This window comes from Rugamonas rubra (assembly GCF_900114705.1).
Classification (GTDB): Bacteria; Pseudomonadota; Gammaproteobacteria; order Burkholderiales; family Burkholderiaceae_D; genus Rugamonas; species Rugamonas rubra.
In genome coordinates this window covers 1-57,425 of sequence record NZ_FOTW01000034.1, presented here as the reverse complement: position 1 = coordinate 57,425, position 57,425 = coordinate 1, and the positions used below count along the sequence as shown (strand labels likewise).

Annotated in this window: 36 protein-coding genes and 1 pseudogene; 11 read left to right on the top strand and 26 right to left on the bottom strand. The window is 67.7% G+C overall.

Going from position 1 to position 57,425, the window contains the following annotated elements; translation table 11 throughout:
• Nucleotides 1-147: 147 nt before the first annotated feature.
• From BM252_RS27050 to BM252_RS27015, 8 genes are all read right to left on the bottom strand, one after another.
• Nucleotides 148-438 carry a helix-turn-helix domain-containing protein gene (locus BM252_RS27050; RefSeq protein WP_093390774.1) on the bottom strand — a complete coding sequence of 97 codons (291 nt, stop codon included), beginning with the start codon at nucleotides 436-438 and terminating at the stop codon, nucleotides 148-150.
• A gap of 113 nt (nucleotides 439-551) precedes the next feature.
• Nucleotides 552-3,398 carry an O-linked N-acetylglucosamine transferase family protein gene (locus tag BM252_RS27045; RefSeq protein WP_093390773.1) on the bottom strand — a complete coding sequence of 949 codons (2,847 nt, stop codon included), beginning with the start codon at nucleotides 3,396-3,398 and terminating at the stop codon, nucleotides 552-554.
• Between the two features lie 14 nt (nucleotides 3,399-3,412).
• Nucleotides 3,413-4,177, bottom strand: a complete 765-nt coding sequence (locus BM252_RS27040) for an acyl-ACP--UDP-N-acetylglucosamine O-acyltransferase family protein (protein ID WP_093390772.1) — start codon at nucleotides 4,175-4,177, stop codon at nucleotides 3,413-3,415.
• A gap of 11 nt (nucleotides 4,178-4,188) precedes the next feature.
• A complete protein-coding gene (locus tag BM252_RS27035; RefSeq protein WP_093390771.1) occupies nucleotides 4,189-5,295 on the bottom strand; it encodes a DegT/DnrJ/EryC1/StrS family aminotransferase in 1,107 nt (368 codons plus the stop codon).
• Nucleotides 5,292-5,738 (bottom strand): sugar 3,4-ketoisomerase, encoded by a 447-nt coding sequence (locus tag BM252_RS27030; RefSeq protein WP_093390770.1) that lies wholly within the window; start codon nucleotides 5,736-5,738, stop codon nucleotides 5,292-5,294. Before BM252_RS27030 ends, BM252_RS27035 begins: the two co-directional genes overlap by 4 nt.
• A gap of 21 nt (nucleotides 5,739-5,759) precedes the next feature.
• Entirely contained in the window at nucleotides 5,760-6,641 is an 882-nt protein-coding gene (locus tag BM252_RS27025) for a glycosyltransferase (RefSeq protein WP_093390769.1), read from the bottom strand.
• Between the two features lie 64 nt (nucleotides 6,642-6,705).
• Nucleotides 6,706-9,882 carry an O-linked N-acetylglucosamine transferase family protein gene (locus BM252_RS27020; protein WP_093390768.1) on the bottom strand — a complete coding sequence of 1,059 codons (3,177 nt, stop codon included), beginning with the start codon at nucleotides 9,880-9,882 and terminating at the stop codon, nucleotides 6,706-6,708.
• Between the two features lie 183 nt (nucleotides 9,883-10,065).
• A complete protein-coding gene (locus tag BM252_RS27015; protein WP_139236772.1) occupies nucleotides 10,066-19,617 on the bottom strand; it encodes a hypothetical protein in 9,552 nt (3,183 codons plus the stop codon).
• A gap of 175 nt (nucleotides 19,618-19,792) precedes the next feature.
• On the opposite strand from BM252_RS27015, the gene nudC reads away from it, so the two are divergent.
• The 3 genes from nudC (at nucleotide 19,793) to BM252_RS27000 (ending at nucleotide 22,658) form a co-directional block, all read left to right on the top strand.
• On the top strand, nucleotides 19,793-20,620 hold the full coding sequence (gene nudC / locus BM252_RS27010) for an NAD(+) diphosphatase (protein WP_093390766.1): 828 nt from the start codon (nucleotides 19,793-19,795) through the stop codon (nucleotides 20,618-20,620).
• 108 nt (nucleotides 20,621-20,728) lie between these two features.
• A complete protein-coding gene (folE, locus tag BM252_RS27005; protein WP_093390765.1) occupies nucleotides 20,729-21,295 on the top strand; it encodes a GTP cyclohydrolase I FolE in 567 nt (188 codons plus the stop codon).
• Between the two features lie 4 nt (nucleotides 21,296-21,299).
• Nucleotides 21,300-22,658, top strand: coding sequence for a thioredoxin family protein (locus tag BM252_RS27000; protein WP_093390764.1), 1,359 nt, complete (start codon nucleotides 21,300-21,302; stop codon nucleotides 22,656-22,658).
• A gap of 182 nt (nucleotides 22,659-22,840) precedes the next feature.
• Here BM252_RS27000 and BM252_RS26995 read toward each other — a convergent pair whose 3' ends face one another.
• From BM252_RS26995 to BM252_RS26985, 3 genes are read right to left on the bottom strand one after another with little or no spacing between them, the layout of a single operon-like run.
• Nucleotides 22,841-23,218, bottom strand: a complete 378-nt coding sequence (locus tag BM252_RS26995) for a hypothetical protein (protein WP_093390763.1) — start codon at nucleotides 23,216-23,218, stop codon at nucleotides 22,841-22,843.
• A 57-nt stretch (nucleotides 23,219-23,275) separates the two neighbouring features.
• Nucleotides 23,276-25,045: a M28 family peptidase gene (locus tag BM252_RS26990; RefSeq protein WP_093390762.1), complete on the bottom strand. Its 1,770-nt coding sequence runs from the start codon at nucleotides 25,043-25,045 to the stop codon at nucleotides 23,276-23,278.
• Between the two features lie 26 nt (nucleotides 25,046-25,071).
• Complete coding sequence (locus BM252_RS26985; protein ID WP_093390761.1) at nucleotides 25,072-25,980, bottom strand: LysR family transcriptional regulator; 909 nt, start codon at nucleotides 25,978-25,980, stop codon at nucleotides 25,072-25,074.
• A 130-nt stretch (nucleotides 25,981-26,110) separates the two neighbouring features.
• Between BM252_RS26985 and BM252_RS26980 the strand changes: the two genes are divergently transcribed.
• Nucleotides 26,111-27,118 carry an aldo/keto reductase gene (locus BM252_RS26980; protein ID WP_093390760.1) on the top strand — a complete coding sequence of 336 codons (1,008 nt, stop codon included), beginning with the start codon at nucleotides 26,111-26,113 and terminating at the stop codon, nucleotides 27,116-27,118.
• Between the two features lie 246 nt (nucleotides 27,119-27,364).
• Nucleotides 27,365-28,972: a methyl-accepting chemotaxis protein gene (locus BM252_RS26975; RefSeq protein WP_093390759.1), complete on the top strand. Its 1,608-nt coding sequence runs from the start codon at nucleotides 27,365-27,367 to the stop codon at nucleotides 28,970-28,972.
• A gap of 125 nt (nucleotides 28,973-29,097) precedes the next feature.
• Here BM252_RS26975 and BM252_RS26970 read toward each other — a convergent pair whose 3' ends face one another.
• Complete coding sequence (locus BM252_RS26970; RefSeq protein ID WP_093390758.1) at nucleotides 29,098-29,532, bottom strand: YdgH/BhsA/McbA family protein; 435 nt, start codon at nucleotides 29,530-29,532, stop codon at nucleotides 29,098-29,100.
• A gap of 240 nt (nucleotides 29,533-29,772) precedes the next feature.
• Between BM252_RS26970 and BM252_RS26965 the strand changes: the two genes are divergently transcribed.
• Nucleotides 29,773-31,824, top strand: a complete 2,052-nt coding sequence (locus BM252_RS26965; RefSeq protein ID WP_093390757.1) for a S8 family serine peptidase — start codon at nucleotides 29,773-29,775, stop codon at nucleotides 31,822-31,824.
• A gap of 61 nt (nucleotides 31,825-31,885) precedes the next feature.
• Entirely contained in the window at nucleotides 31,886-32,122 is a 237-nt protein-coding gene (locus BM252_RS26960) for a hypothetical protein (protein ID WP_093390756.1), read from the top strand.
• 14 nt (nucleotides 32,123-32,136) lie between these two features.
• Here BM252_RS26960 and BM252_RS26955 read toward each other — a convergent pair whose 3' ends face one another.
• The 5 genes from BM252_RS26955 to BM252_RS26935 all read right to left on the bottom strand — a co-directional run bounded on the left by BM252_RS26955 (nucleotide 32,137) and on the right by BM252_RS26935 (nucleotide 39,007).
• Complete coding sequence (locus BM252_RS26955) at nucleotides 32,137-33,960, bottom strand: methyl-accepting chemotaxis protein (protein ID WP_245774472.1); 1,824 nt, start codon at nucleotides 33,958-33,960, stop codon at nucleotides 32,137-32,139.
• Between the two features lie 363 nt (nucleotides 33,961-34,323).
• Nucleotides 34,324-34,935 carry an OmpW/AlkL family protein gene (locus tag BM252_RS26950; protein WP_093390755.1) on the bottom strand — a complete coding sequence of 204 codons (612 nt, stop codon included), beginning with the start codon at nucleotides 34,933-34,935 and terminating at the stop codon, nucleotides 34,324-34,326.
• Between the two features lie 134 nt (nucleotides 34,936-35,069).
• A complete protein-coding gene (locus tag BM252_RS26945; RefSeq protein ID WP_174900698.1) occupies nucleotides 35,070-36,122 on the bottom strand; it encodes an MORN repeat-containing protein in 1,053 nt (350 codons plus the stop codon).
• An 89-nt stretch (nucleotides 36,123-36,211) separates the two neighbouring features.
• Nucleotides 36,212-38,413 (bottom strand): DUF3141 domain-containing protein, encoded by a 2,202-nt coding sequence (locus BM252_RS26940; RefSeq protein WP_093390753.1) that lies wholly within the window; start codon nucleotides 38,411-38,413, stop codon nucleotides 36,212-36,214.
• A 204-nt stretch (nucleotides 38,414-38,617) separates the two neighbouring features.
• Nucleotides 38,618-39,007 (bottom strand): phasin family protein, encoded by a 390-nt coding sequence (locus tag BM252_RS26935; RefSeq protein WP_093390752.1) that lies wholly within the window; start codon nucleotides 39,005-39,007, stop codon nucleotides 38,618-38,620.
• Nucleotides 39,008-39,274: 267 nt separating this feature from the next.
• Here BM252_RS26935 and BM252_RS26930 point away from each other — a divergent pair, with 267 nt between their 5' ends.
• The gene (locus tag BM252_RS26930; protein WP_093390751.1) at nucleotides 39,275-40,051 is read left to right on the top strand and encodes a M48 family metalloprotease; all 777 of its coding nucleotides are present in this window, start codon (nucleotides 39,275-39,277) and stop codon (nucleotides 40,049-40,051) included.
• A 139-nt stretch (nucleotides 40,052-40,190) separates the two neighbouring features.
• Here BM252_RS26930 and BM252_RS26925 read toward each other — a convergent pair whose 3' ends face one another.
• From BM252_RS26925 to BM252_RS26910, 4 genes are read right to left on the bottom strand one after another with little or no spacing between them, the layout of a single operon-like run.
• Nucleotides 40,191-41,381 (bottom strand): DUF3322 domain-containing protein, encoded by a 1,191-nt coding sequence (locus tag BM252_RS26925; RefSeq protein ID WP_093390750.1) that lies wholly within the window; start codon nucleotides 41,379-41,381, stop codon nucleotides 40,191-40,193.
• Nucleotides 41,365-44,757, bottom strand: a complete 3,393-nt coding sequence (locus tag BM252_RS26920; RefSeq protein ID WP_093390749.1) for an ATP-binding protein — start codon at nucleotides 44,755-44,757, stop codon at nucleotides 41,365-41,367. The genes BM252_RS26925 and BM252_RS26920 overlap by 17 nt, the downstream gene beginning before the upstream one ends.
• Nucleotides 44,754-45,482 (bottom strand): DUF4194 domain-containing protein, encoded by a 729-nt coding sequence (locus BM252_RS26915; RefSeq protein ID WP_093390748.1) that lies wholly within the window; start codon nucleotides 45,480-45,482, stop codon nucleotides 44,754-44,756. Before BM252_RS26915 ends, BM252_RS26920 begins: the two co-directional genes overlap by 4 nt.
• The gene (locus BM252_RS26910; RefSeq protein ID WP_093390747.1) at nucleotides 45,469-46,929 is read right to left on the bottom strand and encodes a DUF3375 domain-containing protein; all 1,461 of its coding nucleotides are present in this window, start codon (nucleotides 46,927-46,929) and stop codon (nucleotides 45,469-45,471) included. The genes BM252_RS26915 and BM252_RS26910 overlap by 14 nt, the downstream gene beginning before the upstream one ends.
• Before the next feature lie 392 nt (nucleotides 46,930-47,321).
• Here BM252_RS26910 and BM252_RS26900 point away from each other — a divergent pair, with 392 nt between their 5' ends.
• On the top strand, nucleotides 47,322-47,723 hold the full coding sequence (locus BM252_RS26900) for a type II toxin-antitoxin system MqsA family antitoxin (protein ID WP_093390776.1): 402 nt from the start codon (nucleotides 47,322-47,324) through the stop codon (nucleotides 47,721-47,723).
• A gap of 321 nt (nucleotides 47,724-48,044) precedes the next feature.
• Here BM252_RS26900 and BM252_RS26895 read toward each other — a convergent pair whose 3' ends face one another.
• The 3 genes from BM252_RS26895 to BM252_RS26885 all read right to left on the bottom strand — a co-directional run bounded on the left by BM252_RS26895 (nucleotide 48,045) and on the right by BM252_RS26885 (nucleotide 50,346).
• Complete coding sequence (locus BM252_RS26895) at nucleotides 48,045-48,422, bottom strand: addiction module antidote protein (protein ID WP_093390746.1); 378 nt, start codon at nucleotides 48,420-48,422, stop codon at nucleotides 48,045-48,047.
• A gap of 50 nt (nucleotides 48,423-48,472) precedes the next feature.
• Nucleotides 48,473-48,772: a type II toxin-antitoxin system RelE/ParE family toxin gene (locus tag BM252_RS26890; RefSeq protein ID WP_093390745.1), complete on the bottom strand. Its 300-nt coding sequence runs from the start codon at nucleotides 48,770-48,772 to the stop codon at nucleotides 48,473-48,475.
• Between the two features lie 350 nt (nucleotides 48,773-49,122).
• A complete protein-coding gene (locus BM252_RS26885) occupies nucleotides 49,123-50,346 on the bottom strand; it encodes a DNA cytosine methyltransferase (protein ID WP_245774471.1) in 1,224 nt (407 codons plus the stop codon).
• Between the two features lie 402 nt (nucleotides 50,347-50,748).
• On the opposite strand from BM252_RS26885, the gene BM252_RS26880 reads away from it, so the two are divergent.
• The gene (locus tag BM252_RS26880) at nucleotides 50,749-51,171 is read left to right on the top strand and encodes a very short patch repair endonuclease (protein WP_093390744.1); all 423 of its coding nucleotides are present in this window, start codon (nucleotides 50,749-50,751) and stop codon (nucleotides 51,169-51,171) included.
• A 7-nt stretch (nucleotides 51,172-51,178) separates the two neighbouring features.
• Here the strand turns inward: BM252_RS26880 and BM252_RS26875 are convergent, their stop codons facing one another.
• Nucleotides 51,179-55,036 carry a DUF3427 domain-containing protein gene (locus tag BM252_RS26875; RefSeq protein ID WP_093390743.1) on the bottom strand — a complete coding sequence of 1,286 codons (3,858 nt, stop codon included), beginning with the start codon at nucleotides 55,034-55,036 and terminating at the stop codon, nucleotides 51,179-51,181.
• 440 nt (nucleotides 55,037-55,476) lie between these two features.
• A complete protein-coding gene (locus BM252_RS30580; protein WP_139236771.1) occupies nucleotides 55,477-56,853 on the bottom strand; it encodes a hypothetical protein in 1,377 nt (458 codons plus the stop codon).
• A gap of 208 nt (nucleotides 56,854-57,061) precedes the next feature.
• Here BM252_RS30580 and BM252_RS26870 point away from each other — a divergent pair.
• Nucleotides 57,062-57,425 (top strand): annotated as a pseudogene (locus tag BM252_RS26870) (IS3 family transposase); the annotation flags it as partial.

Below are 57,425 nucleotides of genomic sequence, written 5' to 3'. Positions count from 1 at the left end.
CGCGTTTACAACCGCTATCGATTGCTTAAGTCAACGGCATTAGGGTCAGACCCCAGCTCTTCGACTGTGGGGTTCGCCGGCCTCCCGGGCGCGTTGGAGATCCCTTAAAAATCTGCCTTGCGGATTAGCGCAGAGAATTTTCCGGGCCTAGCGGCGGCGCGGGTTGGCTACCGCGCACGGCACCATGCCCATGGGATGCAGCAATTTTTCGGCGGTCGCCAGCGTGGGGCTCGATTCTTCACGCTCGATGTCCTGCAGGGTCCTTGCCGACACGCCGCACAGCCTGGCGTACTCGGCTATCGTCAGGCGCAGGCTGGTGCGGATCTTGTGGATCACGGCGGGAATTGGCATGGCCGGGTCGGCGGCTAGCTCGTCGGCCAAGGCGCGGCGAGCCAGCAGTTCTTCACTGGGCGAACGCGGCTTGAAGCGTTTGTCCATCTGGATTGCTCCTACTGATAACGAATATTCCGATGATTATATACACAGTAAAGTATCATCAATATGCCTAAAAAGACGGCTATTAATGATATAAAAGTGTGTATGTACTTGGCTCAGTCGCTCAGCAACAGGCGGTAACCCTGCTGCATCAGGCGGCAAAGCTCGTCGATCTGCGCCTGGTCGGCGCCGAGCGTGGCGTGTGTGCCCGTGAGCAGGGCGGCCAGGGCGGCCAGGCGGCCCGCCAGCAGCGTCTTGAAGCGCGCCGCGTCGTCGGCCAGCAGGCCGTGGGCGTCGTACAACAGGTTCAGGCCCTCCAGTGCGCGCGCCAGCGTGCGCGCCGGGCCGCCGCCGGCATCGGCCGGCGCCGCCGGCGGCACATAGCTGCCCAGCTGCTGCGGCAGGTAGACGCAGTCGCGCCCGGCCAGCGCCGTCAGCAGCGTGGCCAGGCCGCCCAGCTGGTGGTACTGGCGGCCCTGGTAGCGGCCCAGCGTGGCGCCGATGTCGGCGCGGCGCAGCAGCATGGCGCCCGGCTCGCATAGCTCGGTAGCGGCCGCGCCGGCCTCGCCGCCGAGCAGCAGCGCCGCCAGCGAGGCGCCGCCGACCGCCGTGTCGATGCCGAACATGGGCTGGCCCGGCAGGTCGGCGCCGGCGCCGTCGCGCGGCTGGCGCCAGCACAGCACCAGGCCGATGGCGGGGTAGTCCAGGTAGCAGCGCAGCATGCGGGCCACCTTGTCGGCGTGCAGGGTCTCGCCGGCCTCGGCGCAGGCGAGGTACTGGCCCAGCGCCAGCGCCAGGCAGTGGTTCAGGTTGTCGGCCGGGGCCAGGCCGGCGGCGTGGCTGTAGCGCAGCCGCGGCATCGCGCCGTCGCCGTCGGCGCCGCGCAGATACGGCGCCAGCAGGGCGCGGCAGACGCCGTCGGCGCTGCTGTCGCTGACCACGATCTCGCACGGCGTGTAGCTTTGTGCCAGCGCGCTGGTCAGCGTCGCCAGCAGACCGTCGGCGCCGCTCACCGGCAGCAGGATGCTGACCAGCGGCGGCGGCAGCGGCAGCGCCAGGGCGAGCGCCGTCCCGCCGGCGCCCTCGGTGGCGTCGGAGTCGGCGCCGGCGTCGGCCGCCAGCAGGCTGCCGCGCGCCACACGCAGGTAGAGCCGCTCCAGGTTGCGCACGAAGCGCGGGCTGTCGAACAGCGCGCTGCTGTCGCGGTTGGCGGCCAGGCGGCGGCGCAGCGCGGCCAGCTCGGCCGGCGCGCCGGCCAGGCGCACCGCCGTGTCCTCGTAGTCCTGCACGCTGTCGGTGACCAGCTCGGGCAGGCCGACGGCGTGCAGCAGGCTGCCGGCCATGCGGCCGGCGAAGCTGCGCCCGGCGCGCGTCAGCAGCGGCAGGCCGGCCCACAGCGCGTCGCTGGCGGTGGTGCCGGCGTTGAAGGGCAGGGTGTCGAGGAACAGGTCGGCCGCCCGGTAGCGCGCCAGGTAGTCGGACGGCAGGGCGCGTTCGGCGAACACCAGGCGCTCGCTGGGCAGGCCGTGGCGCAGCGCGGCCATGCGCAGGTTGTCGCGCACCTGCTCGCTGTCGGCCACCAGCCACAGCACGCTGGCCGGCACGCGCTGCAGGATGCGCATCCAGCTGGCGAACTGTTCGGGGGTCAGCTTGTGGTTGTTGTTGAAGCAGCAGAAGACGAAGCCCTCGGCCGGCAGGCCGCAGTCGGCCCGGCTCGGGCGCGGCCCGACCAGGCGCTGGCGGTCGTTGACCTGGAAGGTGTCGGGCAGGTACAGCGGCTGCTCGCTGAAGTGCGGCGCCAGCGCCGGCGGCAGCACGAAGGGGTCGGCCAGCACGTAGTCGATGCTGGCCATGGCGCTGCTGCCGGGATAGCCCAGCCAGGCGATCTGCACCGGCGCCGGGCGCCAGGACAGGATGTCGTGGCGGGCGCCCAGGGTCAGGCCGTGCAGGTCGACCAGGATGTCGATCTCGTGCGAGCGGATGCAGCGCGCCGCCTGCTCGTCGCTCATCTCGCCGATGCGCACGTGCTGGTCCATGCCGTGCAGCACGCGGGCGCGCAGGCCGGAGCCGTCCTCGCGGCTCCAGCAGAAGCCGAACACCTCGACCAGGGCGCGGTCGTGCAGTTGGTACAGCTCGGCGGTGAGGATGGTCACGGCGTGCGCGCAGAAGTCGGACGACAGGTAGCCGACGCGCAGCCGGCGGTGGCGGTAGCCGCGCGACTCGGCCAGCGGCGCCACACCGGCCAGCACCTTGTCCTTGACGTAGCGGCGCGCGGCGGCCAGCTGCACGGCCGGGTCGTCGCTGGCGCTGAGCGTGGCCAGCGCCGAGGTGGCGCCGAGCAGCTCGGCCTCGCCCAGGCCGGGCAGCGGCGCCAGCACCGGCCAGGCGCACTGCTTCTGGCGCAGGTGGACCCAGTGGGTGATCACCGGCGCCTGCCGGGGATTCAGGCGCAGGCTGTCGGCGAAGGCCTGCTCGGCCTCGTGGTGGCGTTGCTGGTTCTCGCAGACGCGGCCGATGTTGTTGAGCAGCTGGACCTGCAGCGCGGCGTGGTTGGGCGCGGCCGGCTCGACCCGCTCCAGCGTCTGGCGCCACTGCTCGAGCGCGGCGTCGTAGCGGCGCGCCCGTTCGAGCAGCGAGCCCAGGCCGAGGCCGGCCTCGGTGAAGTCCTCGCGCAGCGCCAGGGCGGCGCGGTAGGACTGCTCGGCGCCGCGCTCGTCGCCGGCCTGCACCTGCAGCACGGCCAGGTTGTACCAGCCGGCGTACAGCAGCGGCGAGTCGGTGCGGCGCAGCCACAGGCGGTAGAGCGCGTCGGCCTGTTCGCCGCGGCCCTGGGTGGCCAGCATGCCGGCGATGCCGAACAGTTCGGCGATGGGCAGCTCGCCCAGGCCGGCCAGGGCGAAGGCCAAGGTGGCGGCCTCGGCCACGTTGCCGGCGGCCATGGCGGCGTTCAGCTGCTGGGTCATGGCGCCGGCCGCCGTTACGGCGGCGTGTCCTGCCCGTCCAGTTCGGCCGGCGCGTCCCAGCCGGCGGTGACCTCGGCCGGATAGCCGCGGCGGAAGTGCGTGGTCCACGGGTAGGCCGGCCGCTCCGTGCCGTCGCGCAGGTGGATGGTGCTGGTGTCGCACAGGTAGCGCGCCGGATTGCCGCCGACCACGGTGGCCGGGGCGACATCGCGGTGCACCTTGCTGGCGGCGGCGACCAGGGCGTGGCGTCCCACCTTGACGCCGGGCAGCACCACCGACATGGCGGCGATCGCGGCGTAGTCGCCGATCTGGCAGCCGAGCAGCAGGTTGCTCGGCGGGTGCGGGTCGTTGGTCAGCACCACGTAGGGGAACAGCCAGACGAAGTCGCCGATGGTGGTCATCTTGCCGATGAAGACGTTGGACTGGCAGCGCACGTGGTCGCCGATGGTGCAGTCGCCCTGGATCTCGTTCATGGTGCCGATCTGGAAGGCGACGCCGGCGGTGGTTTTTTCGCGCACGGTGACGCGGTGGCCGGTGACCAGCCGCTCGCCGAAGCTCGAACCCTGGTAGAACACCGAGTGCGAGCGGATGCGCGCACCGGCGCCGATGCGCAGCGGCAGGCCGTCGGCCAGCGGGGTCGGGTAGCCGATCTCGCAATAGGCGTCGATCACCGAGCCGGCGCCGATCTCGACGTTGGCGTGGATGATGCTGAACGGGCCGACGCTGACGTTGGCGCCCAGCTTGGCGCCGGGCGCGACGATGGCGCTGGGATGGATCATGGCGGCCCTCCTCAGGCGGCGAGGATGGCGCGCACGGCGTCGGCCACCTCGACGGCCTCGGCGTCCGTCATGGTCGGGCCGATCGGCAGGCTGAGCACCTCGCGGTGGATCGCCTCGGCCAGCGGCAAGTCGCCTTGGCGCAGGCCCATGGCGGCGTAGGCCGGCTGCAGGTGCGGCGGCACCGGGTAGTGGACGATGGTGCCGATGCCGCGCTCGGCCAGCGCCTTGGCCAGCGCGTCGCGGCCGGCGTGGCGCACCACGTACAGGTGCCAGACCGGTTCTGCCCACGCCGGCACGTGCGGCAGTTGCAGACCGGCGATGCCGGCCAGGCGCTCGTTGTAGATGGCGGCGATTTCGCGGCGGCGCGCGTTGTCGACGTCGAGCCGGGCCAGCTTGACGTTGAGCAGGGCGGCCTGCAGCTCGTCGAGGCGCGAGTTGTAGCCGGCCACCTCGTTGTAGTACTTGACCTTGGAGCCGTAGTTGCGCAGCGTGCGGATGCGTTCGATCAGCTCGGCGTCGTTGCTGGTGACGGCGCCGCCGTCGCCCAGGGCGCCGAGGTTCTTGCCGGGGTAGAAGCTGAAGGCGGCGGCGTCGCCCAGCTGGCCGGCGCGTTCGCCGTGGTAGCGCGCGCCGTGCGCCTGGGCGGCGTCCTCGATCACCTTCAGGCCGTGGCGCCGGGCCAGCGCGACGATGGGCGCCATGTCGGCCGTCTGGCCGTACAGGTGCACCGGCATGATGGCCTTGGTGCGCGGCGTGATGGCCGCCTCGAGGCGCGCCGGATCAAGGTTGAAGCCGCCCTCGACCGGTTCGACCGGCACTGGCGTGGCGCCGCAGTGGCTGACCGCCAGCCAGGTGGCGATGAAGGTGTTGGACGGCACGATCACCTCGTCGCCCGGGCCGATGCCGTAGGCCTTGAGGATCAGGAAGATGGCGTCGAGGCCGTTGGCCACGCCGACGCAGTGGCGGCTGTCGCTGTAGGCGGCGAAGGCGGTTTCGAAGGCGGCCGTCTCGCCGCCCAGCACGTACCAGCCGGAGTGCAGCACGCGCTTGAAGGCGGCCTCGAGCTCGTCGGCCTGGGACAGGTTGATCGCTTTCAGATCGAGGAAGGGAACGCTCATTTGGTGTCTCGCAGGTTGGTGCCGCCTTCGCGGTGGCGGTGGGCGGCGGCGACGAACTCGTCGTAGTCGTGGTAGTAGTCGTTCGGGTCGTACAGGGTCGAGGCCAGCACCAGGCACACCGCGCCGGAGGAGAAGTTGTCGACCTCGCGCCACATCATGCCGGGCACGTACAGGCCATGGTAGGAGCGGTTCAGCTGGATCTTCTTGCGGCTATAGCCGTCGTCGACGGTGATGTCGAAGCTGCCCGACATGGCGATGAACAGCTGCTGCAGCTCGATGTGGCCGTGGCCGGCGCGCGCCGAGCCGCCCGGCACGTCGTACAGGTAGTAGACCCGCTTGATGTCGAAGGGGATGTGGACGCCGCCCTCGATCACCGACAGGTTGCCGCGCGGGTCGTGGTGCTTGGGCAGGTCGATCAACTGGCATTGGTCGAGGATTTGCATGCTGGGCCTCCGGGGATGCGGTTAGTCGGCCGCCAGGGCGGCGCAGTAGTCGAGGTAGCGCTGGCGGGCGCGCGCCATCTGTTCGAACACGTTGCCCAGGCGGACGCAGACGGCGTCCACCTGCGGCCCCAGCTCGAGCAGTTCGGCGCGGCTGATCTGGCCGCCCTCGTGCGACACCATCAGCAGGTCGATGTAGTCGGAGAAGCAGTTGCCGAAGTTCGGGTTGGAGTTCGGGTTGGAGTTCGACTGCAGGCGCTGGTCGCGGCGGAAGTAGGTCAGCTCCTCGTCGATGTAGAAGGCGTTGCCGCCCTTGACCAGGTTGCAGTAGGCGGCGACGTCGGCCAGGCCGAGCGTGAAGTCGTGGCTGCCGATGCGGAACAGCTCGCGCCAGCCGATGTTCCACAGCTGCTCGCGGCGGAACATGATGCTGGTCAGCTCGCCGATGAAGTTGCACATGCCCAGCGCCATCGAGCGGTGCATGTCGCGCCCCGGCATGCTGCCGCTGGCCTGGTAGGGGCGGCGCGTCTCGGTGCGCTCGTTGTCCGAGTTGATCACCTGGCTGGCCGAGAACACCAGCTGGGTCTGCGGGTCCATGTTCATCACCGCCACCATGCGCTCGACGCAGAACGGGTGCAGGATGTCGTCGTCGAACAGCGGCTTGATGAAGTGGCCCTTGCCGGAGTAGAAGCAGGACAGCAGGTTGGCCTCGCGCAGCGCCGTGCTGCGCTGGTAGATCACGCCGGGGTAGCGGGCGCAGATGTCGCGGATCTCCTCGCTGGGGCAGTTGTCGCTGACCAGGATCTCGGTGTTCGGGTAGGTCTGGCCGATGGCCGACTTGAGGCACTGCTCGAAGTGGGCCGGCTTGTACGACGGGATGACGATGCTGACTTTTGGATGGCTCATGGAATGCGGTGCTCCTGGGGATGGGCCGCGCCGCCTTGGCGGGCGGCGCGGACGGCGGTCCGGCTCAGACGGCGACGAGGGCGAGGATGTACTGCCACGGCAGCGCGTCCTCGACGGCGATGACCGGGTCGATGCCGCTGGCCTGGGCCATCAGGCGGATCGCCGGCAGGTATTTCTCGCGCGCCGGCTCGTCGAGGATGCGGGCGCTGCCGCCGCTGACCTGGAAGCCGGCGCGCTGGAACATGTCGAGCATGGCGCCGCGGGTGAACAGGCGCAGGCGCGCCGGGTCGAGCGCGGCGCCGGGTTGGTAGCGCAGGTCGCCGGCGTTCAGGTGGGCCTGGGTGCTCCAGTGCTGGAAGTTGCGCATCGCCGCGATCAGGCGGCCGCCCGGCGCCATGTTGGCGCGGATCTTGGCCAGCAGGGTCCAGGGGTCGTTGAGCTGTTCCAGCGCCTCGTCGAGCACCCAGCAGTCGGCGCCCTTGACGTGGTCCCACAGCTCGGCGCCGGCGTGCTCGATGTCCTGGTTGAAGACGAACTCGCAGTGCGGCCGGGCGGCGTGGGCCAGGCCGGGGGCGCGTTCGATGCCGGTGTAGTCGCAGATCGGGTTGCGCGCCTTGTAGGCCTTGGCGAAGGCGCCGTCGCGGCAGCCCAGTTCGACCAGCTTGCCGGCCTCGAGCGGCACGAAGGACAGCAGGTCGGCGTTGATCTGCGTGGTGGCGGTCGGCATGTCGTAGTGGTAGCCGCCGGTGCGGATCACCGTGCCCTGCCAGTCGTGCTTGATGTAGACGCGCTTGGGGTCGCGGCTGAAGTCGTTGGAGACCCAGTCGATGGTGCCGATCAGCTCGGGGCGGCCGGCGCGGTGGATCGCCAGCATGGTGGCGATCAGCGGCGCGCCGTGCTTGATCGGCATCGGCCACTGGCGCACCACGTCGATGTTGGTCAGCATGCAGGCCGGGTGCAGGTAGCGCACCACGCCGTCGGCGCGGTCGTAGCCCTGCTCGTTGACCGGCTGGATGCCGCCGACGCCGTACATGCCGGGGCGCAGGTGGCTGCGCAGCGATTCGAGGAAGCCGGGGTTGACGATCTCGACGTCCGAGTCGAGGAACAGCACCTCGCCGTTCAGGCCGAGATGGTTGATGGCCCAGGCCAGGCCGGGGCCGTGGTGGATGTTGTAGCCGAAGGGGATGAACTCGACGTTGTCGAAGCGCGCGGCGACGGCGCGGATCTGTTCGGCCACGTCGGGGTTGGAGCCGTCGACGATGTAGACGCGGTTGGTGTAGAACTTGCGCAGCGAGCCGAGCAGCGCGGCGATCAGGTCGGGCGCGTTGTAGGACACGGTGATGATCGGGATGTCCTCGATCGGCGCCGGGGCGGCGTGCGACACGGCCGGCGCCTGCGGCGCGTGCGGCGCGGCCAGGCGCGGCGCGGCCGGCTTGGCGACGCGCTGCATCACCGCCTCCAGGTTGCGCACGAAGCGCGGGCTGTCGAACAGGGCGCAGGTTTGGCGCTGCTCGGCCAACTGGCGCTTCATGGCGGCGATGCGCTCGGGGTCGTTGGCCAGTTCGACGGCCAGCTCCTCGTAGGCGGCGAAGTCGTAGGTGATCAGCTGCGCCAGGTTGACGGCGCGCAGCAGGCTGCCGGCCATGCGCGAGGCGAAGGTGCTGCCGGCGCAGGTGAGCAGCGGCAGGCCGGCCCACAGCGCGTCGCTGGCGGTGGTGCCGGCGTTGAAGGGGTAGGTGTCGAGGAACAGGTCGGCCAGCTGGTAGCGCGCCAGGTACTCGGCCGGCACGGCGCGGGTGGCGAAGATCAGCCGGCTGCGTTCGATGCCGGCCTGCTCGGCGTGGCGCCACAGGTTCTCGCGCACCTCGTCGTAGTCGGCCACCAGCCACAGCACGCTGTTGGGCACGCGCCGGAGGATGGCCATCCAGACGCCGAACACCTCGGGGGTGAACTTGAAGTTGTTGTTGAACGAGCAGAAGACGAAGGCGTCGTCGGGCAGCTGCACGCTGGCGCGGCTGGGGCGGGCGGCGATCAGGCGCTGGCGGTCGTTGATCTGGAAGGTGTCGGGCAGGTAGAGCGGCTTTTCGGTGTAGTTGGCGGCCAGCTCGGGCGGGATGAGGAACTCGTCGGCCAGCACGTAGTCGACGCCGGGCAGGCCGGTGGTGCCGGGGAAGCCGAGGTAGGTCATCTGCACCGGCGCCGGGCGGAAGGCCAGGATGTTGGGCCGCGCGCCCAGGGTCAGGCCGTGCAGGTCGACCAGGATGTCGATCTCGTGGGTGCGGATGCAGCGCGCCGCCTGCTCGTCGCTCATGGCGTCGATGCGGATGTAGTGGTCCATCGCCTTGACCACGCGGGCGCGGATCGGCGAATGGTCCTCGCGGCTCCAGCTGAAGGCGTACACCTCGACCTTGCTGCGGTCGTGCAGCTCGTACAGCTCGGCGGTGAGGATGGACACGGCGTGCGAGCAGAAGTCCGACGACAGGTAGCCGATGCGCAGGCGCGGGTGGGCGTAGCCGTAGGCGCCGGTCAGCGGCGCGACGGCGGCGTTGACCTTCTCGTTGACGAAGCGGCGCGCGGCGGCCAGCTGCTGGGCCGGGTCGGCCGAGGCGCTGAGCATGGCCAGCGCCGAGGTGCCGTCCATCATGGTGGCGGTGGAGATGTGTTCGAGGCCGCTGTAGACCGGCCATTCGCACTGCTTCTGGCGCAGGTGCACCCAGTGGGTCATGACGTTGGCCTGCTGCGGGTCGACCCGCAGGCTGCGCGCCAGCATCGCCTCGGCGGCCGGGTACTGTTTGCGGATCTCCAGCAGGCGGCCCAGGTTGTTGAGCGTTTGCAGGTAGAGCGGGCGGTTGGCGCTGACGTCGGGCTGCACCGCCGGCGTGAGGATCTCGCGCCAGGTGGCCAGCGCCTCGTCGGGCCGATTGAGCCGCTCGAGCAGGGTGCCCAGGTTCAGGCGCGCCTCGACGAAGCCGGGGTTGAGCGCGATGGCGCGGCGGTAGATCGCCTCGGCGCCGAGGTCGTCGCCCGCCGCCGAGACGGTCACGGCCAGGTTGAAGCAGGCGGCGTAGGCCAGCGGCGTGACGGTGTGGTCGAGCCACAGCCGGTACAGGGCGATGGCGGCGTCGAGCTGGCCGTGCTCCTGCAGTTGGGCGGCGGCGCCGAACAGATCGGTGATCGACATGGCGCCGCTGGCGGCCAGTTGCAGCACGTTCGGGACGGTTTGGGAGGCTTGAGCGGTCATGGGCAGATGGCTGGTTGGTCGTTTCGGGCAGGCGCAAACTATCGGCGCGGCGGACGCCTAAAGGAAGTGTCTATCATACCTTTTGTCGCTCTGGCTGGGGCAAGTTTTTGGCTCCAGAGCAACACTAGCGCCCCGCCAAGGCGGGGCGCCAAGGCGGCGCGCCAAGGCGGGGCGCCGCCGGCGTCAACGCTTCGGCACGGCGAACCAGCCGTCGGCCTGCGGCTTGAACTCGCCGGGCTTGTTGCCGGCGCCGCCGTCGGCCAGCGGCGCCAGGGCCGGCAGGCCGTGCGCGGCGTAGCGTTCCAGCGCGGCCGCCATGGCGCGCGCCGGTTGCGCCGCGTGGGTGGCGCTTTGCAGCAGCTGGGCCGGGGTGGCCGGGCTGCCGGCCGCCGGCGCCACCGCCGCGCCGTCGCCGTACTGGCGCAGCGTCTCGCTCAACTGGCCGACGCGCTGTTGCAGCGCGCCGCTGTCGCGCTGGGCGAGGAACCAGACGTCGGCGCTGGCATGGCTGAGGCCGTCGCTGGTCTGGTAGCTCGACGTCAGGCCGATGCGGTTGCCGTTTTGCAGCGTGGCGCTGGCCTCGGCGCGGGTGCTGATCGAGCTGATGCCCAGCGCGTCCAGGCCGAGCAGCTCGGCGGCCTGGCTGAGGCCGTCGCTGTTGCCGTCGACCCACACTCGCAGCGCGCCGAAGGCCGCGTCGGCGCTGCTGATCTGGCCGTCCTTGTTGCTGTCGAGCTCGGCCAGGGCGGTGTAGCCGTCGTCCGCCCTGGCGCCGTTGGCCAGCGTGGTGGCGCTGCCGAACAGTTCGCCGCCGTCGTTGATTTGGCCGTCGCCGTTGCGGTCGAGCGCGAGCAGGCCGTCGCGCGGCGCCGCCCAGCCGGTGTTGACCGCCTTGCCGTCGGCGTAGATGTCGAAGCGCACGCCGGCGTCGGCGCCCAGGGTCGAGACGCCGTTGCCGTCCAGGTCGAGCACGAGCGGCGTGGCGTAGCGCGACGACGAGGGGTCCAGCGCCATGGTCTGCGCCAGCGTCATGGCGGCCACCTGGGTGTTGGTGAAGGCGGCGATCTGCGCCGTGCTCAGGGCGGCCAGGTCGGCCGTCTCGAGCGCGGTGATTTGCAGCGTGCCCAGCGCGCCCAGGCCGGCGTTGCTGAGGAAGGGCATCTGGCCGGCCGTCAGCGCGGCGATCTGGTCGACGCTGAAGGCCAGCAGCTGGCTGGTCTTCAGGCCGGTGATCTGGGCGTTGCTCAGGCCGGCGATCTGCGTGGTCGACAGGTAGCCGATCTGGGTCGTCGTCAGGGCGCCCAGCTGGGTGGTGCTCCAGGCCGCCAACTGGGTGGTGCTGAAGGCGCCGATCTGGTCGATCGACAGCACGGCGATCTGCGCGTTCTTCAGCGCCTGCATCTGCGTGGTGGTCAGCGCGCCGGCCTGCGGCGCGCTCAGCGCCTCGATCTGCGTGTTGGTCAGCGTCAGGATCTGCGAGGCGGTCAGCGCCACCAGCTGGTCGGTCGACAGCGCGCCGACCTGGTCGACGGTGAGCTGGGTGATCTGGCTCAGCTTGATCGAGGCCAGTTGCGCCGTGGTCAGCGCCTGCACCTGGCCGTTCGACAGGGCCGGCAGTTGCAGCGCGCTCAGGTAGCCGATCTGCGCGGTGCGCAGGGCGGCGATCTGGCCGCTGCTCAGCGCCAGCATCTGGTCGGCCGTGAGGGCGCCGATCTGCAGGCTGGTCAGCGCCTGCACCTGGCTGGTGTTGAGCGTCGGCACCTGGCCCAGCCCGAGGCTGGAGATTTGCAGCGTGCCGAGGGCGACGATCTGGCCGCTGCTCAGCGCGCCGAGCTGGTCGGAGTTGAGCGCCACCAGGCTGTCGACCTGCAGCGAGTAGACCTGGGCCGTGCTCAGCGCCTGCAACTGCGCGCTGCCGAAGGCGGCGATCTGGGCCGGCGCCACGGCGGCGATCTGGCCGGTGCCCAGGCCGCGCACCTGGGCGGTGGTCAGCGCCGCCGTCTGGCTGGTCGACAGGCCGCTGAACTGGTTGCTGCTCAGCGCGGCGATGTCCTGGGTGTCGATGGCGACGATCTGGTCGGTGCTCAGGGCGGCCAACTGGTCGGCGCTCAGCGCGCCCATCTGCGCGGTGGTCAGGCCGGGCAGCTGGTCGGAGTTGAGCAAGCTGATCTGTTGCGTGTTCAGGCTGGCGGCCTGGTTGCTGCCCAGCGCGGCGATCTGGGCCGAGCGCAGCGCGGCGATCTGCCCCGTTTGCAGGGCTTGCAGGGCGTCGGTGCTCAGGCCGTAGGCCAGTTGCGCCGTGCTCAAGGCGGCGATGTGGGCGGTGTCGAGCGCGCTCAGTTGCAGCGTGCTCAGGCCGTACAGCAACTGGCCGGTGCCGAGCGCGGCGAACTGGCCGCTGCCCAGGGCGTTGAGCTGGTCGCTGCCGAGCGCGCCGATCTGCTCGCTGCCGAGGGCGGCGATCTGGCGCGTCGCCAGCGCGGCCAGGTCGGCCGTCTCCAGCGCGGCGATCTGGTCGGTGTTGAGGGCCGCCACCTGGGCGCTGCCCAGCGCGGCGGCCTGGGCGGTGCCCAGGGCGACGATCTGGTCGGTGGAGAGGCCGTTGTGGATGAGGCTGGTGGACAGCGCGGCGATCTGGCTGGTGGCCAGGCTGGCCAACTGCTCGGTGCGCAGCGCCTGCAACTGCTCGCTGCGCAGCAGGTTGAGCTGGCTGGTGGCCAGCGCGGCCAGGTCGGCCGTCTCCAGGGCGGCGATCTGGTCGCTGTTGAGGGCGCCGATCTGCGTGCCGCCCAGGGCGCGGGTTTGGCGCGTGCTGAGGGCGGCGATCTGGTCGGTCGACAAACTGGCGAACTGGTCGCTGCCCAGGGCGGCGACGGCGGCCGTGCTGAGCACGCCGAATTGATCGGTGCTGAGCGCGGCCAGCTGCGTGCTGCTCAGCGCGGCGAGCTGCGCCGAGGCCAGCGCGGCGACCTGCGCCGTGGCCAGGGCGGCCACCTGCGCCGTGCTCAGGCCGTTCGCCAGCAGTTGCGGGCTGAGGCCGGCGAGCGCGCTGGTCGAGAGGGCGTTGAGCTGGTCGCTGGTCAGGGCGCCGAACTGGTCGGAGCTGAGCGAGGCGAGCTGGTTGCCGTGCAGCGCGTTCAGGTCGGCCGTTTCCAGCGCGGCCACCTGGTCGGTCGACAGGGCGGCGATCTGCGCGGTCGACAGGGCGGCCGCCTGGGCCGTCTGCAGGGCGACCATGTGGTCGGTGGAGAGGGCGGCGATCTGCGCGCTGCCCAGGCCGGCGATCTGGCCGCTGCCGAGCACGCTGAACAGGGTGGTCGTCAGGGCGGCGATGTCGGCCGTGGTGATGGCGGCCACCTGGTTGCTGCCCAGGGCGGCGAAGTCGGCGCTCTCCAGCGCGTTGAGCTGGTCGCTGTTGAGCATGGCGACCTGGCCGGTGCCCAGCGCGGCGGCCTGCATGCTGCTCAGGGCGACCATCTGGTCGGTGGTGACGGCGCCGAACTGGCTGGCGCTCAAGGCGCCGATCTGCGTGCTGCTGAGCACGGCGAAGTCGTCGGTGTTGAGCACGGCGATCTGCTCGCTGCGCAGGCCGGCGATCTGGCGCGTCGCCAGGTTGGCCACCTGCAGCGTCGACAGCACGGCGATCTGGTCGCTGCCCAGCGCCGCCATCTGCGCCGAGGCCAGCGCGTTGAGCTGGGCGGTGGCCAGGCTGCGCACCTGGTCGGTGCTCAGCGCGGCGATCTGGTCGGTGCCCAGCGCGGCCAGCTGGGCCGTGCGCAGGGCGGCGATGTCGTCGCTGTTGATGGCCTGCAGCTGGGCGCTGCCCAGCGAGACGATCTGCGCCGTGCTCAGTGCCGCCGCCTGGGCGGTGCCCAGGGCGGCGATCTGCGTCAGGCTCAGCTGGTTGACCTGGACGGTGGCCAGCGCGGCGATCTGCGCCGTGGTCAGCGCCGCCAAGTCGTCGAGCTCGATGGCGACCAGCTGGTCGGAGCTCAGCGTGTTGAGCTGGGTCGAGGACAGGCCGCCCACCTGCAGCGTGGTCAGGGTGACGATCTGGTCGGTGGTCAACGCGTGCAGCTGGTCGCTGGTGAAGGCGTTCAGCTGGGCGCTGCCCAGGGTTTGCAACTGGTCGACGGTGAGCGCGTTGATCTGGTCGCTGCTCAGGGCCAGGATCTGCGCCGTGCGCAGCGCCGCCAGGTCGTCGGTCTCCAGCGCCTGCAGCTGGGTGGTGCCGAGGGCGGCGATCTGCCGGGTCTGCAGGGCGGCGGCCTGCGCGGTGGTCAGGGCGGCGACGCGGTCCAGCGTCAACTGGCCGATCTGGTCGCTGCTCAAGGCGGCGATCTGCGCCGTCTTCATGGCGGCGATGTCGTCCAGGTCGAGGGCGTTGACTTGGTCGGTGCCCAGGGCGGCCACCTGGGCCGTGCCCAGGCTGCTCACCTGCAGCGTGGTCAGCGCGGCGATCTGCGCCGTCGCCAGCGCGTGCAGCTGGTCGCTGTTCAGGGCGGCGATCTGCGCCGCGCCCATGTTGGGCAACTGGTCGAGGGTCAGCGCGGCCAGCTGCTCGCTGTTGAGGGCGGCGATCTGCGCCGTCTTCAGCGCCAGCAGGTCGTCGGTCTCCAAGGCGGCCACCTGGTCGCTGCGCAGCGCGGCGATTTGCGCCGTCAGCAATGCGGCGGCCTGGGCCGTCGTCAGGGCGACGATCTGGTCGGTCGAGAGGGCTTGCAGCTGGTCGCTGCCCAGCACGGTCAACTGGGCGGCGCGCAGGGCGGCGATGTCGTCGGTCTCCAGCACCGCCACCTGGGCCGTGGCCAGGGCGGCGATCTGGTTGCTGGTCAGGCTGGTGGCCTGGCGCGTGGTCAGCGCCACCAGCTGGTCGCTGCTCAGGGCGCGGATCTGGTCGGTCGACAGCGCGGCGATCTGCGCCGTCGTCATGGCCTGCAGCTGGTCGGTGGTGAGCAGGCCGAACAGATTGGTGCCGAGCGCCAACAGCTGGGCCGCCGTCAGCACGGCGAAGTCGGCCGTCTCGAGCGCGCCGATCTGGTCGGAGTTGAGCACGGCCAGTTGGCGCGTGCTCAGCGAGGACACCTGCAGCGTGGTCAGGGCGACGATTTGGTCGGTGCTGAGCAGGCCGACCTGGGCGGTGCCCAGCGCGGCGATCTGCGCGGTGCGCAGGGCGGCGATCTCGTCGGACCACAGCGCGGCCAGCTGGTCGTTGTTCATGCTGGCGATCTGTGCGGTGGCCAGGCCGCTGACCTGGCGCGTGCTCAACGAGGCGATCTGTCCCGTGCCGAGCGCCTGGAATTGCAGCGTGGTCAGCGCGGCCACTTGCGCCGTGGCCATCGCTTGCAATTGCTCGGTCAGCAGGGCGCCCAGCTGGTCGCTGCTCAGGGCGACGATCTGGGCCGTCTTCAGCGCGATCAGGTCGACCGTCTCCAGCGCCTGCAACTGGGTGGTGCTCAGCGCGGCCAGCTGGCGGGTCGCCAGGTTGGCCATTTGCAGCGAGCTCAGCGCGACGATCTGGTCGCTGCCGAGGGCGGCGAGCTGGTCGCTGCCCAGGGCGTTGATCTGCTGGGTTTTCAGCGCGTTCAGGTCGGCCGTCTCCAGCGCGACGATTTGCTCGGTGCTCAGCGCGGCGATCTGGGCGGTGCCCAGGTTGCTCGCCTGCAGCGTGGTCAGGGCGACGATCTGGTCGCTGCTCAGCGCTTGCAGCTGCGCCGTGCCGAGCGCGGCCAGCTGGGCTGTCTTCAGCGTTTGCAACTGGTCGGTGCCGAGCGCGGCCAGCTGGGCCGTGGTCAGCGCGGCCATCTGCTGGGATTTCAGCGCCACCAGGTCGGCCGAGGGCAGCAGTTGCAGCTGGGCGGTGCCCAGCGCGGCGATCTGCGCGGTGCTCAGGCTGGCGATTTGCAGCGAGGTCAGCGCGCCGGTCTGGTCGCTGCCCAGGGCGGCGATCTGGCTGGTGCCGATGGCGGCCAGCTGGGCCGTCCGCAGCGCGGCGAAGTCGGCGCTTTCCAGCGCGTTCAACTGCTCGCTCGACAGCGCGGCGACCTGGGCGGTGCCCAGGTTGCTGACCTGCGCGCTGGTCAGCGCGATGATCTGGTTGCTGTCGAGGGCGGCGATCTGCGCCGTCTTCAGCGCGGCGATCTGGGCGGTGCGCAGCAGGCCCAGGCCGGCGCTGCCGAGGGCGGCGATCTGTTCGCTGGCCAGCACGGCGATCTGCGCCGTGCCCAGGCTGGTGAACTGGCGCGTGCTCAGCGTGGCGATCTGGCCGGTGCTCAAGCCTTGCAGCTGGGCGCTGCCCAGGGCCAGCAACTGCGCCGTGGTGAGCGCCTGCAGCTGGTCGCTGGCGAGCAGGTTGAGGGCGTCGCTGCCCAGCGTGGCGACCTGCGCCGTCTTGAGGGCGGCCAGGTCGGCCGTCTCCAGCGCGCGCAGCTGGTCGCTGCCCAGCACGGCCAGCAGGCGGGTGCTCAGGTTGGCCACCTGCAGCGTGCTCAGCGCGGCGATCTGGTCGGTGCTCAGGCTGGCCAGTTGGTCGCTGGAGAGGGCGTTGAGCTGTTGTGTCTTGAGGGCGGCCAGGTCGGCCGTCTCCAGCGCCGCCAACTGCTCGCTGAGCAGGGCCGCCACCTGGGCGGTGCCCAGGGTGCTGGCCTGCAGCGTGGTGAGCGCGGCGATGTGCATGCTGTCGAGCGCGCGCATCTGCGTGGTGCTGAGGGCGGCGGTTTGCGCCGTCTTCAAGGCCTGCCACTGGCTGCTGGCCAGCGCGGCCAGCTGGTCGCTGCCCAGCGCGTTGATCTGCTGGCTTTTCAGCGCGGCCAGGTCGGCCGTCTCCAGCGCGGCCACCTGGTCGGTCGACAGCAGCGCCACCAGGCGGGTCGCCAAGGCGCCGGCCTGGGCGCTGGTCAGCGCGGCGATCTGCTCGGTGCTGACGGCGGCCAGCTGGTCCGAGCGCAGCGCGTTGAGCTGGCTGCTCTTCATGCTGGCCCAATCGGCCGTGGTCAGCGCCGGGATCTGCGCGCTGCCGAACCAGGTGATCTGCTTGCTGCTCAGGGCGTTGACCTGGGCGGTGCTGAGGGCGCCGATCTGCGCCGAGCTGAGCACGCCGATCTGCGCCGAGTTCAGGTCGGCGATCTGCGAGGTCTTCAGTGCCGCCACCTGGCCGACGCTGAGCGAGGCGATGGCGTTGGTGCCCAGACCGAGCAGCTGGCTCGACTTCAGCGCGGCGAAGTCGGCCGTCTCGAAGGCGCCCAGCTGGTCGGTGTTGAGCGCGCCCAGTTGCGCCGCCGTCAGCGCGCCGGCCTGGGCGCTGGTCAGGGCGACGATCAGGTCGGTGCTCAGCGAGGCCACCTGGGCCGTGGTCAGGGCGGCGATCTGCGCCGTTTTCAGGGCCGCCCAGTCGGCCGTCTCCAGCGCGTTGATCTGCAGCGTGGAGAGGGCGGCGATCTGCTTGCTGCCGAAGGCGCCGGCCTGGGCCGTGGTCAAGGCGACGAGTTGGTCGCTGCCCAGCGCGGCCAGCTGGCCGCTGGCCAGCGCGGCGATCTGCGCCGTGCCCATGGCGGCGAACTGGGCGGTGCCCAGCGCGGCGATGGCGTTGCTCGACAGGGCGAGGATTTGCTGCGACTTCAGCGCGGCCAGGTCGGCCGTTTCCAGCGCGGCGACCTGGTCGGTGCTCAGGCTGGCCAGCTGGGCCGTGCCCAGGGCCTGCGCCTGCGCCGTCTTCAGGGCGACGATCTGGTCGGTGCCCACGGCGGCCAGCTGGGCCGTGCCCAGCGCGGCGATCTGCGCCGTCTTCAGGCCGGCGAAGTCGGCCGTTTCGAGGGCGGCGATCTGCGCCGTCGACAGGCTGGCGATCTGCCGCGTGCTCAGCGCGCCGGCCTGGTTGCTGCTCAGGGCGGCGATCTGGTCGCTGTTCAAACCGGTCAATTGTTGCGTGCTCAGGGCCAGCAGCTGGGCGCTGCCCAGCGCGGCGATCTGGTCGGTGCTGAGCACGGCGATGGCTTTGCTGCCGAGCCCGCCCAACTGGGCGCTGCGCAGCGCGGCCAGGTCGGCCGTCTCCAGCGCCAGCAGCTGGTCGCTGACCAGCGCGGCCAGTTGCTGCGAACTGAGGGCGTTGGCCTGGGCGGTGCGCAGGGCGACGAGCTGGTCGGTGCTGAGCGCGCCCACCTGGTTGCTGGTGAGGGCGGCGATCTGCTGGGTTTTCAGGCTGTTGAAGTCGGCGGTGCCGAGCGCGCCCAACTGCAGGGTCGACAGCGCGGCGATCTGCTGGCTGCTCAGGGCGCCGGCCTGGTTGCTGCTCAGCGCAGCGATGTGGTCGGTGCTCAGCGCGGCGATCTGCGCCGTCTTCAGCGCCAGCACCTGCGCGCTGCCGAGCGCGGCGAACTGGCTGGTGGCCAGCGCGGCGATGGTGGCGGTGGCCAGCGCGGCCACCTGCTGGCTGCGCAGCACGGCCATGTTGGCGCTGCTCAGGGCGTTGATCTGCGCGCTGCTGAACAGCACGAGCTGGGCGGTGCCCAGCGCGACGGTCTGGGCGCTGCTCAGCGCGGCGATCTGGTCGGTGCTCAGGGTCAGCAGCTGGGCGCTGCCCAGGGCGGCCACCTGCGCCGTTTTCAGGGCGGCGAAGTCCTGCGTTTCGAGGGCGGCGATTTGCTCGGTGCCCAGGCTGGCCAGCTGCGCCGTGGTCAGCGCGGCGGCCTGCCGGGTGCTCAGGGCGACGATCTGGTCGCTGTTGAGGGCGCGCAACTGGGCGCTGCGCAGCGCGGCCACCTGGGCGGTGCTCAGCGCCTGGATCTGGGCGGTGCTGAGGGCGGCGGCCGTAGCGGTGCCGAGGGTGGCGATCTGCACCGTGCGCAGCGCGGCCAGGTCGGCCGTCTCCAGCGCGGCCAGCTGGTCGGTGGTCAGCGCCAGCAGCTGGTTGGTGGTCAGCGCGGCGGCCTGCTGGGTGCCGAGGGCGGCGATCTGGTCGCTGCCCAGCGTGGCGAACTGGCGCGTGCCGATGGCGGCGATCTGCGCCGTCTTCAGCGCGGCGAAGTTGGCCGTGCCGATGGCGGCCAGCTGGTCGCTGTTGAGGGCGGCGAACTGGTTGCTGCTCAGGCCGTTGGCCTGGCTCGACACGAGCGCGGCGATTTGGCCGGTGCCGAGGTAGGCCATGGCGGCGCTGCCCAGCGCGTTGAGTTGGTGGCTGCCGAGGGCGACCAGGTCGGCCGTCTCGATGCTGGCGATCTGGTCGCTGCCGAGCGCGGCCACCTGGGCGGTGCGCAGGGCGGCGGCCTGGCCGCTGCTGAGGGCGACGATCTGGTCGGTCGACAGGGCGCGCACCTGGGCGGTCGACATGGCGGCGATCTGCGCGGTGCGCATCACGGCGATCGCGGCGCTGCCGAGCAGCACGAACTGGGCGCTGCCCAGCGCGGCGATCTGCGCGCTGCCGAGGGCGCCGAACTGGTCGGAGCTGAGGCCGTTGATCAGCTGGTTGGTGCTCAGGCTGGCCATTTGGCTGCTGCTCAGCGCCTGGATCTGCAAGGTCGAGAAGCCGCCGCCAAGCTGGCCCGTGCCCAGCGCCTGGATGTCGCTGGTGGTGATGGCGCGGATCTGCGTGCTGCTCAGCGCGCGCAACTGGGCGGTCGTCAGTACCCCGATCTGGTCGGTCGACAAGAGCGCAATGTCAGTCGTGTTCAACAGTCCGATTTGGCTGGTGGTCAGACTGAGAATTTGGTCGGTGTTTAAACCGGGGATGATCGATGGCATGGTTAATATCTCCTACAGGAAATATATAGTACCGCCAATCGCCCCGGTAGAGAGAGCTGAGCCGTAAAAGTTGCCCAAATCTTTGCTTGAAAACAATGACTTACGTGGTTCAGATAATCAAATTGGAAACACGGTAAGATAATAACTATCACCTTTGCCAGGACCACCCACCACCATGCTGCAAACGCCCGCCACCTTCGTTCCGCTGATCCTGCCCCAGGCCCACGCCTCCACCCTGACCATGGTGTTCCAGCGCGACCGCCTGTTGCTGCGCGACGAAGGCCTGGCCCTGCCGGCGGCCGAGGTGGTGGCCGCGCTGGCGCTGCCGCCGGCGCGCCTGCACGCTGTTGGTGTATGGCAACAGTCCTACTACCAGACGGCCTGGACCGGGCTGGACGCGGTGGCGCCGGCCGGCCACAGCTTCCACCCGCTGCGCTCGCTGTTCGGCCAGCTCGACGACGAGTTCCTCGGCCTGGCCGGCCGCGCCAGCCAGCTGGCCGACTGGTCGCGCACCCACCAGTTCTGCGGCGCCTGCGCCACGCCGATGGGGCTGGCCGAGGGCGACCGCAGCTACCGTTGCCCGGCCTGCGGCATGAGCGCCTACCCGCGCATCTCGCCGGCCATGATGGTGCTGATCCGCAAGGACGATTCGGTGCTGCTGGCCATGCACACGGCCTCGCCGTACAAGCGCTACACGGCGCTGGCCGGCTTTTTGGAGGCCGGCGAGTCGATCGAGGAGGCGGTGCACCGCGAGGTGTACGAGGAGGTCGGCCTGCGCGTGCACAATTTGACATACTTCGACAGCCAGTCCTGGCCCTTCCCCCACTCGCTGATGATCGCCTTCACCGCCGACTACCTGGACGGCGAGATCCGCGTCGACGAGAGCGAGATCGCCGACGCCCGCTGGTTCGGCCCGGACGACGAATGGCCGGAGATGACGGTGTCGGTGTCGATCGCCGCCAAGCTGCTCAACTTGCACCGGCCGCGCCGGCCGGCCGACTAGGCCGCCGCCCGCGCCGCCTCGCGCCGGCGGCGGCGTGGCTGGGCCGATGCCGGTCCGACATTTTCTATATACTGGCGGCACTCGTAATTTTTATGGTCTTTCATCATCATGTCTAAAGAAGAATTCTCGGAAAACGACTGGCGCCGCCTGCTCACCAGCCTGGGCGAGGACCCGGACCGTCCGGGCCTGGCCGAAACGCCGCACCGCGTGGCCAAGGCCTGGAAGCACTGGACCTCCGGCTACGGCCAGGACCCGGTCGAGCTGCTCAAGGCCTTCGAGGATGGCGCGGAACAGTACAACGAGCTGATCGTGGTGCGCGGCATTCCCGTCTACAGCCACTGCGAACACCACCTGGCGCCCTTCTTTGGCAAGGCCACCATCGGCTATGTACCGAACGGCAAGATTGTCGGTTTGTCCAAGCTGACCCGCCTGGTCGACTGCTTCGCCAAGCGCCTGCAGGTGCAGGAGCGCATGACGATCCAGATCGCCAACGCGATGATGGAGGTGTTGGAGCCGAAGGCGGTCGGCGTGGTGGTGCGTTGCCGCCACATGTGCATGGAAAGCCGTGGCATCCGCACGCCGGGCGAGGAGACCATCACCTCGGCCATGCTGGGCGAGCTGCAGCCGAACCTGGCGCTGCGCACCGAGTTCCTGGCCCTGGCCCGCGAGCAATAAGCGCATGGCGGCCGGCATAGCGTGGCAGGACGGCGGGCGCGACGGCGCCTTGGCCGAGGCGCAGGCCCGGGCCCGCGCCGACGGCCGGCCGCTGCTGTTGTACTGGGGCGCGGCCTGGTGCCCGCCCTGCAACCGCCTGAAGTCCGAGGTGTTCGGCCACGAGGCGGTGATTGCCCAGGCGGCCGCCTTGCACGCCGTGCAGCTGGACGGCGACAGCGCCGGCGCCCAGGCGCTGGCCGAGCGATACCGCCTGCGCAGCTATCCGACGCTGCTGCTGTTGGCGCCCGACGGCGGCGAGACCACCCGCCTGCCCTGCGAACTGGACGGCGAACAATTCGCCGCCGCGCTGGCCTTGGCCCTGCGCCTCGGCGCCGGCGGCGGCAGCGCCGCCCGCGCGCTGCAAGCGGCGCTGGCCGGCGCCACCCTGGACGACGCGCAGTGGAGCCTGCTCAGCCATTACTCCTGGGACACCGACGAGGCCAGCCTGCTGGGCCAGCGCGCCCTCGCGCCCACGCTGCGCGCGCTGCACCACGCCGCGCCGGCCGGCGCCGCGCGTCTGCGCCTGGGCTTGCACGCGCAACTGGCCGAACGCGCCGCCGACCCGGCCGAGCTGTTGGCGCTGTGCGCCGACGCGGCGCCGGCCCGCGCCAACATGGACATCCTCTGCAACAGCGGCGCCAGCCTGCTGAAATGGATGCTTGACGCCGGGCAGCGCGCCGCCGCCGCCACGGCGCTGCACGCGCAGGCCGGCCGCTGGGCCGAGGACTTGTGGCTGGGCCGGCCCGACCGCCTCGCCGCGCTGCGCCTGCAGGGCCGGCTCGAGCGCCTCGGCGCCCCGGCGGCCAAGCGCGGCGTCGGCATCGAGCAGCAGGTGCAAGCGCTGCTCGACGACAGCGTCGACGCTTGCGAGCGCCACACCCTGCTCAACACCGCCGTCAGCGCGCTCAACGACGCCGGCCTGGCGCGCCAGGCCGAGGCGCTGCTGCAAGCCGAGCTGGCCGGCTCGCATGCGCCGTTCTACTTCATGTTGAGTTTGGCTGCCGCCGCGCGCCGGCGCGGCGACCACGGCGCCGTGCTGGACTGGTACGAGCGGGCCTGGCAAGGCGCGCGCGGCCCGGCCACGCGCCTGCAGTGGGGCGCGACCCTGCTGGCCAGCCTGGTCGAGCTGGCGCCGCAGGACCGGGCGCGCATCGAGCGCGCCGCCGAGGGATTGTTGCAGGATATTGGCGCGGCGGCGGACGCCTTCCGCCAGCGCAACCGCGCCCAGCTGCGCAAGCTGGAGCAACTGCCGGCCGGCTGGAACGGCGCCGGCCCGCACAGCGACCGCCTGTTGCAACGCATCGTCGGCGGACTGGCCGCCTAAGACGGCACAGTCGCACAGTCGGGGTCAGTGCCGACATTCGGACACAGTCTCAGCAGTAGCGAGCCTCGCTGGCATGAGCAATGGTTGAGGTCGTGTCCGAATGTCGGCACTGACCCCGGGGGCGTGAGCAATGGTTGAGGTCGTGTCCGAATGTCGGCACTGACCCCGGGGGCGGGGGGGGCTTACTTTGACTGCTCGCGGTACTCGCTGACCATGTGCTTGGTGAAGTTGTACTTGCTGCCGCCGTCGAGCAGGTCGACCAGGCGCTTGGGGTTGGCCGCCGACATGAAGGCGTCGGCCGTGCCCTCGCTGCTGCGGCGGAACTTCATGCCGGGGCTGAGGATCTGGTTGGCGCCGATCTTCAAGTGCTGGAAGCTCTTGGTCTTGTTGTTGTTGAGGATGCAGTGCAGCTCGCCGCGGAAGCCGGCGAAGGGGATCTTCAACCACCAGCCTTCGTCGCTGCCGTACACCACCACCTCGGCGTAGTGGGTGTTCTTGTCGGTCAACACGGGCTTGCCGAGCCGGTCGTTGATGCGCTTCATGGCTTCGTTCTTGGTCATGCTATTTCCTTGCTTCGTGTACTGCACAGACTGCTAAATGGATCTCGCCGGGTGGCGTCATTTGGCCGGCGCCGCCAGCATGCGCTCGCGCACCGCCTTGAATTCCGCGCCGCTCTTCCAGTGAGGATACTCCTTCCCCTGCGCCACCTGGTAGCCGACCTGGAACAACAGGCCGACATCCTGCACCGCGCCGGCCAGATCCCAGTCCGGCTGCACCACGTCGTTGACGGTGTGGTAGTCGTGCGCGATGTAGCTGAGCAGCTTTTGCTGGGCGTAGCCGGCCCGCTTGCCGATGAAGTCGGTGCCGCCGCGCACATACACGACGGGCACGCCGACCTTGGCGAACTCGAACTGGTCGGCCCGGTAGAAGCCGCCGAAGGCGCTGTTGCTGTCCGGCCGCGCCAGGCGGCCCTGGCCGCGCGCCACCTCGGCGACCACGTCGTCGGCGCTGGACTTGCCCATGCCGGTCAGCTCGACGTCGCGGGTGCGGCCCCACAGGTTGAGGCCGTCGACGTTGATGTCGAGCAGCGTCTTGGCCAGCGGATACAGCGGATAGCTGGCGTAGTACTGCGCGCCGAGCAGGCCGCGCTCCTCGCCGGTGGTCAGCAGGAACAGGATGGTGCGGCGGGGCGGCGTTGGCAGCGCCTTGTAGGCGCGCGCCACTTCCAGCAGCGCGGCCACGCCGGAGGCGTTGTCCTTGGCGCCGTGGAAGATTTGCTGGCTGCGCGGACCGGGCAGGCTCTCGTCGATGCCGAAGTGGTCCCAGTGCGCGCTGTAGATGACCACCTCGTCCTTGACGGCCGGATCGCTACCGCTGATCTTGGCCAACAGGTTGTGCGAGCCGACCTCGCGCCAGACGTTCTGCGCCGTCATGTTGATGCGCACGCCCAAGGCCACCGGCTTGAAGTCGCGCGACAGCGCGGCTTGCTTGAGGGCGTCGAAGTCGTGGCCGCCGGCCTTGGCCAGTTCGCGCGCGCGCTCCAGCTGCAGCCAGCCGGGCATCGCCGGGAAGGCCGGGTTGACGCCCTTGCCGCGGATGGCGAAGTTCTCCCGGCCCCAGCTGTTGCGCACCACCTCGAAGGGGTAGGCCGCCGGCTTGGTCTCGTGGACGATCAGCGCCGCCGCCGCGCCCAGCTTGGCGGCCATCTCGAACTTGTAGGTCCAGCGGCCGTAGTAGCTCATCGCCTTGCCGCCGAACACGTTCGGGTCGAGCTGGCCGGGGTGCTTGGGATCGGCCACGGGCGGATCGTTGATCAGCATCAGCAGGGTCTTGCCCTTCAGGTCGACGCCCTTGTAGTCGTCCCAGCGGAACTCCGGCGCGTTGACGCCGTAGCCGACGAACACCAGCTCCGAGTCGGCCACGCTGATGGTTTTTTCGGTGCGCGCGGTCCAGGCCACGTAGTCCTCGGGGAACTGCAGGGCCACGCTGGCGCTGCCCGGCAGCGGCGCGGTGTATTTCAGCGTCGGATGGCTGGAGATGCCCAGCATCGGCACTTTTTGCAGATACGTGCCGTCCGGGTTGCCCGGCTCCAGGCCGAGCTGTTTGAACTGGCCTTGCAGATAGCTCAGCGTGACGGTCTCGCCGTTGCTGGCCGGGGCGCGGCCCTCGAACTCGTCGGAGGCCAGGGTCTTGATGTGCTTGAGCAAACCGTCGGCCGTGATGGCGCGCGCGGCGGCCTGCGCGGCCTGCGTGGTGGCCGGGCTGGCCGCCGCGGCGGCCGGCTGGGCGCCGCCCTTGCCGGCCTTGGCGGCGGCGGCGGCGGGGCCCTGCGCGCCGACCGAGAACGCCAGCGCCAACGTCAGCGCCGGGAACAGATTGGGTGTCATGGGGAATTGTGAAATGGAAAGATTCCTTATTTTGACACACTTTGCTGCGTAAGCACATCGGCCAGCCAGTCGACGAAGACCCGCACCCGGGGCGACAGGTGGCGGTTGTGGGCGTAGACGATAGACAAGGGCAGCGGCGCCGGGCGCCACTGCGGCAGCACCTCCTCCAGCTCGCCGGTGGCCAGCAGCTTGCCCAGGCCGACGCGCGGGTTCTGGATCAAGCCCAGGCCGGCACGGCAGCTTTCCAGGTAGGCCTCGGTGCCGTTGACCGAGACCGAACTGCGCATGCTCAAGGTGCGGCGCTGGCCGTCGGCGTCCTGGTACTCCCAGTCGAGGTCGCGGCCGGTCTGGCTGGAGAAGAAGTTGACCGCCTGGTGCTGGGCCAGGTCGGCCAGCGTTTGCGGCCGGCCGTGGCGCTCCAGGTAGCTGCGCGCGCCGCAGTTGATCTGCTCGATCTCGCCGATGCGCTTGGCGATCAGGCTGGAGTCGCGCAGGGTGCCGCCGCGCACGGCGCAGTCGATGCCCTCGCCGACCAGGTCGGCGTAGCGGTCGTTCGAGCCGAGCCGCAGCTGGATGTCGGGGAACTGGCGGAAGAAGTCGGGCAGGGCGGGGATCACCACCAGGTGGGCCAGCCGCTCGGGCAGTTCGACGCGGATGCTGCCGCTGGGCTGGCGGCCGTCGCCGAGGAACAGGGCGTTGACGTCCTCCAGGTCGTTGAGCAGGGCGCCGCAGCGGTCCAGGTAGATCTGCCCCTCGACGGTCAGGCTGACCTTGCGCGTGGTGCGCTGCAGCAGGCGCACCCCGAGCTGCTGTTCGATGGCCTGCACGGCGTTGCTGACGCTGGGCTTGGGCAGGTCGAGCTGCTCGGCCGCCTGGGTGAAGCTTTTGCAGTCGGCCACCGCCTTGAAGATCTGCATCGCCTTGAACTGGTCCATGATTGTTAGCTATTCTCGAATAAACAAATACGATTTTGATGATTTATTACCGATATCGATAATAGCATAATGGCTTCACCGCGGCCCGACACGGCGTCCGCGCCCCCCTCAACGACACTGGAGAAACACCATGCAAACCCGCAAACTCGGCAACACCGGCCCGCAAGTGGCGCAACTGGGCCTGGGCCTGATGGGCATGTCCGACCTGTACGGCCCGGCCGACCGCGCCGAAAGCATCGCCACCATCCACGCCGCGCTCGACGCCGGCGTCACCCTGCTCGACACCGGCGACTTCTACGCCATGGGCCACAACGAGCTGCTGCTGCGCGAGGCGCTGGCCGGCCGGGCGCGCGACAGCGTGCAGATCAGCGTCAAGTTCGGCGCGCTGCGCGACCCGGACGGCGGCTGGAGCGGCATCGACAACCGCCCGGCGGCGCTGAAGAACTTCGCCGCCTACTCGCTGCAACGGCTGGGCGTCGAGCAGATCGACATCTACCGTCCGGCCCGGCTCGACCCGAACGTGCCGATCGAGGACACCGTCGGCGCCATGGCCGAGCTGGTCAAGGCCGGCCACATCGGCCACATCGGCCTGTCCGAGGTCGGCGCCGACACCTTGCGCCGGGCCCACGCGGTGCACCCGATCGCCGACCTGCAGATCGAATACTCGATGATCTCGCGCGGCATCGAGGACGGCATCCTGCAAACCTGCCGCGAGCTGGGCATCGGCGTCACCGCCTACGGCGTGTTGTCGCGCGGCCTGATCTCCGGCCACTGGAGCGCGCAGCGCGCCGGCGAGGCCGACTTCCGCGGCCAGTACAGCCCGCGCTTCCAGGGCGACAACCTGCGGCGCAACCTGGCGCTGGTGGAGAAGGTGCGCGCCATCGCCGCCGAGCTGGGCGTGTCGGTGGCCCAGGTGGCCATCGCCTGGGTGTTGGCGCAGGGCGTCGACATCGTGCCGCTGGTCGGCGCGCGCACACGCGACCGGCTGGGCGAGGCGCTGGGCGCCACCGGCCTGGTGCTGTCGGCGGCCGACCTGGCGCGCCTGGACGAGGCGATGCCGGCCGGCGCCGTGGCCGGCGCGCGCTACAACGCGCACCAGGCCGCCGGCCTGGACAGCGAAGCCCGCGCCACGGTCTAACGCTCGGCCATCCGACAGGGGGACGCGGAGCCGCCGCCGGCGCCGCGAGCAGCCCGGCGCGGCGACCACCATCGCCGCGCCTTTTTGTTTGTCAATTGCAAAACCTTGTCAATCACCACTTCAACTTGTTGCCTTTTGGCACATAAAATCGATTGCAAGGAATTACTTCTCGGCAAACTGTTGCATTCACGTCACTTCTAAGACTATTCTTTATTCTCGTATTGCCGATTCCAAAAGAGGATAGCCGTGAATAAACTGTCTTTCCAACAAAAGCTGTGGGTGCCGCTCATCGCAAGCCTGATCTGCATCTTCATCATTTTTGTCTATGGCGCGGTGCAAACCCGCGATCTGCGCATCGAAGAGCGCAGCAACGACCTGAGCGATGTCGACGACGTCGCCCTGAGCGTCGTCAAGTTGTACGGCGAGCAGGCCCAGTCCGGCGCGCTGAGCAAGGAAGAGGCGCAAAAGCGCGCCCGCGAAGTGATCAAGTCGCTGCGCTTCGGCAAGGACGGCTACGTCTCCATCACCAGCGCGACCGGCGTCGCGCTGATGAATCCCTTCAAACCCGAGAACGACGGCAAGGATTTGAGCGACTTCAAGGACGCCAAGGGCGTCTACCTGTACCGCAACATCGCCGCCGCCGGCGCCAGCCCGTCCGGTGCCGGCTTCGTCCACTACCACTGGACCCGCCCGGGCGGCACCGAGCCGGTCGCCAAGATGAGCCGGGTGGCGCGCTACAAGCCGTGGGGCTGGGACCTGGTCACCGGCGTCTACATGGACGACATCGACGACGCCTTCCGCGCCTCGCTGCTCAAGTCGGGCGCCGTGCTGGCCGGCGTGTTCGTGCTGCTGTGGCTGGTGGTGAGCGCGATCAACCGCAGCCTGCGCCACACCATCGGCGGCGACCCGGCCTACGCCAGCGAGGTGGCCCTGCAGATCGCCAACGGCGACCTGAGCACCCCGGTGCAGACCCACCAGACCGACGACAGCAGCATCCTGTTCGGCATGAAGACCATGCAGGCCAAGCTGGCCGACACCATCGGCGAGATCCGCCGCAGCGCCGACACCATCGCCACCGCCTCGGCCGAGATCGCCACCGGCAATATGGACTTGTCGGCCCGCACCGAAAGCCAGGCCAGCTCGCTGGAAGAAACCGCCGCCTCGATGGAGGAGTTGACCTCCACCGTCAACCAGAACGCCGCCAACGCCCAGCAGGCCAACCAGCTGGTGATCTCGGCCGCCCAGGTGGCCGAGAAGGGCGGCCACGTGGTGTCGCAGGTGGTGCAGACCATGGAGACCATCAACGCCTCGGCGACGCGCATCGTCGACATCATCAGCGTGATCGACGGCATCGCCTTCCAAACGAATATTCTGGCGCTCAACGCGGCGGTCGAGGCGGCCCGAGCCGGCGAGCAGGGCCGTGGCTTCGCCGTGGTCGCCACCGAGGTGCGCAACCTGGCCCACCGCAGCGCGGCGGCGGCCAAGGAGATCAAGGAGTTGATCGGCGCGTCGGTCGACAGCATCAAGGCCGGCAGCGTGCTGGTGGCCGAGGCCGGCACCACGATGGACCAGGTGGTGGCCAGCGTCTCGCGCGTCACCGAGATCATGGGCGCGATCACCTCCGCCTCGCACGAGCAGAGCACCGGCATCGGCCATGTCAACCAGGCCATCACCGAGATGGACTCGGTGACCCAGCAGAACGCCGCGCTGGTCGAGGAGGCCGCCGCCGCCGCCGGCAGCATGCAGGACCAGGCCGCCATGCTGGCCCAGCTGGTGACGCGCTTCCGCCTCAGCGCCGCCGAGGGCCGCGCCCCGGCCGTCGGCGCGCCGCGCCGGCCGGCCCTGTCGCGCTAAGGGACATAGGCTTGTTCGCGGGCTGGCGGGATGCCGGCCTCACCCCGCCAGAAGAGGGGTCTGACCCCTGGCGGGGTCAGACCCCGGCTTCCGCGTCCCCGGGGGAGGGGTAAGGTTCGTCGCGCCTACTGCGGCGCGCCCTGCGCCGGCACGGCCGGCGGCGTCACCAGCGCCGGCTGGAAAGTGAACTTGCCGCCCTCGGCGCGGAAAATCCCCACCGGCTCGCCGAACTCCCCCTTGTTGTCCGCATATTGCGAGCAGGTCTGGCTCTCCACCTGCCACACCTGGTTGCCGGCGCGCAGCGTCCAGTTGTTGTCGCGGCCGCCGAACAATTCGATCTCCACCTCGCCGGCCGGCATCGTCGCCAGGCGGATGCGGCGCTGGCAGTCGGGCAGGCGCGACATGATCAGGTCCACCGTCGTCGCGTCGCTCCAGAAGTTCTGTTGCGCGCGGCGTAAGGTCAGCGCGTGGTTGCCGACGCCGTCGGCGTAGTAGGAGGCAGAGTCGTCGACACAGGCGCTCAACAGCAGGGGCAGCAGGACAATCACAAACTTGCGCATGGCGTGTTTCCGTGGTGGGGGCGGTGCTATTCGGTTTGCAACATTATAGCGGCCCGCCGCCGCCGCGCGCGGGCAAAAACGGCGCCATGTGGCGCCGGCTCGATCTGGCGCAGCAGCCCTGCGCGCAGGCCTGCGCCGGCGCCAAGCAAGCTGGAGGACAATGGTGCAAAATGATGCGAATTGCAATAATGCATTCGTCATAACAATCCGTCCGCCAACGCCGGGCGCGGGAGAGCCACCATGGAGCACCACGACACCGAAGCGCTGGCGCCGGCCGGCCACGGCGAGGCCATCGCCGCCGCCACGCTCAGGCCGGCCACCGCCCTGCTGCGGCAGCTGGCCGGCCGCCTGTGCAATCTGCTCGGCGAGAACCTCAGCTTCCCCGAGCAGCGCCAGACCATGCGGCGCTACCACAGCCTGCTCGACCTGGCCGCCTGGCTCGACGGCCTCGACATCGCGCTGGCCGCCGGCGAGCCGCGCGTCACGGCGCGCCACGTCAACGCCGCCGTCGCCTACGTGGCGGCGGCCTTCGAGGGCGCCGGCGGCCTGGCGGCGCAGCTAGTCCGCGTCGACGCGCTGCTCGACTTCTTCGTCGCCGTGCTCGGCGGCGGCGGCAACGCCATGCTGGCGGCCGCCCGCCTGCTCAAGCGCAACGCCGACGGCGCCGACGACGCCGACGACGCCGCCGACGCCGACGCCGACGACGCCGCCGACGCCGCCGCGCCGGCCGGCGCCGCAGCCGTGCCGGCCTATCCGCGGCCGGCTGGCGCGCGCGTCTGGGAGGCCGCCGAGTACGTGCTGCTGCCGCTGCGCGGCATGCGCTCGGCCGAGATGAGCGCGCTCGACCGCGTGGCGGCGCCGCCCAGCAACGCCGCCCTGGTGGCGACGGCGGCGCTGGCGCGCGGCGCCGCTTCGGCCGCCGCGCCGCCGCCGCCGCAGATCCTGCACTCGACCCACGACGACGGCGCCAAGCTGGCCGCGCTGACCCCCGAGCAGCTGCTGGCGCTGAAGGTCAGCGCGCCCGGCGTGCGCGCCGTGCCGCTGGTGGTGTACCAGCTGAGCCGGCGGCCCCAGCTGCAGCTCAACCCCGCCGCGCGCGCCGCGCCGGCCGCCGCCGGCGCGCGCGCGGCGGCGATCACGCTGCAGGTGCTGCGCGGCGACGGCAAGCTGCCGGTGGCCGGCGCCCGCGTGATCGCCTTCACCGACTTCGCCGCCCGCGCCGGCGCCGAGGGCGTCAGCGACGCCGACGGCCTGGTGCGGCTGCAACTGGGCGCCAGCCGCAAGCGGGTCGAGCTGCTGGTGGCCTACGGCCCGGCCGGCTACTGGGGCTGCCACCGCGCCGGGCTGAGCCTGCATTCGGCCGTGCGCATCCGCCTGGCGACTATCGACCTGGCGGTCGACGACTACCTGGCCCGGCTGTACGGCCGCCACGAGCTGGGCGCCGGCGCCGGCGTCAGCGTGGCGGTGATCGACACCGGCGTCGCCCTGGCCCACCCGGACCTGGCGGTGGCCGGCGGCGCCGCCTTCGTGCAGGCCGAGAACGACGTCGGCGGCCACGGCCCGGCGGCGCTCGACGGCGAGCACGGCAGCCACGTCGCCGGCATCCTCGCCAGCCGTGGCGCGCCGCCGGGCGGGCGCCGCGGCGTCGCCCCCGGGGTGCGCTTGATGAGCTACCGGGTGTTCCCCAACGCCGGCAACGGCGCCACCAACTACGACATCATCCGCGCCATCGACCGCGCCGTCGCCGACGGCTGCGACCTGCTCAACCTGAGCCTGGGCGGCGCCCTGCGCGACGAGGCGGTGCACGAGGCGATCAAGGACGCCTTCGACAAGGGCAGCCTGTGCATCATCGCCAGCGGCAACGACGCGCGCGGCCCGGTCAGCTATCCGGCGCGCTGGCCGGAGGCGCTGGCGGTGTCGGCCATCGGCCGGCTCGGCAGCTACCCGGCCGGCTCGACCGAGACGATGGACGCGCTGGCGCCGTTCTCGGCCGACGACGACGCCGTCTTCGTCGCCGGCTTCTCCAACGTCGGCCCGGAGGTCGACCTGACCGGGCCGGGCGTGGGCATCGTCTCGACGGTGCCGCCGGCCGCCTACGCGGTGATGAGCGGCACCTCGATGGCCTGCCCGGCGGTGACCGGCTGCGCCGCGCTGCTGCTGGCCGCCCACCCCGAGGTGCTGGCGCTGCCGCGCGACAGCAAGCGCGCCATCGCCATGCTGGGGCTGATCAACGGCGCCGCGCTGCGCATGGGGCTGGGGACCGAGTTCGAGGGACTGGGGCGGCTGCCGTGAGGTGTTGTTGGCGCGCGCCATAGACGCCGCCGGGCGGCCGGCGATGGAGTAGACTGGGCGCATGCAACGCCTCCTTCTCCGCCAGACCAGCCAGGCCACCCTGTCGCCGCAAGCGGCAGAACAGGTGGTGCTCGGCTTCGCCGAAGGCAGGGTGGTCGGCCGCGAGGGCAAGACCCTGCTGGTCGACTTCGACCCTTGCCAGCTGGCCGCGCTGCGCGAACGGCTGGCCGGCTGGATCGTCTCCGAGCAGGGCGCGCCGGTGCCCGTGCCGGACACCTGCGTCAAGATCCAACCCTAGCCGCCTAGAACCGCTTAGAACTCTTCCCACTCGCCGTCGCCGGCCGTCGCCGCCGGCGTGGTCAGGCGCTTGGCCGGCGCACCGGCCGCCTTGCCGCTGCCGCTGCCGCTGCTGCCGCTGCCGCTGCCGCTGCTGCCGCTGCCGCTGCTGCCGCTGCCGCTGCCGCTGCCGCTGCTGCCGCTGCCGCTGCTGCCGCTGCCGCTGCTTGCCCTGGCCTTGAACGCCAGCGGCTTGACCACCGCCGTGGCGCGCCGTGGCGCGGGACGCGCCGCCGGCGCCGCCACGGCCTCCGCCGCGCCGGTCTTGAAGAAGCCGACCACCTGGGCCAAGCCGGCGGCCTGCTCCTGCATGCTCTGCGAGGCCGCCGCCGCCTGTTCCACCAGCGCCGCGTTCTGCTGCGTCACCTCGTCCATCTGCGTGATGGCCATGTTGATCTGTTCGATCCCCATGGTCTGCTCCTGGCTGGCCGAGGTGATCTCGCCCATGATGTCGGTGACCCGCACGATGCTCTCGACGATGTCGCCCATGGTCTGGCCGGCCTCGCCGACCAGGCGCGAGCCGGTCTCCACGTTGGCCACCGAGGCAGCGATCAACTCCTTGATCTCCTTGGCCGCGCCGGCCGAGCGCTGCGCCAGGTTGCGCACCTCGGAGGCCACCACGGCGAAGCCGCGGCCCTGTTCGCCGGCGCGCGCCGCCTCGACGGCCGCGTTGAGCGCCAGAATATTCGTCTGGAAGGCGATGCCGTCGATCACCGCGATGATGTCGACGATGCGGCGCGACGATTCGTTGATGGTGCCCATCGTGTCGACCACCTGGGCGACGATGGCGCCGCCCTTGCTGGCCACCTCGGAGGCGCTGCGCGCCAGCGTGTTGGCCTGGCGCGCGTTGTCGGCGTTCTGCTTGACGGTGGAGGTCAGCTCCTCCATCGACGAGGCGGTCTCCTCCAGCGAACTGGCCTGCTGCTCGGTGCGCGAGGACAGGTCGAGGTTGCCGGCGGCGATCTCGTTGGAGGCGGTGGCGATGGTGTCGGTGCCGCTGCGCACCTGGCCGACCACCAGCAGCAGGCTGTCGTGCATCGCCTTCAGCGCGCTCATCAGGCGGCCCGTCTCGTCCGTGCTGTGCACCTCGATGTGGCCCGACAGGTCGCCGGCGGCGACCGTCTCGGCGACGCCGACCGCCTTGTTCAGCGGCACCGTGATCGAGCGGGTGATGTACCAGGCCACCGCCGCGCCGAAGGCCAGCGCCAGCAGGCCCAGCGCGATCAGCAGTGTCTGCGCGTTGGCCAGCACCGCCTCGACCTCCTCGCCGGCCTGGCCGGCCTGGCTGGTCTCGTAGACCAGGATGTCGTCGAGCGCCTTGAGCACGCCGTTCAGGCTGGGCGAGGCCACCGTGGTCAGGTAGACGATGGCGTCCTGGATCTCGCCGTCCTTGCGCAGCGCGATGACCTTGTTGTTTTTCGCCGCGCCCTCCTTGAGCAGGGCGTCGACGGCGGCCAGCAGGGCCTTCTCCTTGTCGTCGCGCAGGTGCTCGCTGAGGACGGTCTTGGCGGCGCCGTATTTCTTGCGCGCCTCGCCGATCTTGGCCAGCTCGGCATCGACCTGCTCCATGCTGGGCAGCACCACGATGTTGGTCAGCGACAGCGTGATGCTGCGCACGTTGTCGACCATGGTGTTGGCGGCCGCCATTTTGACGTTCTTGTCGCTGATGATGTCGTGCGTGCGGATGCCGATGCGGCCCATCGAATTCAGGCCCAACAGCACGACGGCGACCAGCAGGGCCAGCACCACGGCAAAGGCGACGCCGAGGCGGGCGCCGATTTTCATATTGGCGATTGACATGACAACTATCCTTTGAGGAGTAAGGGGATCTAAGACAAATATTGTTCCTCAGTTTGCCAAGTGAAAACACTTTAATTTGATACAGGGTAGTTTTCTATCGAAAATATCCTTGTATGAGAACAGGAATTGTCGTTGGGAAACAACGATCTAGCGCACCTTGTTGGCGTGGCAACGCGGTGCGGCGGCGCGCCACCCTTGCGTGCGCGTGGCGGTCGGCGCGCTGGCGCCGGACAGCCAAAAACGACAATGCGCGCTCGAACTGCAGCGCGCATTGCCAGGAGCCCGGTTCCCTTGATGCGGGGGGCGCGATGGCGAAAAGCCATCGAATAGGGGCCGAGGCCCCGTGCTTGTTACAAGCAACTATTAGAAGCGGTAGCCTACGCCAACGCCCACCAGCCATGGGTCGATCTGCACGTTGCTGATCTTGGTGCCGGCGGCGAAGACATCGCTACGGATCTGGATTTTCTTGACGTCGAAGTTGAGCGACCAGTTCTTGTCGATCTTGTAGTCGGCACCGGCTTGCAGCGCCAGACCTACGCTCTTGTGCTCCAGGCTGCCCGCGCCGCCCAGCAGCTCGACCTTGTGGATGTTGGTGTAGTTCACACCGACGCCCAGGTACGGCGAGAAGGTGGCTTCAGGCATGAAGTGGTACTGCGCCAGCAGGGTAGGCGGCAGGTGCTTGAAGGTGCCGATTTTCGCGCCGTCCAGCATCACGTCGTGCTTTTGCGGGTAGGTCAATACCAGCTCGGCCGAGATGTTCGGGGTGAAGAAATAGGAAATATCGATGTCCGGGATGGTCTTTTTGCTGACGCTGATACGGTCCGACGCGCCAACACCACCGACTGGGTCCGATTTGTCGGCCGGGCTCAGACGCTCAAGGCGTACACGCACCATCCATGGGCTTTGCTCGGCCAGAGCGTTGCCGGCGACCATACCGAGGGTTGCCAGGATCATTGCGGCTACAGGCTTCTTCATTGTTCTTCCTCTCTCTACATGTCATTAAGTAACGAAGCCAGTTTAATGACGCGGAGCAGCAAAAACTTTGATGTAAGTCAAAAGTGGCCAGATTCGTTTCAGCCAGCCAATTTTTGTCGAAAAAGCCGGCCCGCCTAGTTGGGCTTGCTACTCAGCTGGAAGTTGACCGGATAGCGCATGGCGCAGGGCTTGCCGGCGCAGACGGCGGGCTTGAACTTGCTCACCAGCAGGATCGACGCCGCCATCTGGCCCAGTGCCGGGGTGGGCGCCGTCTGCACTTCGGCGCTGTCGCACTTGCCGTCCGCGCCGACCAGCACGTTCAGGCGGTACTCTCCGTCCGTCGGCGACTTCCGTGGCAGTTCCAGGAAGGCCTTGACCAGCGCGCCGGTGCCGGCCAGCGGGTAGGGCGGTTCGTCGGCCTCCTGCAGGATGCGGTAGGGCTGCTTGACGGTCCATTGCTGCGCCGGCGTCAGCTGCGCGTAGGCCAGTTGCGGCGGCACGCTCAGTCCGGTGGCCGCCGCGCGCGGGATGTGCGTACCGGTTTTCTCCCGCTTGATCGTATACTGCGCCGGCTCGGCCGCCGGCACGGCCGCGCCGCGCAGATGGCCCTGCTCGAACTCGCCGTCCAGCTGTTCGCCGTTGGGATACAGGATGCGGCCCTTGCCCTCCATGCGGCCGTGCAGCCAGAAGCCCTGGTAGCTGCCGCCCAGCGCGAACTGCATGCTGCCCTGGCCGTGCGGCCCGTTGGCGCTCCAGTCGCCCTGGTAGCGGTCGCCGTTGTTGTAGGTGAATTCGACCTTGCCGGACGGCTGGCCGTGGCGGAAGGTCGCGCTCAGCTTGCCATTCTTGGGCGTGACATACACGCCGGGACCGTCCAGCCGGCCGTCGACGAAGTCGCCCTGCAAGCTGGAGTTGTCCGGATTGAGGCGGAAGCCGGGGCCGTTCGGCAGGCCGGCGCGCAGCACGCCCTCGTAGGCGCCGTGCGGCTGCTCCTTGAGGAACCAGCGCAGCACGCCCATGCCGTCGGCGTAGCCGTCCTTGCAGGCGCCCTCCCAGGTGACGCTGAGCCCGGGCTGCGGCTGTGGATCGGCGACGCGGCAGTCGCGCTCGGCGTTCAGGTATTGCGGCTCGGCGCCGTGGGCTTGCAGGGTCAACAACAATAAGGGCAGGGCGAACAAGGGACGCATGGCGGCTCCGTAACAATGGAATTGCCATCCTAGCATTATTTCACTACGGACACATTGCCTTTTCGACCTTGCCGCACCGAGGAAACGCTCTATTCCTTCTTCTCCGGCAGCTCGACCTCGAGGATCTGGCCGATGCGGCGCAGCCGCACCAGCTTCTCCTCCTTGATCGGGCCGCCCATCTCCAGCAGGCGGTGGGCCAGCGCCAGGGCCTCGCTGCGCTGGGCCGGCTCGGGCAGCAGCACGCGCAGTCCCTGCAGGGCGCGCGTCTCGTCCTGGCGCACCAGGTAGGTTTGCAGGTTGACCGCCTCCTTCAGTTGGGTCAGGGTGACGGTCTTGTCCAGGCCGCGCTCGCGCATCAGCGCGCGGATGCCGTCGAAGGGCCGCTTGTCGACCACGCCGACGCCGCTGGCCACGTAGATCAGCAGGCGCAGGAAACCGGACTCCTGGCTGCCCTGCTCGTAGCGGGCGTCGCGCGCCATCCGCTTGAGGTGGCGGCGCTCCTCCACGCCGTGGCTGTGCGCGCTCGGCCGGCCGGCCGGCGGCGCGCTCGGGTTGATGCCGACCATGGCCTTCAGCAGCGGCGACTCGTAGATGGCCTTGAACATCATCTCGCCGGCGGCGTCGCGCACGTCGCGGTAGTGGTCCAGCGCCTGGCCGATGTGCTTGCTGGCCTGCTGCTCGGCCAGCAGCAGCGGGTTGTCCGGCGCCACCTGTTGGCGCCGCGCCTTGACCATCTCGGCCAGCGGCGCCATCGCCTTCAGCAGCGGGTTGTTGTCGGAGAACAGGTGGCGCTCCAGCCGCGCCGGCGTCAGGTTGCGCGACAGCGTCGCCGTGCTCTCGTTGCTCATCGCCCGCACCAGCGGCGAGACGAAGGTGTCGTACATCGACTGGTTGACCTGGGCCACCCGCTTGACCACCTCGAAGGCGCTCTCGTCCTGGCGGCCGCCGTCCAGCGCCAGGATGTCGGCCACCTCGCGCGGCTCGAAGCGGATCACGTAGCGGCCGCTGGCGAACTCCAGGCCGGGCATGTCCGGGTAGGTGTCGGTGATGATGGCCTCGTACAGGCCGGGCGGCAGCACGTCGATCAGGTCGAGCGCGCAGGCCAGCTCGTTGTGTTCGCGGTTGGCCACGCCGGCCGAGACGAAGATGCCGAGGTGGCCGATGTGCTCGTGCAGGAAGTAGACGATGGTCTGCTCGTTGTCGCGGATCTGCTCGGCGTCGGCGTACAGGTCGGGGATCCAGTTGAGCGCCTGCTGCGGCGGCGTGATGTTGTCGCCCCAGGAGGCGAAGACGATGATCGGCGAGCGGATGTTGCGCAGGTCGATGCGGGTCCTGCCCTCGTCGTGGAAGATCTCGCCAGCGCTCAGGCGGTTGCCGACGAACAGGTTCTGGCTGATCCACTCCATCTCCTCCTTGTTGAGCAGGAAGTGGCCGCCCCACCAGCGCTCGAAGTCGAGGAAGCGCTGCCGTTCCGTGTCGACCTTCGAATACAGGCCGTAGGGCTTGTTCCAGTAGGTGTTGGCCGGGTCGAGCTGCTCGAAGTTGTCGACCAGGTGGGCGCCGTCGAACTTGCCGTTGCCCAGGTCGCCGGCCAGCGAGGCGGCCCAGGTGCCGCCCAGCAGGCCGCCGCTGTAGCGCATCGGATACTTGCCCTCGACGCCGGACCAGTAGGCGATCGGCGAGCCGGCCAGCAGGATCGGGCCGACCGACTCGGGCGCCAGCGCGGCCAGGATCATCAGCGCCCAGCCGCCCTGGCAGTTGCCGATGACGAAGGGCTTGCCGGCGTCGCCGGGGTGCAGCTCATTGACCTTGGCCAGGAAGATTTTTTCGGCCGAGGTGACGCATTCGATGGTCTGGCCCGCCACCGGGGTCGGGAAGAACATCACGAAGTAGCAGGGGTGGCCCTGTTTGAGGGCGATGCCGATCTCGCTGTCGATCTTCGAGCCGCCGATGCCGGGGCCGTGGCCGGCGCGCGGGTCGATCACCACGAAGGGGCGCTTGTGCGGATCGGTCGGCACGCAGTCGGCCGGCGGCTTGATGGCGGCCAGCGCGTAGTTGGCCGCCCGCTCGAGCTTGCGGCCGTCGACGATGATCTCGTAGTCGAACACCAGCACCGGCGGCTTGCCCGACTGCTCGTGCTCGGCGCAGATGTTGCCGCGCTCGCGCAGCACGTCCAGCGTCAGGATCGAGCGCTGCCAGGCGTCGACCCAGTATTCCATCGCAGCGGCGGCGAAGGGTGGGACGAAGGGCTGGGCAAAGGGCGAACTGGTCGGTGTGGTGGGGGTGGACATGCGCTACTCCGTGAGGTTGAGTGTTGTCGGCGGCGGACGTCGATCCCCGCGCCGGCCTGGCGGCCGGCGTCGGAGTGTCGTCACCACGTCAAGGCGCAGGCGGCTAAAAAACCACCCAACGGCGGTGAACTAGGGTCAGACCCTAGGGTCTGACCCTAGAATTTCGCCTGTGGGTTTTCTTAACTTAGCTGCCGACCGGCCGGCCTACTTCTTGGCCGTGGCCGTGGCCTTGGCCTGGACGTCCTGCATGGCCGCCTGTTGCTGCTGGGCGGCGCCCTGCGTGGCGCGGCTCAGCTCGCCTTGCAGGGCGACCGTGATCTCGGCCGCCTGGCGGCCGTAGCTGAGCATGCGCTCGATCTGCGGGCCGACCTGCGAGGCGGCCACCGTCAGCCACTCCTGCGGCGAGTTGGCCGACAGCCGCTGGCGCGCGGCGGCCGGATACTCGTCGAGCGCGGCGCGCGCCAGGCTCATGTTCAAGGCGGTCAGCCTGGCGATGCCTTCCAGGCCGGTCTGGGCCAGGTTGGTGACGAATTCATATTGGGCTTCTACCTGGGCTTTGCCGGCGGTAGGGAACTGTTCGATACCTGAGAACATAAAATGCCTCCGAGTGGATCTGTCACAGTGAGCGGGCTGGTGTATAGCGTGGGGCAATGGCCCGGGGAAAATCCATTGTGACAGGTCTGTTTGTCGGCATCAAGACATTCCGAATCGGGCCGTGGCCTTGCTTGGCACGGGGGTAACGCATGTGTTCCAGCGGCATGGTGGTGTGGCGGCCGGCGCCGCATCGCCGCCGTCCAAGCCATGTCCGCCGGGACGGCTTTGGATTACCATGGAAGCTGTCCCCTCCGTCGGAGAATCCCCATGTGGCAGCCGATGCGCGCCTGGTGCCTGCTTGCGCTGATGGCCGGCGCGCCCGCCGCCGCCCAGGTCGGCGCCGGCGTCCAGGCCGACGCCGTCAGCCAGCAGTTGGTGGTGGCCCGCGCCGCCGAACTGTACGCCGAGCGCCTCGCCGTCCTGCGCGAGGGGCACGCGCTGGACGTCCACGGCGCCGTGCTCGAGCGCGTGCGGCGCGTCGCCGGCGGCCTGATCGCCCAGGCCCGGCGCGACTACCCGGACAGCGCCGCCTGGGCCTGGGAGCTGCACGTGACGACGGACGAGGGGCAGACGGCCGACGGCATGGCCGGCGGCAAGATGCTGGTCGGCGAGGCCTATCTGGAGCGGCTCGACATCACCGACGCCGAACTGGCCATGCTGCTGGCGCACGAGATCGCCCATGCGGTGCTGCGCCATAACCTGCTGGAATACCAGCTGGCGCTGCGCCTCGATCCCGGCTGGGCGCCACGCCCCTTCCTGGCGCTGGAGGACGCGGTGGAGAACGACCGCGCGCTGATCGCCAGGCTGGCGCCGCAGGGCCTGGCGCAGGAGGCCGAGGCCGACCGCGAGGGCCTGCTGCTGGCCTGGCGCGCCGGCTGGCCGGCGGCCCGCCTGGCCAACTACTTCAAGAAGCTGGCGCGCGCCAGCGGCCAGCCGTATTTCGACTCCGCCACCCACCCCTCGCCGGCCAGCCGCTGGGCCGCGGCGCGCGCGCTGGCGGCGGGGCTGGGGGCGCCGGCTGGGCCGCCGGCCGGTCAAAAATAAGGTTCTTCACTGGGCTGAGGGATGCCGGCCTTACCCCGCAAGCGAAGGGGTCTGACCCCGTACGGGGTCAGACCCCGGCTTCTATGTCCCGGGTTGGGGGGCTTGGCGGATGAGGGGGATGCCGGCCTAAGCCTTGCGTCTATCCGACTGCGCGTAACAGCACCGACCAGGCGAAGTCCCAGTCGATGCGCTCCTGCTCCAGGCGCAGGTTGGGACGCCACTGCTGCTGCTTCAGGCCGCGATACACCAGGCCTTCCTCCGCCGTGAGCGCGGCCAGCTCGGCCGCGCCGTGCTGCACCTTCTCGTCGCTCCACAGCGGCGCGCAGCGCAGCAGCGTGGCCTGGTCCATCAACAGCGAGCGCAGGCCCGGCAGGTGGCCGCGGGCGCGCTGCAGGATGGCGTAGCCGTGGGTGTCGATGTCGCCCCAGTAGAGGCAGCGCGCCGGCGCGATCCAGGGCAGCTGGGCCAGCAGGTCGACGCCGTAGCCGAGCGCCATGAAGGCCACCGTGCCGGGCAGGTCGGCCAGCGCCAGGCCGGTTTGCAGATTCTCGACGATCAGCACCACCGACGCCGGCAGGTCCAGCCGCGCCAGCTCCTCCACCGGCGCGGTGACGTCGCCCAGGCCGCCCAGGCGGGCGCGCAGCTGCGCGTCCAGCACGCGCATGCGCAGCTGGACCGGCGGCCGCCGCAGGCCGCTCAGCGCGTAGAAGCCGGCGTCCTGGTCCGGCCCGTCCGGCCCGTCCGGTGCCTGCGGGCTTGTGCGCAGCGCCGCCAGCAGGTCGACCAGCACGCCCCGCCGTTGCTCCATCCATTTGGAATCGATGCCGGCCAGCGGCAGCTGGCGCGGATACAGGCCGGAATTGGGATGGGCCAGCAGCCAGGCCAGCAGGTCGAGCAGGCGCTGAAAGTCGGCGTCGGCGTAGTCGGCCAATACACCGAACAGGCGCGGCAGACGCCCGGCCAGCGCCGGCCAGCGCGCCGTCATCAGTTGGAAGCGGGCGGCGGCGCGCTGCCAGCGCTCGTGCTCGCCACTCCACATGGCGGCCTGCGCCGGTTCGTGCAGGATCAGCGACTCGGGCAGGCGCTGCGTGCCGAGCACCTTCCAACGCCGCTCGGTCCAGCGCAGCTCGCCCGGACCGCGCCAGGCGCGCCAGGCCTCGGCCCAGGCGCGCACCGCCTCCACCTGGCGCAGCGCGGCCTGCTCGGTGGGCAGGCCGAGCGCGATCGGCAGCGGCCAATGCTGCTCCGGCGTGGTGGCGGCCAGCCAGTCGCGGTGCTGGTTGGCGAAGCGCTTGGCCAGCAGCTGGGCGACGTCAGCCGGCAGCTTCAAGGGCGGCCTCCTGGCGGGCGTACTCGGGCAGGCGCAGACGCTGGCGCTCGCCGTCGTATTCGATCATCAGCACGCCGGACACCTTGCGGTCGCGGATGTCGACAAAGCAGGCGCCGCCGATGAAGGGCTCCAGCGTCATCACCGACTTGAGCGGCGTGGCGACGATCATCTGGAAGCCGAAGTTGGCGAAGATGTTCATGGCCAGCGCGGTGAACTCGTTGTCGGCCTTGTCGAAGGCCTCGTCGAGCACCACCGGCGCGTACATCGGCAGGCCGTGGTCGCTGCCGCCCAGCTGGTAGCGCAGCGCGGCGGCCAGGCAGGTGGTGGCCAGTTTCTGCCGCTGGCCGCCGGACTTGCCGGCGCCGCTCTGGTAGACCTCGACCTCGTTGCCGTCGGCGTCGATCTCCTTGCCGGTGAACTCGACGTGCAGGCGCACGTCCAGCACCGCCTCGCGCCAGCGGCGCTGCTCCGGTTCCTGGCTGCCGAGCCGGTTGACCAGGCCGCGCAGGGCGACGAAGCGTGCCTCGGCCGCCTCGCGTTCCTCGCCCCAGGCGTTGCTCAGCGCCTTTTGGATGTCCTGCTTGAACTCGCGCACCTCGGGCAGCTGGCGGTCGCTCGGCAGAATGTGCAGCGTGGTGCTCTGGCCGGCGTTCTGGTTGAACGGCACCTGGCGCAGGCTGGCGTTGACCAGCTCCATGCGCTCCAGGATGGCCTTGCGCGCGTCGTTCAGATAGGTCGACAGCGCCGCCAGGTTCTGGTTGCTCTGGTTTTGCAGCAGCTCGAAGAAGCGCTGCTCGTGCGCCGGCAGGCCGTCCGTCTCCAAGCGCGCCAGCTTGGCGAAGAAGTCCGGCGCGGAGGCCAGCGCCGCGTCCAGCCCGTCCGAGTCGGCCTTCCACTCCTTGATGAAGGCGCTGAAGCGGGCCTCGACGAATTTTTCGCACTGGGCGATGTCCTGGTTCAGGCGCTCGATGTCGGCGCCCAGCGCCCTGCTGACGGCGCGGTCGGCGCCGTCGAGGGTGCGCAGCGTGACGCCGTCGGGCAGGGCGGCGTAGCGTTCGTCGAGCCCCTGCTGCTGGTGCGGCGTGGGCGCGACGATGCTGGCGTCCTGCCGCAGCGCCGTCAACTGGACGCGGTGCTCGTCGATCTTGCGCTGGCAGGTGCGGTGCTCGACGTCGGTCTCGTTCAAGCCGTGCGCGGCTTGGCGCACCAGCTCCTCCTGCTCGCGCAGGCGGGCGTCGATCTGGCGCAGCTCGGCGTTGCCCTCGCGGGCCGCCTTGAGCTGGTGGTCGATGGCGGCGATGCGCTGCACCATCGGCTGCACGTCGATCTCCTGCCATTGCAGGTTGACCAGCGCCTGGCATTGCAGCGCCCGCGCGCCGCTCTCCGCCATATGCCGGCGCAGCTGCGCCAGCTCGGCGTCGTAGCCGGCCACGCGGGCCAGCAGCTCGCGCTGCTGCTGCTCGTACAGGGCCAGCTTCTCGCGGTTGTCGAAGCCCAGCACCCAGTTTTGCCGCGCGTCGATGGCGCTGCGGTCGTCCTTCTCGTGGCGCGTGCGGCTGTGCTTGATCTGGCCCTCGCGCGTGAGCGCGCGCTCGCTGGCGGCGCGGAAGGCGGTGATCGATTCGACGCAGTCGTAGTCGAAGCGCTGGCGCAGCTCGGCGCGCAGCCAGTCGGCGTGGGCGCCGTCCTTGACCTTCAGCTTGAGCACCAGCGAGTTGGCGCGCAGCGGCCGCGCGGCGGCCGCCTCGGCGCGGCCGGTACGGAAGTACACCAGCCGGCGGCCCAGGTTGACGCCGTTGATGTGGTTGGCCAGCGCGCCGTAGTGCTCCTCGTCGACCAGGATGGACAGGGCGAAGCCGTGCAGCACGCGCTCGGCGGCGCCGCGCCACGGCGCCTCATCGGCCTTGACCTCGAGCAGCTCGCCGACGAAGGGCAGGGCCGCCTCGGCCACGCCGATGGCGCCGGCGATGTCGCGCCGCAGCGCGATCATCTGCGCCGGGATGTTGGACGGCTGGCGCCGCAGCGAGGCGATCTCCTGCGCCACCGCCTCGCGCTCGGCCACCGCCTCGGCGCGGGCCTGGCCGAGCAGCAGCAGCGGCTCCTCGGCCAGGCCGCCGGCGCTCCAGCGGGCCAGTTCCTCGCGGGCCTGGCCGATCAACTCGGCGAAGCCCTGCGGCGTGGCCGGCAGCGTCCAGCCCAGCGCGGTGCAGGCGGCCAGCGCCTGGCCGCGCCGGCGCAGGCGTTCGCCGCGCTGCTCCTCCAGGCCCTTCTTCTCGTTCTCCCAATGCTCGATCTGGCCGCCGCCGGCCTCGCGGCGCTGGTGCTCCAGGTCGCGTAGCGCGGCGCCGCGGTTGTCCAGGGTGTCCTGCTGGCGGCGCATCTGGCCGGCGTGGCCGTCCAGCTCGACGGCGAGGGCGGCCAGGGCCGTCTCCAGCAGCGCCATGCGGCGCCGCTCGCGGTAGCTGTGCATGCCGGCGCGCAGCTCCTCGTGGCCGTTGCGCTGCAGCTGGATGGACTGCATCTGCTGGTGGCGCTCGCGCGCCGGCACCAGCATCTGCACCTGCTGGCGCGCCGTCACCACCGCCTGGTGCGCCGCGTTGAGCTCGCCGAACTCGCTGACCAGGCGGTCGGCCACGGCGAAGGTCTCCGGCTTGTCGAGCATGAAGTCGCGCAGGAAGGCGTTCAGGTCGCCCAGGTTCTTGGCCGACTGGGTCTTGTGCAGCAGGCGCAGCGCCATCTCGCTGTCGATGCCGAGCAGGCGGCAGAAGCGCTCGCAGTAGGGCCGGAACTCGTCGCGCGCGTGGGCCTCGGGGAAGGTCTGCTTGAGCTTGCGCACGTCGAAATTGCTGTCGCCGAATTCGCTCAGCTCGCGCAGGTCGAAGGCGCGTTCGAAGATCAGGAAGTAGCGCTTGACGTCGGTGTTGCCGTTGGCGCTGCCGCGCAGCCAGAACAGCTGCACCAGCGTCACCTGCTGGCCCAGCGCGTTCTGGTAGTTGAGCGCCAGCGCCGACCAGGTGGTGCCGCTGCGCAGATAGCGCGTGGTGTACTCGCCGGAGTTGGCGTCGCTCTGCGCCGCCCAGGCGCCGCGCACGTAGCTGATCAGGTTGCGGTCGCGGCCGGCGCGGTCGGCCTCGCGCGCGGCGGCGTTGAAGTCGACCCAGCGCGGCGGCACCAGCAGCGCCGAAAAGGCGTCCAGCAGCGTCGACTTGCCGGCGCCGGAGCGGCCGACGATGAGGAAGCCGCGCTCGCTGATCGGCACCTCGTGCAATTCGCCGAAGGTGCCCCAGTTGTACACCTGCAGCCGCGCCATGCGGAACTGCTCGCGCGAGAAGGGCGCGGCCGGCGCTGGCGCCGATGTCGCTGCGGCCGGCGTCATTGCTCGTCCTCCTCGTCGGGCGTGGGCTGCTTGCCCAGTGCGGCCGGGTCGCCCGCCGCCATGCGCTGGTACAGCCCGGTGAGCGTTTGGATTTCCTCGGCCGAGAACAGCAGCTTGAGGGTGGGCGAGATCTCGAAGCGGTCGTCGCTGGCGCGGATCTTTTGCAGGATGTTGTGCTTCTTGATCTTCTCCACCGAGGCGTTGACCCGCTTGGTGAAGCCGGCCCGGTCGGTGCTGGCGGCACGCTCGTACAGCGTGAGGTTGTCGACGATCTCGCTCAGGTCGACCACGGCGCGCTCGCCCTGCGCGTCGGCCTGGGTCAGGCGCTGGCGCAGGTAGAGCAGCAGGATCGAGTCGATGAAGGTCAGCTGGGCGCGGCGCAGCAGCAGCGGCACCTCCAGGTCGCCGGTGTCGGCCTGGCGGGTGAAGGCGACCTGCATGTCGCGGTCGATCACCAGCTCGAGGAACAGCTCGGCCAGGCGGCGCCGCACCGTCACCTCGTCGCGCAACAGGATGGGCCACAGCTTGGCGTGGCGGCGGCCGTCCAGCGCGGGGCCAGACAGCAGCTGCACCAGCGCGCGGCGCGTGTCGAGCGGCAGCTCGCCGCTGTCGCCGTTGAACAGCGCCGTGGCCGGCGGCGCGCCCTCGCCGGCTTCGCTGGCGACGGTGGATACCTCGGGGACGGCCGGGGTGTCGGTCTCGTGTTGTGGTTCAGACCAGTTCATCGGCGCGTTCCTTGACAAAGTAGATGGTGGGGATGCGGGCGCTGCGGCGCTGCTCGTCGCCGCCGGTCCAGCTGACGGTCTCCTGCGCCGCCGCCGCCACGCCGTGGCGGCTGGCCAGGGCCAGCAGGCCGAGCACGCTGCCCAGGCCCTGCGCCGCCGGGTGGGCCAGCAGCACGTCGCCCACCGAGGCCTGCGAGCGCAGCGCCAGCACGGCGCGCACGTCCGCCTTCAGGCTGCGGAAGTCGATCTCCGACTGCGCCACCAGCTCGCCGACCGACTCCAGGTCGATCGGCGCCGCCTCGCCGTCGCGCATTTTGCCCGGCAGCGCCTGCAGCGTGGGGTCGTGCAGCAGCCACTGCGACAGCGAGGCCAGCTTGCTGCTGGTGAGCGTGAGCGTGAAGGCCAGCGTGTCGGTGGTCTTGACCTCGTCCTTGAGCGCCAGCGCCGCCAGCTGCGCCTGGCGCAGCAGCTGGTTCAGCCGGCGCTGCTCCTGGAACTCGCGGCTCTGCACGAAGTTCTTCAGGCTGCGCGCGAAGGACTGCAGCACGTCGTGCACCATGCCGCCCTGTTCCAGCAGGGTGCGCGTCAGCCGCAGCAAAAAGCGCCGCTCCTGCGACTCCAGGCCGGCGACGAAGTCGCGCGACATCAACTGGTCCAGCGCCTGCTCCAGCGTGGCCGACTGCTCCGGGTCCGTCAGCAGGCGCCAGAAGGCGGCGAAGGTGCGCCCGGCGTCGCTCTCGGTGATCAGGTCGATGCCGGCGAACAGCGAGTCGAGCACCTGGCCGCGGTTGCCGTCGTTCTCCATGATGCGCTCGCGCAGCTCGCGGTTGAGCTGCTCGAACTGGTCGCGCACGCGGCGGAAGTCGCCGGCCAGGTCGTCGGCCAGCTTGATCACCTCGCGCGTGCGCTCCAGCGCCGCCGCCTCCGGCAGGATTTGCAGCACGCCCTGCTCGATGGCGGCGATGTCGCGCTCGATGCGCTCCTGCTCGGCGCGCAGGCGGGCGACGCGGCGCGCCTTGTCGCTGTCGGTGTCGTCGGACAGGCGGGCCAGCGCGTCGATCACCAGGCCCAGGCGGCTCTCCGTGGCCGAGGCGTGCGGCTTGACCAGGCCGGAGATGAAGCGGATCGCCTCGATGGTGGCGCTCGACAGCTCGTACTCCTCCTCGGCCGCGCCGGCCGGGAAGCGGCGCTCCAGATAGCCCTCGGCCAGCCAGCCGGCGACGTAGGTCTGCGCCGTCGGCCCCCAGTCCTCGCCCAGGTTGCGCAGGCGCTCCAGCTCGCGCTCGATGCGCTCGTGCAGGATCGACGCCGGCAGGCTGCGCTCGTGGTCGTACAGATGGGTTTGCAGCAGGCCCAGCACGGTCGGCCCGTTGCCCGAGGCGAGCAGGCGCCACAAGGGCTGCCCGCGCATGCGGCGGTAGACGGCGAGGGCTTTGTCGGCTTTCATGCCGCCATTCTAAGGCAGATTGTGTGGCGGGGCGGGCAAGCTTGCCGGGTTGGCAGCTAGGTATTGAAATATTCTCCCGTCCAGGGATTGAGGAGGCGAACACCTGTTGGTGTGAAATCGGCGACATTTCTCGTTGCGACGGTCATGCCATGTACGATCGCCGTGGCCGCAATCAGCGCGTCACGAACGGGACGGGATGCTCCCCTAAGTCAGCTGCCACGCTAATTAAGGCAGCTTAACTAGGCATTGGCCTTAATTAAATTTTTCAGTTTAATTTTAGTAGCGGGGCGGCGGGTAGGCAAGAAGGCTATAGTGTGCGCATGCCCGCGCGGATAACCGCGAAGGTGACGGTCGTCGATGGCATGCCGATTGTCCTTCAAGGAGCGATGAACATGAAATGTCCTGTCTGCGGCGCGGCCGAACTGATCCACGACACCCGCGACATTCCCTACACCTACAAGGGTGACAGCACCGTCATCGCCGCCGTGGCGGGCGAATTTTGCCCGGCCTGCGCCGAGTCCATCTTGGATGCGGCGGAATCGAACCGCATCATGTGTGAAATGCAGGCCTTCTCCAAGCAGGTGAATGCGGCCATTGTCGATCCCGGCTTTATCACCGACGTGCGCAAGAAGCTCGGTCTTGACCAGCGTGAAGCCGCCGAAATATTCGGCGGTGGGATCAACGCGTTCTCGCGCTACGAAAACGGCAAGACCAAGCCGCCGCTGGCCTTGGTCAAGTTGTTCAAGCTGCTGGATCGTCACCCCAATCTGCTCGACGAGGTCAGAGCCTCCTGACCTTCTTGAACCGACGTAATGATGGAAACCGAAATAACGAGCAGCGCTATTTTATTTTGCCGGCGAAGTTAAAATAAGGAGCGATTTCATTTTGCTTTATGCCTATGGAACGCAGTCGAGGCCGGCCTCGACACCTTCAGCGACCGCAAGAAACTCAAGGCCTGGCTGAAGGACTACCGCATCGTCGCCAACGACCCGGGCTACGGCGAACCGTGGTTTTAACGGCGCTGGCTTGCGCCGCGACAGCATGCCGATAAGATGCAACGCCGCTCGCGCGCCACTGGGCGGCGACCAAGCATGTCATCCCACGCATCCTGGCATTTAAGAAGTTGTGCCATTGCCGAGGGATCGATCGCTACTCTCAGCACAAATTGGCTGAACAACCAGTCTGAGCCCGATCGCGTGCAACACTTTTAAGATGGTGTCAAACCTGGGTTGACTCTGTGGCCGTAGTGCTTTGTACAGCGATTCGCGAGCTATGCCGGCCTTGCTTGCAACCTCTGTCATGCCCTTCGCCTTGCAAGCAACCAGTATCGCTTCCGCAAACATGGTCGCGTCAGAGTCGGCAAGGAACTCGTTGATGAACGCCACCAGAGCTTCCTCGGTGCGCAAGTAATCGGCCGCCTCGTATTTGGGAAGAGCTTTTATTCTCTCGATGTCAAATTGATCATTTGCAACTGGGTTTTCTGCCGTTTCCATACTGTCCTCCTGGACTTTCCAAGCTGTGATGCGGCAAGCCAGCCATTTGGCTACGTTTTCCGGTATGTTCTTGCCCGTTCCTTGGCCGCATCAATGTCTTTTTGCTGCCCGTTCTTTGTTCCCCCGCCGAGCAAGACAACGATCTGCTTGCCGATCTTCAGGTAGTAGACGCGCCACCCTGGGCCATAATCAATTTTCAGTTCATGTACGCCTTGACCAACTGGCTCGGACTTCCCCGGATTTCCCAGCCCTAACCTGAAGATACTTGCCGTAATCTTGGCTTTCGTTTTCTCATCCGTGAGACCGTTGAAGAACTCGTCGAATTTTGGGTCTTTGACTATTTCATACATAGTTCACCCTCCTGCAGAACCAGGCAACTATGCCTGATAAGTGTAGCCTATCGATTACACCGCATCAAGAAAATGATAACAAGTGATTACAGGCAGTTCGCGTTAGCTTCAGGGAAACTCTCTCTACCTGCGAAACACAGCAAGACTTCAGCAGCTCGCCCCGGAAATGCTCGTGCCGGTTCGAAGATTGATACCCAAGAAGCACTTGCCATGCTGTTCTCCTTGGTTGATTGCGTCTACCAAAGGCATTGTTGCGTGGCGCTGCCAACACGGAATTGGGTGGAATCAAGCCAAGTGAAGTAAACGGAGAACTGTTGTATGTTGGTGCCCGCGCCGCGCGCCGCCCGAGCCTAGTCGCGCAGCAGCCGGCAGACCTGCTCGGCCATCACCGCCGCCAGCCGCACCGGCACCGCGTTGCCCAGCTGGCGCATGGTCTCCGACCAGGTGCCGTCGAAGATGAAGTCGTCCGGGAAGGTCTGGATGCGGGCCGATTCGCGCACCGTGAAATAGCGCACCGAACCGTCCGGCCGGCGCAGCATGTTCTCGCCGCCCGGCACGCCGTGGTCGCCCGCCTTGAGCGCCTTGGCCGGCTCGTCCAGCGGACTGCCGGTGTGGCCCACATAGCTGCGCGCGCCCGGCTGGAAGCGGTGCGCCTGCGGCAGCTCCTTGGTCGGCTGGCGCTCCGGGTCGGGCAGGTCGGCGATGGCGTCGCGCACCGTCAGCCAGGGCAGCACGTCCGCGTTCGGGTTCGCGGCCAGGATGGCGCGGATCTTTTTGTCCATGCCCTCCGGCCGGGCCGGCCGGTTCCTGGCCGCCACCCGGTGCCGCGCCCAATACTCGCCGGTGTGCCACTGCGACAGCAGCAGCGCGTCGTGGCTGTGCGTCTCGCGCGGAAACTCCCAGTCGATCTTGTCCTCCGCGCGGAAGCCGACGAAGAACACCCGCATGCGCTTTTGCGGCACGCCGTAGTTGGCCGCGTTCACCAGGCGGTGGTAGACGTGGTACTCGCTGGCCTTGCCGCCTGCCTTGTGCTTTTGCAAGCGCCGCAGATGGTCCGGCCACTGCTCCCTGGGCTTGGCCGCCAGCGAGGGAAACTCCAGCTGCAGCAGGATGTAGCTGAAGTAGTCGGCGAAGGCCGCGCGTGTGAGCCCCTGCACGTTCTCGAAGACGAAGGCGCGCGGCTTGGCCTCGCGCACCGCGCGTATCGCCTGCGGGAACATGTCGCGCTCGTCGAGGAAGCCGCCGTGCTTGCCGCCCATGGAGAAGGGCTGGCAGGGCGGCCCGCCGGTGATCAGGTCAATGCCCTGGTGGCCCGCGTAGACGAAGTTCTTGACGTCGCCCTCGGTCACGTCCGGCCAGTGGCTGATCGGCGCCACGTTGTTGCGCTTGTTGTTGCGGATGGTGTTGCAGGCGTGGCTGTTCCACTCCACCACCGCCCGGTGCCGCACGTCGTTGCCGGAAAACCCGAGCGCCAGCCCGCCGGCGCCGGCGAACAGCTCGATGGACTCCAGGGCGCGGGGAAGGACCGCTGGGCGCTTGTCCGTCAGGGCGGAGGTGAGGGGCGGGTTGTACATGGTTTTCTGATAGGGCAGGAACGAATCGATGTTGGAGGGGACGCGATCTAGCCGGTGGGTCTTTGCAAAGGCAAGTGGAGCGACAGCGCCGCGCGGAACGGGCTGCGCGGGGTAAGCATTACGTCAACTTTTCGCTCGCCTGGGCGATTGAAATTTGTGCAGCAGTATAAAGCACCGGCGCCGCCGCGATCAAACCAAAAGATGAGGCGGCCTGCGTCGCCGGCGGCATCGGGCCGTTCGTCGGGTGCGCTGCTGAGTTAATTTTACTGTGTTTTTATACAGTCTTCAACAACATAGCTTTGTGTTCGCGCAAACGGACCTTGAAGATTGCGCAAACAGCGCGATCATGGAGTGGTGTAGACGGCCGAAAAAGGAACAGCCGGCAGGCGGGTGGGGTGGTTCATGGTGGATAGCATCGATCAGGCGGCGCGCAGCGCCTTGATGAGCAGGATACGCGGCAAGAACACCCGCCCCGAGCTCATCGTGCGGAAGCTGGTGTACGCCGCCGGCTACCGCTATCGGCTGCACGTGCGCAAGCTGCCGGGCTCGCCCGACCTGGTGTTCGCGGGGAGGAAGAAGGTGATTTTTGTGCATGGCTGCTTCTGGCACCTGCACGACAACTGCAAGGGCGGGCGCATACCCAAAACACGGGTGGAGTTCTGGCGCGAGAAGCTGCACGGCAACAAGCAGCGCGACGAGCGCACGGCCGAGACCCTACGCCTGGCCGGCTGGGATGTGCTGGTGGTGTGGGAGTGCGAACTGAGCGATTTGGACGTGCTGGAACACATCGTCCGGGCTTTTCTAGGCTCAGTTCGCCTTCACTAGCGGTAGGCTACGTGTCCAGCTCGAAGACAACGCTCATTGGGCTGCTACCTGTGTGACTCAAGTAGCGTACCGGCCCTTGATAGACGAACGGCGCGCCCTTGCCATTTTCGAGCTTGGTTTCGCGCACGAACAAGTGAATCGCGACACCATTCTGGACATGATGAATGATGTCCATGCCCTTTTTACTGCTCGGCGACGTCGAGTTTTGGCTTTGCCAGTGGAAAGTCTTGTCATCTATCCAATGGTCCAGATAACGGTGATCGACGGCCTTGCCCTGCTTGTTTATGGTAACCAGCAGCACAACCGCTTGTTTGCTTGCCAGCGCCACATGTCCGACATTCCAGCTGCCGACGTTGAATTGCTCGCCAAAGAGGGCGGGGATATCCTCGCGCGGGAAGGTGCGACCCACCGCCAGTTCTAGCGGAGGAATGACGGCCTTGAGCCGCGCCCTGGTACGCATTTCTTCGGTGGCCGGCATGTCCTCGAAATCGGGATTGCTTGCGCGAAGTACATAGCCGCCGTCCGGTGCCTTCAAGACCGTGCGTAGCAGATACTGGAAGCCTTCTCCCGTTTCATCCTGACGCTCGATGGCGATCACCGTGCCCGTGATCGAGCCGGCGCTGCTCGGCGTTATGTGCTCCAACAGCAGATAGTCACCGTCCTGAATAGGATGCTTGCCACCATCCATCGAATTACCGGACGCGCGGGCGATGAAGTGCCGCTGCGCATCCAAGTGCCCATACGCTGCGCCGAGCGTCCTATATTCTTCCGCATCGGCCGAGCCGGTTTTGAAATGACCGCAGGCGATTTTGAGGTTGGGGAAAAACGGCAGCTCGACGCCACCGGTCTTTGTGTTGCGATTGAAAGGTATAACGTTGTCAGGCAGTTCCGTATTGATGCGGCGGACTTCGTACGCCGCCAGTCGATAGTCGATCAGGTCTTGGACCATCAATTCAAATTTCTTCTGGTGCGCCGGCAACAAGCCGAACACCGCCCGGAACTGCCCATCCTTCACGGCGAAATGCGAGTTCTGTTTGGACGCACGGTTGCCGCCAACCCAAGCTTCAACAGGGTTTTTGGCCCAGTACCGCTGCCATGCCGCGCCTGCACCATCCGGCAAGTCGCGCTGCTCGCTCGGGAGATCGATAAGTAAAGCGCGGCGCCGCTGCAGCACGCGCCAGGAGCGCTCGGCAAGATCCGCTGTCGTAGGGGGCGTGGACCATCCGTTCAGCTCCTGGAAGGCCTCCAGCAGCACCATCTTGAAGCTCTTCGTCATTGACGTGGTTTCCACCTCGCGCAAGAAGGCCCGATGCGCGGCGAGGATTTCTTGCTCGTCAACGTCCAGATCCTCCATCGCATCGACCAGTGCGAACCACGAGCCATAGTCGTTCCGCATCAACTGCATGCTGGCGCCGGAGCGATAGAATTCCGCCAGCGCTGGCCGTCTACCCAGGCTATTGCGCAAGGCTTCGTATTCGTTCTTGATGCCGTCGCTGTCGAGGGACTTGAGGAACTCGATCAATTGCAAGTCGTAGTTCACAAAGCAGCCGTCGGGCAGGTTGAGCTGATTCGCCTGAGCCTTGCGCGCGAAATTCGCCAGATGCTTGTAGCTCGACTCGACTCCGAACAGGGCCTGCGGCTTGTGCAGGAAGCTTTTGTGGTTGCCGATGAAATCGAGGATAACCAGCTTCTCCTTGCCATCGCTTTTGCGCAGGCCCCGGCCCAGCTGCTGAAGGAAAAGAATCTTGGATTCGGTTGGACGCAGCATCATCACCGTGTCGATGGCCGGCAAGTCCACGCCCTCGTTGAACAGGTCGACCGAGAAGATCACGGCAAGACGGCCATCTCGCAAGCGCTCCAGCGCGTCGGCGCGGCTCATTGTCGAGCCTGCGTAGACGGCGGCGCAGGCGATGCCCGCTTTGGCAAATTGCGCGGACATGAACTCGGCGTGCGCGATCGATACGCAGAAGGCCAAGGTCCGTTCCTGCTTGCGGCGCTGCCATTCCGACAGCGCGTGTCTGGCGCGCGCCAGTGTCGCCAGCTTGTTGGACAACTGGTCTGGATCGAAGCGGCCGTTACGCCATGGGATTTCGGTGTAGTCCACCGAGCCGTCGAAAATGCCGTAGTAGTGGAAGGGCACCAATAATTTTGAATTGATGCCGTCGAACAGACCGCAAGTGAAGACGAGATTGTCATCGCACAGCGACAAAATATCGGACTGGTCGGATCGATCCGGGGTCGCCGTTAGCCCCAGCAGGAAGCGCGGTGAGAAGTAGGCTAGCAGGCGGCGATATGTGGGCGCTGCGGCATGGTGGAACTCATCGACGACGATGTAATCGAAGTGGCTTGGCGAGAAGCGCTCCAGATGAACGTCTTGGCTCAGCGTCTGCACTGACGCACACAGGATGTCCACTTCGACGTCGCGAGTTTGTCCGGCGTAGAAGCCGACACGCGCGCTCGGGCGAATTCTGAGGAAGGTCTCCGCAGCCTGGTTCAATATCTCTTCGCGATGGGCAACGAACAGCACGCGCTTCGCGCCGAGCTGTTCGGCATCGAACGCCGCGAGCCAAGTTTTTCCGAGGCCGGTCGCGAGGACCACCAGCCCACGGCCAAAGCCTTCGGCGCGCGTTTCCGCCAGCGCGAATAAGGCGTTGTTTTGAATCAGCGTCGGCTGTGGTGGGGGATCTTGCTCCAAACTTCCCGGCGCGACTGCGCGCGGCATTGGAACGCGGCGCGCTTCATATTGGTCGATCCATGCGTTCGATAAAGGAATGCAACGGGGATTGACGAACAGCTCTTCGAATCTGGAACGGGCTTCGAGAAAGCCATTGTCGCCCGGATAGTCGACGCGGTAGTTCCACTCCAGTCCATTTTTCAGCGCCTGCCTGCTGATGTTGCTGGAGCCGATGAAGGCTGTGCCTTTGAGACCATTTTCGCCATCGATCCGCGCGAACAGATAGGCCTTCAAATGGAAGCTGCTGCCGGCCGACTCGTAGACTTTGACTTGAGCACCTTGTTCTTGTAGCAGCATCAGCAGTCGCAAGGCTTCGGGGTCTGTGACATCAAGATAATCGCTAGTCAGCACGCGGACGCGCGCCGGCGCGCGTTTCAATTCCTCGTTCTTCTTGATCGCGCTGTGCAGATCTGGCAGCAGGAGGCGCAGGCCTGTCGTCTTGACGAATGCCACGGCTAGATCGATCTCGGACGCCTGATTAATCGCCGCGCTGAGGTGCGGTAGAAATGGATCGTCCCCACCAGTGATCAGGTGGTCTCTGGGAGTGCTCTCCCGGAACACAATCGCGTTTATCCATTGCTCGGAGCGGCCGGGACGCCGATCTGCCGTTATCCAGTATTCAACCTTGTGCACGTCGGGTAGGTCGGCAAACCATTCGCTGAGTTGTGCTTCATCCGCGTCGGTGAAGTGGCGGCCATCTTGAACGCGCTCGCCAGCGCCGAGTTTGAAGCTGACGTAGAACGCGCCACCCGGTTTGAGTGCCGCCCACAGACTGCGCAGTGCCGTTGAAAGGCTATTTCGATTGAGGTGAAGCAAGCTCGCACAAGCCCATATGCCGTCGTAGCAGGACTGCTCTTGGACATCGAGGAAGCTGCGTACGGAAATATCGATGCCAGCATGTTTTTCTGCCAACTGCGCCAATTCTTCCGATGCATCGAAAGCAGAGACGCGAAAGCCTCGGCTTAGAAATGCCTTGGCGTCCCGCCCCGAACCACACCCTGCGTCGAGCACTACTCCACCCGGATTGATCGATGATAAGAAACGATCGTGCAAAGCCGACATATCTACTTGAACGGTATTTGCAAAGAAACTGTCTGCGTGTTGATTGTAATAGGCGAGGGTTGATGTCATGATTTGGGTATTGTTCGGCTTTCCGTTAATTAATTACAAATTGCACAATTCAACTCAAGCATATTACCCCAGAAAATAATGCGCAATGAGGTTATTTTCCCCAGCATCGGCTTCAGAACTCGGGATAAAAAAATGGAACCAACAAGGTAACTTTCTATCCTATCTGAAAAGCTCATATTTTGTCGAGTGACATCATTCCTGAAAAACCGGGCCTTGATTTGCAAACGCACTTCTCAAGTTCTTCGTCCCGAACACGTTCAGTATCTGACACGGAACGTGAAAAACGTGATTTGTGCCATTAAAACTGAAAACCTTCGGAAGGACCATCTCGCGTGATGAAGAGGACTCATGGGCCAAGGGGGCGCTGACTGTACCTCCCCCCGTGAAGATGGCACGTGTTTTCGCAGGCCACGAGCCACTAGCTCCGCAAATTTGTACGATTATTTACCTGTACATGCAGCTTTCGCAAACTCCTCTTCGAGTTTCTTGACCAATGCCGGTAGTTTAGTATTCACGTCCTCGCGCTTTATATCTCGGCGGTGAATAGCCTCTCTAGAAAAATACTTTTCCATTATTGTTGCTTCAGCATTTGGCGAACCAGAGAGAATTGCAATCCAGTCTTTAGCCGCGAACGGGATCGGACTTCTGCTTCCTTTTTGGTAGGCACACGATTTGAGTGGGTATAAATCGATAATTTCGATAAATTTCTTGTCACATGTTAGGAGTGCTGGAAAGAAATAGCGAGGTTGGATCGGAGTCGTGTCAGGACGTGGAGTCTCATGGGTGGCGGCCTCTTCAATGTATCGAATGTGCCAAAAATCCCAAGCCATATTTTTCAACTGTGCGATGAGGTCGGGTAGCCCATCTGACGGGCGCTTGTGAATCTTTCCAAAAAAGGTCAAATTTTGTCCTTTGGAAAAATATTCTGCGGCAACCACAATTTCACGAGCAAATACCGTGTGCAGTTGCGAATCCATGAATTCCACAAGTTCATGGAGTTTCGCATCTGAAGATCGCCCCGGGCTGCCCAATTGAATTGTTGACATTTTGAGCAGCAAACAATAAAGCAAGGTATGCTGACGAAGGACCGCCGACATCAATTTTGGCTCGGACGCGTCCTGGATCATCTTGCGGACAAATTTTTCTACGTTCGAATTTCGCTCACTTTGCGAAATTTTTGAGCGGACTTCTTGAGTTTCCCTGAAATGTTTTGCGTCAATTGTTCGAAGAACTTCGTAGGCCGCTAGTCGATCAGTAATATGGGGAACATTTTTTTCTACAAGTATGTTGGGTAAATTTTCGGTGAGGTAGGGAATGGGATCGACGGAAACTTCATCTTGGGAGATGAACGAGAAGATTTCGTGAAAGTCCTTTGGTAAATTTGCAGTCTTGCCGTTGAGATAAGGAAGTAAATAACTTAACGCTTGCGTATCGAGTGCTATGGAGTGGTCAATCGGGAACGTGGCCTCGCGCTTAGAAAGCATGTCGTCGTGGATACCTTGATCTAAAACGACAGCCCGTTCGGTTGAAAACAAGCCGCGCACGACTGAACCATCAGAGAAGTTACGATTCACGGCAAAGCCTGGTGCTGATCCCTTTTCGGAGGCAAAAAGAAATTTCCAATCTGGGACGAGGCTCCCAAATTTTTCGTAAGCCAAAAGCGATTCGCCTGTAGAGGTTGCATTGCCGATTAGCGCCACGACGGTGCGTTCGACTTCTGGGAAGATTTTTTGCTGTTTTGCCATCGCAATCATGCTTGGATTTGCTTTGACGACGGCTGCTAAAATTTCAATTCCGTTCACTAACTCAGTGTTCACTACAATCTCCTTTGTCAAATTGTTTATCTTGCAGTATGGAAATTAGTATATCTCAAAGACCAACGCCATCAAGCTTTTGATTTGTGATAGGAATGAGTTGTACGGCGTCCTTTGCGTTGGTTTAGACGGCGGGCGACGTTCGTCGGTATAGTGGATCCCGAATTTGAGACGATGGTTTAAGCTGTGGTCCGTGAAAGGATGACAGCAAATGAGTGAAGGTAAAAAACGGCGAGTGCACACGGCGGAGTTCAAGGGCAAGGTGGGCCTTGAGGCGGTGCGCGGAGTGAAGACGGTGACGGAGATCGCGCAGGAGTACGGCGTGCATCCAGTCCTGGTTGGCCAATGGAAGAAGGAAATCCTGGACAACGCGGCGGCCTTGTTTGATGCCAAGCGTGGTCCCAAGCCAGTCGATGAAAGCAGCCCGGAAGACAAGCTGTATGGCGAGATTGGGCGGCTGAAGATGCAGGTCGATTGGCTCAAAAAAAAGCTAGGGGAATGACTCAGGCCGAGCGCTCGCAATGGATTGAGCGCTGCGACGAGGTGCCGTTGGCGGTGCAGTGCGAGCTGGCGGG

Coding starts and splice junctions, on each gene's coding strand:
- BM252_RS27050 (WP_093390774.1), bottom strand. CDS start 438: ATGGACAAACGCTTCAAGCCGCGTTCGCCCAGTGAAGAACTGCTGGCT.
- BM252_RS27045 (WP_093390773.1), bottom strand. CDS start 3,398: ATGACCCAGCAGCTGAACGCCGCCATGGCCGCCGGCAACGTGGCCGAG.
- BM252_RS27040 (WP_093390772.1), bottom strand. CDS start 4,177: ATGATCCATCCCAGCGCCATCGTCGCGCCCGGCGCCAAGCTGGGCGCC.
- BM252_RS27035 (WP_093390771.1), bottom strand. CDS start 5,295: ATGAGCGTTCCCTTCCTCGATCTGAAAGCGATCAACCTGTCCCAGGCC.
- BM252_RS27030 (WP_093390770.1), bottom strand. CDS start 5,738: ATGCAAATCCTCGACCAATGCCAGTTGATCGACCTGCCCAAGCACCAC.
- BM252_RS27025 (WP_093390769.1), bottom strand. CDS start 6,641: ATGAGCCATCCAAAAGTCAGCATCGTCATCCCGTCGTACAAGCCGGCC.
- BM252_RS27020 (WP_093390768.1), bottom strand. CDS start 9,882: ATGACCGCTCAAGCCTCCCAAACCGTCCCGAACGTGCTGCAACTGGCC.
- BM252_RS27015 (WP_139236772.1), bottom strand. CDS start 19,617: ATGCCATCGATCATCCCCGGTTTAAACACCGACCAAATTCTCAGTCTG.
- nudC (WP_093390766.1), top strand. CDS start 19,793: ATGCTGCAAACGCCCGCCACCTTCGTTCCGCTGATCCTGCCCCAGGCC.
- folE (WP_093390765.1), top strand. CDS start 20,729: ATGTCTAAAGAAGAATTCTCGGAAAACGACTGGCGCCGCCTGCTCACC.
- BM252_RS27000 (WP_093390764.1), top strand. CDS start 21,300: ATGGCGGCCGGCATAGCGTGGCAGGACGGCGGGCGCGACGGCGCCTTG.
- BM252_RS26995 (WP_093390763.1), bottom strand. CDS start 23,218: ATGACCAAGAACGAAGCCATGAAGCGCATCAACGACCGGCTCGGCAAG.
- BM252_RS26990 (WP_093390762.1), bottom strand. CDS start 25,045: ATGACACCCAATCTGTTCCCGGCGCTGACGTTGGCGCTGGCGTTCTCG.
- BM252_RS26985 (WP_093390761.1), bottom strand. CDS start 25,980: ATGGACCAGTTCAAGGCGATGCAGATCTTCAAGGCGGTGGCCGACTGC.
- BM252_RS26980 (WP_093390760.1), top strand. CDS start 26,111: ATGCAAACCCGCAAACTCGGCAACACCGGCCCGCAAGTGGCGCAACTG.
- BM252_RS26970 (WP_093390758.1), bottom strand. CDS start 29,532: ATGCGCAAGTTTGTGATTGTCCTGCTGCCCCTGCTGTTGAGCGCCTGT.
- BM252_RS26965 (WP_093390757.1), top strand. CDS start 29,773: ATGGAGCACCACGACACCGAAGCGCTGGCGCCGGCCGGCCACGGCGAG.
- BM252_RS26960 (WP_093390756.1), top strand. CDS start 31,886: ATGCAACGCCTCCTTCTCCGCCAGACCAGCCAGGCCACCCTGTCGCCG.
- BM252_RS26955 (WP_245774472.1), bottom strand. CDS start 33,960: ATGTCAATCGCCAATATGAAAATCGGCGCCCGCCTCGGCGTCGCCTTT.
- BM252_RS26950 (WP_093390755.1), bottom strand. CDS start 34,935: ATGAAGAAGCCTGTAGCCGCAATGATCCTGGCAACCCTCGGTATGGTC.
- BM252_RS26945 (WP_174900698.1), bottom strand. CDS start 36,122: ATGCGTCCCTTGTTCGCCCTGCCCTTATTGTTGTTGACCCTGCAAGCC.
- BM252_RS26940 (WP_093390753.1), bottom strand. CDS start 38,413: ATGTCCACCCCCACCACACCGACCAGTTCGCCCTTTGCCCAGCCCTTC.
- BM252_RS26935 (WP_093390752.1), bottom strand. CDS start 39,007: ATGTTCTCAGGTATCGAACAGTTCCCTACCGCCGGCAAAGCCCAGGTA.
- BM252_RS26930 (WP_093390751.1), top strand. CDS start 39,275: ATGTGGCAGCCGATGCGCGCCTGGTGCCTGCTTGCGCTGATGGCCGGC.
- BM252_RS26920 (WP_093390749.1), bottom strand. CDS start 44,757: ATGACGCCGGCCGCAGCGACATCGGCGCCAGCGCCGGCCGCGCCCTTC.
- BM252_RS26915 (WP_093390748.1), bottom strand. CDS start 45,482: ATGAACTGGTCTGAACCACAACACGAGACCGACACCCCGGCCGTCCCC.
- BM252_RS26910 (WP_093390747.1), bottom strand. CDS start 46,929: ATGAAAGCCGACAAAGCCCTCGCCGTCTACCGCCGCATGCGCGGGCAG.
- BM252_RS26900 (WP_093390776.1), top strand. CDS start 47,322: ATGAAATGTCCTGTCTGCGGCGCGGCCGAACTGATCCACGACACCCGC.
- BM252_RS26895 (WP_093390746.1), bottom strand. CDS start 48,422: ATGGAAACGGCAGAAAACCCAGTTGCAAATGATCAATTTGACATCGAG.
- BM252_RS26890 (WP_093390745.1), bottom strand. CDS start 48,772: ATGTATGAAATAGTCAAAGACCCAAAATTCGACGAGTTCTTCAACGGT.
- BM252_RS26885 (WP_245774471.1), bottom strand. CDS start 50,346: ATGTACAACCCGCCCCTCACCTCCGCCCTGACGGACAAGCGCCCAGCG.
- BM252_RS26880 (WP_093390744.1), top strand. CDS start 50,749: ATGGTGGATAGCATCGATCAGGCGGCGCGCAGCGCCTTGATGAGCAGG.
- BM252_RS26875 (WP_093390743.1), bottom strand. CDS start 55,036: ATGACATCAACCCTCGCCTATTACAATCAACACGCAGACAGTTTCTTT.